The 57,671-nt window shown below is 46.9% G+C and carries 42 protein-coding genes (1 of these 42 running past the window's edge); 24 read left to right on the top strand and 18 right to left on the bottom strand.

Annotated features, from left to right (window positions below):
- Nucleotides 1-352, top strand: the 3' portion of a protein-coding gene (locus CWB99_RS21600; protein WP_138549933.1) for a hypothetical protein. 86 nt of this gene lie to the left of the window's left edge; only the last 352 of its 438 coding nucleotides appear in the window; its start codon lies off the left edge, out of view; the stop codon is at nt 350-352.
- Nucleotides 353-391: 39 nt separating this feature from the next.
- Here CWB99_RS21600 and CWB99_RS21595 read toward each other — a convergent pair whose 3' ends face one another.
- Entirely contained in the window at nt 392-2,455 is a 2,064-nt protein-coding gene (locus tag CWB99_RS21595; protein ID WP_138549934.1) for a S9 family peptidase, read from the bottom strand.
- Between the two features lie 431 nt (nt 2,456-2,886).
- Here CWB99_RS21595 and CWB99_RS21585 point away from each other — a divergent pair, with 431 nt between their 5' ends.
- From CWB99_RS21585 to CWB99_RS21575, 3 genes are all read left to right on the top strand, one after another.
- Nucleotides 2,887-3,765 (top strand): PhzF family phenazine biosynthesis protein, encoded by an 879-nt coding sequence (locus CWB99_RS21585; RefSeq protein ID WP_249332046.1) that lies wholly within the window; start codon nt 2,887-2,889, stop codon nt 3,763-3,765.
- Nucleotides 3,766-3,901: 136 nt separating this feature from the next.
- Entirely contained in the window at nt 3,902-4,483 is a 582-nt protein-coding gene (locus tag CWB99_RS21580; protein WP_138549936.1) for a hypothetical protein, read from the top strand.
- A 238-nt stretch (nt 4,484-4,721) separates the two neighbouring features.
- The gene (locus tag CWB99_RS21575; RefSeq protein WP_138549937.1) at nt 4,722-6,623 is read left to right on the top strand and encodes a S9 family peptidase; all 1,902 of its coding nucleotides are present in this window, start codon (nt 4,722-4,724) and stop codon (nt 6,621-6,623) included.
- 56 nt (nt 6,624-6,679) lie between these two features.
- On the opposite strand, the gene aroQ is transcribed toward CWB99_RS21575, so the two are convergent.
- Entirely contained in the window at nt 6,680-7,882 is a 1,203-nt protein-coding gene (aroQ, locus tag CWB99_RS21570) for a gamma subclass chorismate mutase AroQ (protein WP_249332043.1), read from the bottom strand.
- Between the two features lie 228 nt (nt 7,883-8,110).
- Here aroQ and CWB99_RS21565 point away from each other — a divergent pair, with 228 nt between their 5' ends.
- Nucleotides 8,111-10,615, top strand: coding sequence for a serine protease (locus CWB99_RS21565; protein ID WP_138549938.1), 2,505 nt, complete (start codon nt 8,111-8,113; stop codon nt 10,613-10,615).
- A gap of 213 nt (nt 10,616-10,828) precedes the next feature.
- Here the strand turns inward: CWB99_RS21565 and CWB99_RS21560 are convergent, their stop codons facing one another.
- The 3 genes from CWB99_RS21560 to CWB99_RS21550 form a co-directional block, all read right to left on the bottom strand.
- The gene (locus tag CWB99_RS21560) at nt 10,829-11,872 is read right to left on the bottom strand and encodes a DUF21 domain-containing protein (protein ID WP_138549939.1); all 1,044 of its coding nucleotides are present in this window, start codon (nt 11,870-11,872) and stop codon (nt 10,829-10,831) included.
- Nucleotides 11,873-11,924: 52 nt separating this feature from the next.
- On the bottom strand, nt 11,925-13,565 hold the full coding sequence (locus CWB99_RS21555; protein WP_138549971.1) for a Na/Pi cotransporter family protein: 1,641 nt from the start codon (nt 13,563-13,565) through the stop codon (nt 11,925-11,927).
- A 177-nt stretch (nt 13,566-13,742) separates the two neighbouring features.
- On the bottom strand, nt 13,743-14,588 hold the full coding sequence (locus tag CWB99_RS21550) for a DUF2306 domain-containing protein (protein WP_138549940.1): 846 nt from the start codon (nt 14,586-14,588) through the stop codon (nt 13,743-13,745).
- Between the two features lie 212 nt (nt 14,589-14,800).
- Between CWB99_RS21550 and CWB99_RS21545 the strand changes: the two genes are divergently transcribed.
- Nucleotides 14,801-15,895: a helix-turn-helix domain-containing protein gene (locus CWB99_RS21545; RefSeq protein WP_138549941.1), complete on the top strand. Its 1,095-nt coding sequence runs from the start codon at nt 14,801-14,803 to the stop codon at nt 15,893-15,895.
- Between the two features lie 322 nt (nt 15,896-16,217).
- Here the strand turns inward: CWB99_RS21545 and CWB99_RS21540 are convergent, their stop codons facing one another.
- On the bottom strand, nt 16,218-17,390 hold the full coding sequence (locus CWB99_RS21540; RefSeq protein ID WP_138549942.1) for a right-handed parallel beta-helix repeat-containing protein: 1,173 nt from the start codon (nt 17,388-17,390) through the stop codon (nt 16,218-16,220).
- Nucleotides 17,391-17,671: 281 nt separating this feature from the next.
- On the bottom strand, nt 17,672-18,634 hold the full coding sequence (locus tag CWB99_RS21535) for an endonuclease/exonuclease/phosphatase family protein (RefSeq protein WP_138549943.1): 963 nt from the start codon (nt 18,632-18,634) through the stop codon (nt 17,672-17,674).
- A gap of 147 nt (nt 18,635-18,781) precedes the next feature.
- Between CWB99_RS21535 and CWB99_RS21530 the strand changes: the two genes are divergently transcribed.
- Genes CWB99_RS21530 through CWB99_RS21515 form a run of 4 tightly spaced genes read left to right on the top strand, consistent with a single transcriptional unit; the run spans nt 18,782 to nt 22,986 of the window.
- Nucleotides 18,782-19,255 carry a CreA family protein gene (locus tag CWB99_RS21530; protein WP_138549944.1) on the top strand — a complete coding sequence of 158 codons (474 nt, stop codon included), beginning with the start codon at nt 18,782-18,784 and terminating at the stop codon, nt 19,253-19,255.
- Between the two features lie 24 nt (nt 19,256-19,279).
- Nucleotides 19,280-21,301, top strand: a complete 2,022-nt coding sequence (locus CWB99_RS21525) for a DUF3857 domain-containing protein (protein ID WP_138549945.1) — start codon at nt 19,280-19,282, stop codon at nt 21,299-21,301.
- Complete coding sequence (locus CWB99_RS21520) at nt 21,298-22,377, top strand: hypothetical protein (protein WP_138549946.1); 1,080 nt, start codon at nt 21,298-21,300, stop codon at nt 22,375-22,377. The genes CWB99_RS21525 and CWB99_RS21520 overlap by 4 nt, the downstream gene beginning before the upstream one ends.
- A gap of 24 nt (nt 22,378-22,401) precedes the next feature.
- On the top strand, nt 22,402-22,986 hold the full coding sequence (locus CWB99_RS21515; protein ID WP_138549947.1) for a GNAT family N-acetyltransferase: 585 nt from the start codon (nt 22,402-22,404) through the stop codon (nt 22,984-22,986).
- Here the strand turns inward: CWB99_RS21515 and CWB99_RS21510 are convergent.
- Entirely contained in the window at nt 22,983-24,686 is a 1,704-nt protein-coding gene (locus tag CWB99_RS21510) for a DUF4153 domain-containing protein (RefSeq protein WP_138549948.1), read from the bottom strand. The two genes, CWB99_RS21515 and CWB99_RS21510, sit on opposite strands and share 4 nt — an antisense overlap.
- A 423-nt stretch (nt 24,687-25,109) precedes the next feature.
- On the opposite strand from CWB99_RS21510, the gene CWB99_RS21505 reads away from it, so the two are divergent.
- The 3 genes from CWB99_RS21505 to CWB99_RS21495 all read left to right on the top strand — a co-directional run bounded on the left by CWB99_RS21505 (nt 25,110) and on the right by CWB99_RS21495 (nt 33,759).
- A complete protein-coding gene (locus CWB99_RS21505; RefSeq protein WP_138549949.1) occupies nt 25,110-25,724 on the top strand; it encodes an OB-fold-containig protein in 615 nt (204 codons plus the stop codon).
- A gap of 67 nt (nt 25,725-25,791) precedes the next feature.
- Nucleotides 25,792-27,885, top strand: a complete 2,094-nt coding sequence (locus CWB99_RS21500; RefSeq protein WP_138549950.1) for an SPFH domain-containing protein — start codon at nt 25,792-25,794, stop codon at nt 27,883-27,885.
- Nucleotides 27,886-27,975: 90 nt separating this feature from the next.
- Nucleotides 27,976-33,759 (top strand): DNA repair ATPase, encoded by a 5,784-nt coding sequence (locus CWB99_RS21495; RefSeq protein WP_138549951.1) that lies wholly within the window; start codon nt 27,976-27,978, stop codon nt 33,757-33,759.
- A 30-nt stretch (nt 33,760-33,789) separates the two neighbouring features.
- On the opposite strand, the gene yiaA is transcribed toward CWB99_RS21495, so the two are convergent.
- From yiaA to CWB99_RS21480, 3 genes are read right to left on the bottom strand one after another with little or no spacing between them, the layout of a single operon-like run.
- Nucleotides 33,790-34,236: an inner membrane protein YiaA gene (gene yiaA, locus CWB99_RS21490; RefSeq protein WP_138549952.1), complete on the bottom strand. Its 447-nt coding sequence runs from the start codon at nt 34,234-34,236 to the stop codon at nt 33,790-33,792.
- An 11-nt stretch (nt 34,237-34,247) separates the two neighbouring features.
- Entirely contained in the window at nt 34,248-35,060 is an 813-nt protein-coding gene (locus tag CWB99_RS21485; RefSeq protein ID WP_138549953.1) for a DUF2145 domain-containing protein, read from the bottom strand.
- Nucleotides 35,060-35,410 carry a hypothetical protein gene (locus tag CWB99_RS21480; RefSeq protein ID WP_138549954.1) on the bottom strand — a complete coding sequence of 117 codons (351 nt, stop codon included), beginning with the start codon at nt 35,408-35,410 and terminating at the stop codon, nt 35,060-35,062. Before CWB99_RS21480 ends, CWB99_RS21485 begins: the two co-directional genes overlap by 1 nt.
- A gap of 133 nt (nt 35,411-35,543) precedes the next feature.
- Between CWB99_RS21480 and CWB99_RS21475 the strand changes: the two genes are divergently transcribed.
- The 9 genes from CWB99_RS21475 to CWB99_RS21435 all read left to right on the top strand — a co-directional run bounded on the left by CWB99_RS21475 (nt 35,544) and on the right by CWB99_RS21435 (nt 45,468).
- On the top strand, nt 35,544-36,281 hold the full coding sequence (locus CWB99_RS21475) for a helix-turn-helix domain-containing protein (protein WP_138549955.1): 738 nt from the start codon (nt 35,544-35,546) through the stop codon (nt 36,279-36,281).
- 382 nt (nt 36,282-36,663) lie between these two features.
- Entirely contained in the window at nt 36,664-37,707 is a 1,044-nt protein-coding gene (locus tag CWB99_RS21470) for a GGDEF domain-containing protein (protein ID WP_138549956.1), read from the top strand.
- 309 nt (nt 37,708-38,016) lie between these two features.
- Nucleotides 38,017-39,078: a hypothetical protein gene (locus tag CWB99_RS21465; protein WP_138549957.1), complete on the top strand. Its 1,062-nt coding sequence runs from the start codon at nt 38,017-38,019 to the stop codon at nt 39,076-39,078.
- Between the two features lie 11 nt (nt 39,079-39,089).
- Nucleotides 39,090-40,145 (top strand): hypothetical protein, encoded by a 1,056-nt coding sequence (locus CWB99_RS21460; RefSeq protein ID WP_138549958.1) that lies wholly within the window; start codon nt 39,090-39,092, stop codon nt 40,143-40,145.
- A gap of 228 nt (nt 40,146-40,373) precedes the next feature.
- A complete protein-coding gene (locus CWB99_RS21455) occupies nt 40,374-40,850 on the top strand; it encodes a GNAT family N-acetyltransferase (protein ID WP_138549959.1) in 477 nt (158 codons plus the stop codon).
- Nucleotides 40,851-40,874: 24 nt separating this feature from the next.
- Nucleotides 40,875-41,300: a hypothetical protein gene (locus CWB99_RS21450; RefSeq protein WP_138549960.1), complete on the top strand. Its 426-nt coding sequence runs from the start codon at nt 40,875-40,877 to the stop codon at nt 41,298-41,300.
- A gap of 298 nt (nt 41,301-41,598) precedes the next feature.
- Nucleotides 41,599-42,627: a cytochrome-c peroxidase gene (locus CWB99_RS21445; RefSeq protein ID WP_138549961.1), complete on the top strand. Its 1,029-nt coding sequence runs from the start codon at nt 41,599-41,601 to the stop codon at nt 42,625-42,627.
- A complete protein-coding gene (locus tag CWB99_RS21440) occupies nt 42,624-44,957 on the top strand; it encodes a hybrid sensor histidine kinase/response regulator (RefSeq protein ID WP_138549962.1) in 2,334 nt (777 codons plus the stop codon). The genes CWB99_RS21445 and CWB99_RS21440 overlap by 4 nt, the downstream gene beginning before the upstream one ends.
- A gap of 193 nt (nt 44,958-45,150) precedes the next feature.
- Entirely contained in the window at nt 45,151-45,468 is a 318-nt protein-coding gene (locus CWB99_RS21435; protein WP_138549963.1) for a hypothetical protein, read from the top strand.
- 96 nt (nt 45,469-45,564) lie between these two features.
- On the opposite strand, the gene CWB99_RS21430 is transcribed toward CWB99_RS21435, so the two are convergent.
- The 5 genes from CWB99_RS21430 to CWB99_RS24665 form a co-directional block, all read right to left on the bottom strand.
- Nucleotides 45,565-48,495, bottom strand: coding sequence for a M14 family zinc carboxypeptidase (locus tag CWB99_RS21430; RefSeq protein WP_138549964.1), 2,931 nt, complete (start codon nt 48,493-48,495; stop codon nt 45,565-45,567).
- Between the two features lie 206 nt (nt 48,496-48,701).
- Nucleotides 48,702-49,058, bottom strand: coding sequence for a DUF2237 family protein (locus CWB99_RS21425; protein WP_138549965.1), 357 nt, complete (start codon nt 49,056-49,058; stop codon nt 48,702-48,704).
- Between the two features lie 166 nt (nt 49,059-49,224).
- Nucleotides 49,225-50,115 (bottom strand): DMT family transporter, encoded by an 891-nt coding sequence (locus CWB99_RS21420; RefSeq protein WP_138549966.1) that lies wholly within the window; start codon nt 50,113-50,115, stop codon nt 49,225-49,227.
- 538 nt (nt 50,116-50,653) lie between these two features.
- A complete protein-coding gene (locus CWB99_RS21415) occupies nt 50,654-51,493 on the bottom strand; it encodes a sulfotransferase domain-containing protein (RefSeq protein WP_138549967.1) in 840 nt (279 codons plus the stop codon).
- A 346-nt stretch (nt 51,494-51,839) separates the two neighbouring features.
- Nucleotides 51,840-52,133 (bottom strand): transposase, encoded by a 294-nt coding sequence (locus CWB99_RS24665; RefSeq protein WP_249332040.1) that lies wholly within the window; start codon nt 52,131-52,133, stop codon nt 51,840-51,842.
- Between the two features lie 554 nt (nt 52,134-52,687).
- Here CWB99_RS24665 and CWB99_RS21405 point away from each other — a divergent pair.
- A complete protein-coding gene (locus CWB99_RS21405) occupies nt 52,688-54,418 on the top strand; it encodes an NAD(P)-binding domain-containing protein (protein WP_138549968.1) in 1,731 nt (576 codons plus the stop codon).
- Nucleotides 54,419-54,776: 358 nt separating this feature from the next.
- On the opposite strand, the gene CWB99_RS21400 is transcribed toward CWB99_RS21405, so the two are convergent.
- Nucleotides 54,777-55,391 (bottom strand): flavin reductase family protein, encoded by a 615-nt coding sequence (locus tag CWB99_RS21400; protein ID WP_138549969.1) that lies wholly within the window; start codon nt 55,389-55,391, stop codon nt 54,777-54,779.
- 105 nt (nt 55,392-55,496) lie between these two features.
- Between CWB99_RS21400 and CWB99_RS21395 the strand changes: the two genes are divergently transcribed.
- On the top strand, nt 55,497-56,420 hold the full coding sequence (locus CWB99_RS21395; RefSeq protein ID WP_138549970.1) for a histone deacetylase family protein: 924 nt from the start codon (nt 55,497-55,499) through the stop codon (nt 56,418-56,420).
- A gap of 205 nt (nt 56,421-56,625) precedes the next feature.
- On the opposite strand, the gene CWB99_RS21390 is transcribed toward CWB99_RS21395, so the two are convergent.
- Nucleotides 56,626-57,057, bottom strand: a complete 432-nt coding sequence (locus CWB99_RS21390) for a hypothetical protein (protein WP_125557682.1) — start codon at nt 57,055-57,057, stop codon at nt 56,626-56,628.
- Nucleotides 57,058-57,671: the final 614 nt, after the last annotated feature.

Raw genomic sequence — 57,671 nt, 5'->3', positions numbered from 1 at the left:
TAACCAAAAGGTTATAGCTGAGGAAGTCAGCCAACTAACTAACGGGTTTCCAGAACAGGCTGAACTGGGCAGGATATTTGATGATCACTCCCGGTTCGTACTGAGTATCAGCTTTTCTAATATGCCCGTTGACAACGATGAATTCGAACAGAGGAAGGTGCTTTATAAAAACAAAGTGCGTAGCTATATATGTACGAATTCTGTGTTTTATAAAAAGCTGACACAAGAGCCCTCTGCAAAAAGGGTCAATTCCAAGCCTTTTCGGCTAGAAGTAGAGCTGTCGAGTGTGGAGCCTGAGCAAGCGATGGGGTTGTTGAGTTTAACTGGGAAAGAGTGTTCAGCCTATCGGTAAAAGGGAAACGCCACCCGCAATGCGGGTGGCTGCAAAGACTTAGTCTTCTTTGTTATCGGTTCGGTACTTCTCAAACCAGGCTAGGATATTGCCCACTTTACGTGCCAGATTGGAAGGCTTAGCGGCAATACCATGATAGGCGCCCTGAATACGCACAAAAGCGCTGTCTACGCCTTGCAGTCGCAGCGCCCCATAATACTGTTCACTTTCGCTCATCGGTGTGCGTACATCTAGCTCGCCAGTCAGTACCATAGTGGGCGTCTTGACATTGCCAACCAGAGAAAGTGGTGAACGGTTCCAGTATTGCTGGTAATCGTTCCAGGGCAGGTCGCTAAACCAGTATTTGGTCATAAAGGTGTAGATGTCGGACGCACCTATCATACTGGTCCAGTTGATCACGGGTTTTGCAACAACCGATGCCTTGAAGCGATCTGTTTTGCCTATGATCCAGGCTGTTAATGTGCCGCCGCCTGAGCCACCGGTGACAAATAAGTTCTCTTCGTCAACATACCCTTTTGCAATGACGCCATCGACCATATCCATCAGGTCATTGTAATCCTCTGACGGGTAGTTTTTATCAATCTCGTTAGCAAAGTCAGCGCCCATAGACGTTGAACCTCTTGGGTTACCATAAACCACGACGTAACCTGCGGCTGCGAATAACTGGACTTCGGTTGAAAATTCAGGGCCATATGCGGTGTGTGGTCCGCCGTGAATTTCCAGGATGAGTGGGTATTTCTTATTCGGGTCAAAATTAGGTGGAGTCACAGTCCAGGCTTGCAGGCGTCTGCCATCCACACTGCTGTTTACTTCCATCAGCTGGGGTTTATTCAGTGTTTTATGATCGAAAACGTCACTGTTCAGATCGGTCAGTTGTGTCACTTTACCGCGCTTATTGACGACTGCCAGATCGGCCGGGCGTACACCGGTTGACTGAGTATAAACAATCTGGCCATTGTCGGTCACATCGTAATGACCTGATGTGTAGGGGCGTCCCAGGCTCATGCCGCCCAATGCATCGGTTTTGGTTTTGATTTTGCCAGACAAAGACACATAAGCAACGTGTTTTTTGCCATCATTATCGTGGCTAAAATACAGCCCTTTGCTGTTGTCGGCCCATTTTACATTGCCAACACTGCGGTCCAGATTGGGAGTGAGTCGCTTGATGTCAGAACCATCCGGGTTCATTACGTACAATTCGACAATCTGATTAGATTTGCCGTTGTCCTCAAAGCCCGTGAAGGCCACTTTCTTGCCATTCGGGCTCATCTGAGGGCCACTTTCGGGGCCTGACATATCGGTCAGCTTAGTGACCTTTGAACTCAGGATATCAATGGCCATCAAATCGCTATTGAAAACATCAAACTCCGCGTTTTCGCGGGTATTGGCCGACACGATGAGCTGTTTACTGTCGTGTGTCCAGGCCAATGAACCAGCGTAATCATGGGCGCCTGAAGTAATTTGTCTGGGTGCACCACCAATTGCTGGCACCACATAAACCTGCATATTGCCCGGGCGTTTCATGCCCGCACCATCGCGCTGGAACAGAGTTTTGTCGATATACTGTGCATTATCAGCCCACTTGGCACCTTTTGGTTTAAAATCCAGGCTAAATAGTGGCGCAGACTTGCCCGGCGTAAACATGGAGAAAGCCAGCTGCTTACCATCAGGCGAGAAACTCATGTTACTTGGCGTCATGTTGACATCTGTGACTCGTGCTGTAAGGCCGGACTCCAGGTCGCGTAGATAGATCTGAACTTTCCCTTCTTTACTGGAAAGGTAGGCCATCTTGGTGCCATCGGGCGAAAATACCGGGTTGAAGTGGTTTTTGGTATCTGATAGCAAAGGTAAGTGCTTTTTACCGTCCAGAGACACAGTCCACAGGTTTCTTCTCAGGCTGTCAGTCATGATATCCATGCTGCGTCGCTCATAGACAACCTGTTTACCATCTGGCATGACCACGGGGTTGGCGGCATATTCAATGTTGAATACATCCTGGTAGGTGAGCGTGTTATGTATCTCTTGTTCTTTTGGTTCTGCAGCAAATGCCGAGCCAGTCAGGGCAAGTGCGATACAAGACGTCAAAATCGAAAGCTTAGTCATTGGCTTAGTACTCTACTCGTTATTGTTGTTGGCCGTTCATACACAGGTGAGCGAGTTAAACAGCCTCTCAGTACAAACCCTATTTATGATATGTTGTAACACCTTTTGGAATAGATACGCGGTCAATGGGCGAATTTATCCGATGTTTCACTTAAGTGCCGGGAAATAGGGCATTAAAAAGTTTGATATCTGCAAGTGTGGTAATATGGTTTTGCTGACGACCCTATCTTATTTCACCCCGGTACTTTCAACTGCTTTGTCTTCGCTGATCCTTGGGCTGGTACTGACGCAGAGTTTTATGCAGGGGGGTGTATGGTGACCGCAGGCTCTTTGCTTTGCTGGTGGGTGACCAGAGCGCAACTCAATGATTAAGTAACAAGGGCAGCAACATAATGTGGCAGTGCCCGCCCCATAAATTAGGGAGAAGTCGATTGCATCAACTCAACGTATATTTGGTTAATGCCTTTACAGAGCAAGGCGCAGGAGGAAACCCTGCTGGCGTGGTGTTGCAGGCCGATGGGCTGACAGACGAGCAAAAGTTGGCCATCGCACAGTCTGTGGGTTTTTCAGAAACCGCCTTTGTGTCTGCAGCCAGCGACGCTGATTTTACAGTGACTTTCTTTACACCCGCAGCTGAAGTCGATTTTTGCGGTCATGCTACCGTGGCCGCGTTTTCTGTGATGTTGGAGCAGGGCCTGATTACTCAGGGGCATTACGAGCAAAGCACCAAAGCGGGTCAACTTGGGGTAACGATAGAGCCAGATGGGCACATTGTGATGGCGCAAAATTTGCCGCAGAATCTTAAGCGCTTTGACTATACCGAAATATCAGCCTTAATTGGGCTTGATACGTCTGTATTAGCGTCGACTCAGTTACCCAATGAGGCTATTTCAACTGGCTTGGCGGATATTATTGTGCCTGTACCTAAAGGATATCTCGATCAGATCAAGGTCAATGATAAAGCCTTGAGCGATTTTTCTCGTCAGCATAACGTCATTGGCTTACATGCGTTTGAGTTGTGCTATGAAGGTGAGGCGTTCACGGCACGCTGTCGCAATTTTGCGCCTTTATTTGCGATACCCGAAGAATCTGCCACCGGAAGTGCCTGTGGCGCTCTGGCGTGCTATCTGACTCAATATGTTTACCCTGCTCAGTCCAATCACTTTACCTTTGAACAAGGCCGAGTGATGGGATGTCCCTCGCGCATTACGGCATCGGTTGAGTCAGACGAGCAGGGCATATCTAAAGTATTTGTTGGTGGCTATGCGAAGGTACTTGGCAGTCAATTTGTCACGCTAAAAAAGAAGTAACTATTCTGCAAATCAAGTATAATTGCGAGTCAGAATATGTTGCAGAGGTATGCTGACTTAGGTGCATTAGCAGCATGAGGGTAAAGTTTGAGTTTGCTCAGACTCAATAATGTTATTTTCACTTTGGAGTATAAACGTGAGAAAACTAATTCTATTGACTGGAGTTGTAGCTTTGTCAGGCTGTGCTGTGAACCCATACTTGCAACCTATGGTTGATGGTCCGAGCGCAAAGTTACGATTGGCATCTGTTCCTAGTAATAATAACTTTGTTACTGCGCCAGCACAGAGTAACTGTGTAGCGACTGGTGGTGCTTCTGGAGCCCACATTGCTACTTTGGGTGTTAAGGCTAACTTGGTTAGAAGTTTGAGCAGGCTGAATATGCCTGCGTATGACAACGAGTTGGGAGACTCACATCAAAACGAAGTGTATATTCCAGCCGGGAAACCATTTTCTTTCCAGTTCAACGGAGTGGGTATCTCTGGATTTAGCCCGGGTCAGACAGACTCCGGTGGTGCGCTATATTCCTGGTGCAGAAAACTGATCACGTTTGAAGCCAAAGAAAATGCCAATTATGAGGCACTATACGACTATGTAGAGTTAGAAAATGGTGCAGAAACATGCGGTGTGAAACTCTTTGAGATTGTTCAGACTGCAACCAATGAGTATAAAAAAGTCGAAGTTGACAATTACCAGGTGGTTGAGAACTACTGCGAATAAGACTCTGAAGGGAAAGCTGGTTATTACTATACGGGCCAGCTTTTACTTTATTCCTTAGCTCCTGTAACACCACACTTCTTAACTGAAGTTTCGGTAGTCCAGACTTTGAACAAAGTTTCACAAAACCCAATTTGGCGCTCTGATCCCCACCCAGAAAAAACCGCTTATCGCTATCCCTTTTAAGTTTCTGCTGATTTAGGTAGTCTACAGCGGATTTAATTTTGGGAGGTGTGTCGCGATGAAGCGAATTCTTGTATGTGCTGGCCTGGGGCTGGCAGTAACGACCGGTGTTGCCGCCAAAGAGGTGATGACGCCGGAAAAACTCTGGCAGGTAAAGCGTGTCAGTGCGTTGGGGCTCAACAAAGATAAAACGCATGTCATTTACAAAGTGACAATGCCTAGTGTTGAGCAGAATAATTTTGCCAGCAAAGTTTATCAGGTGCCGTTAAACGGGGGCGCCTCTCAGCTTTTAGATGCCTATCAGGGGCTATTGTCAGATGATAAGATCTCACCTGATGGCAGTAAAAAGTTGTTCCATGAAGTGGTTGAAGTGGAAGCCGTACTGGCAAGCGACAGGCACAAAGAGCTTACTCAGGCAAATGCTTACGTGTTTGACGATTTGAATTATCGTCACTGGGACACCTGGAAAGATGGTAGCTATAAGCATGTTTTCTATCAGGATTTAAAAACAGAACAGAAAGTCGACATCATGAAAGGAAAGCCCTTTGATAGTCCGACTTCACCATTTGGCGGTGCTAAGGACTACATCTGGGGTCCTAAAGGCGAAAATATCTATTATGTGAGCAAAAAGCTCACTGGCGCTGAGTATGTTTCCAGCACTAATACCGACATTTATCGTTATAACCTGGCAAGCCAACAGACCACAAACCTGACTAAAGATAACCCAGGCTATGACAAATATCCGGCTTTCTCGCCAAAAGGCCACCTCGCCTGGTTACAGATGACCACACCAGGGTACGAAGCTGATAAGAATGACATCATCGTCAGAGTTAAAAATAGAGATATTAACCTGACCAGACACTGGGATGGCACAGTAAACAGCTTTAAATGGAGTCACGACGGTAAGCACATCTACTTTGTGGCGCCAACCGATGGCACCATTCAGCTATTCCGGGTTTCCGTGACCACCAATCCTAAAGCCAAGCCAGCTATTAAACAGCTCACCAAAGGTCAGTTCGATGTTAACGGCATTGTAGCGGCACTGGATAAGCAGCTTGTGGTAACGCGCAACAGCATGAACAAAGCGAAAGAAATCTATCGTTTTGATCTGAAGAGCGAAAAGCTAACCGCATTGACCAAAGTGAATGATGCATTTTATGCGGGTCTGGATTTGCCAACGGTTAAAAAGCAGATGGTTAAGACAAAAGATGGCCAGGACATGCTGACCTGGGTTATCTATCCGCCAAACTTTGATGAATCCAAGAAATACCCGACTTTACTGTATCTGCAAGGTGGTCCGCAGTCTGCGCTGTCACAGTTTTACTCTTTCCGCTGGAATTTTCAGGTAATGGCGTCACAAGGTTATATTGTGGTTGCGCCAAATCGCCGTGGCATGCCGGGTCATGGTGTTAAATGGAATGAAGACATCACCCAGGACTGGGGTGGCAAAGTAATGCAGGATTATCTTGATGCCATTGATGACTTAGCAAAAGCGCCTTATGTAGATAAAAAGCGTATTGCTGCGGTGGGCGCCAGCTTTGGTGGCTACTCGGCTTTTTACTTAGCCGGTAATCACGATGGTCGCTTCAAGTCGTTTATTGCACATTGTGGTATTTTTGATTTGCGCAGCATGTACGGCAGTACAGAAGAAGTGTTTTTCGTTGATCACGAATTCGGCGGTGCATACTGGGATAAAAACGCCGCGACCGATTTAACTTACGGCGCATTTAACCCAATCAGCTATGTAGATAAGTGGGATGCCCCTATGTTTGTTATTCACGGCGGCAAAGACTACCGTGTACCACTGGAACAAGGGATCCAGGCATTCCAGGCTGCAAAATTGCGTGGTCTGAAAAGCCGTTTCCTCTACTTCCCGGAAGAAAACCACTGGGTCCTGTCACCACAAAATGGCATTGTCTGGCAGCGTGAATTCTTCAAATGGCTGGATGATACACTCTAACTAACCCTACTACAGGCCCGTTAATCGGGCCTGTAGAAGATAACATTGCTTTCAGGCTAGTTCACAGCCTGACAATTCTCAATTCTGCGCACGTTTTTCAGTGCATCGTAGAGCTTTCGTTTATCGTGTTTGGAGAGGTTGGCTGTAACCAGCTCTGCATTAAACATGGGCCCCAGTTCAGAGGTGAGGTTGCCGTGTTGAGCAATATGATGAGTTAGCACTTCAAGTATGGCTGCACCCAACTGATTGAGTGTTTTTCTTAGTTGGACCAGATCGGCGTCTTTAGCTGGCACGCCCTCGGCAAGCCATTGCGCTCGGTATCGGTATTGAATAGCCTTGGCAGCGTCCATTTGTGCCTGGAAAAATGCCTCCACGCTGGCCGTGTCCAGACATTGCTGGCGGGCTTGTTCCAGCGCTTTTGAAAGTACCACGGCTTCACGAGGTAAATCTTCAACAGGTCTGTGCTTATGTGCTTTAAACAGTGCCACACTCTGCATCTTAGCAAGACGCTGATTGATATGTGAGAACAGTACCTGGGCAGAGTCTGTCCGTGTTTTTACCAGTGCATTAGCCTGATTTACGACTTGCGCCAAAGCTATGCGCGCTTCGTCTGCGCTGATTTGCTCAGGTCTTTTTTCCATCTTCATCAGTCCAAACAATGTTTGGTTATCTGCGTTGTCCTGAACATTTACTTCGCGCAGTGTCAGCTCAGGGTAGACCGATTTGAGTGCGCAACTGCCCACAGCCACAGTACCTTGTTCAAACTGACCTTTTGCCAGCAGGCGGGCTGCTTCGTTGGTGCCTTTGGGTACGGAGATTGTTTGTAGTTGATGTGTGTTAAGCCATTGGCCAATTTGTTTCAGGGCGGCAGGGTGAGATGCCGCATGCGTGATTGTACTTGCCTGGTCTACGCCAAAGACACACATTTCAATGGGCATGCGCACCGCCGCGCCGAGCTCGGTCACCTTGTAGTTGCGCATCGCATTAACAATAGCCGGGACCAGCTGTTCATCGATGGTTGAATTGGCCAACGCACTGAAGGCCCAGGTCGCTTCCGTTACTGCTGTGGCATAGGTATTTTCTGGTGTACCGGAATACAGGCGATGGTAGGCATCATCATGGCGGCTTTCAAGCAAATCGAATGCAGCGTGATTAAAGCTACCAGGCCCGGCCTGAACATAGACAGGTGCGGCTTGACCAGCAAGCGTAAATAGCAACGCCGATAATGCTGTCAGGCGAGATACAGTTGGCAATTTCAAAGGCTTTTTCCAGTGGTTATACAGGCAAAAGCAACATCCTAGCAAAACCGTTACACTCTGTCTCGAAAAGGATATTTTGGTTAGTTTATTCCCCAATTAAGGTCGGATATGAATTTTGTGTCAGGATTAGGGATTTTTGTGTTAGATTTAGGAACTTCTTGTGATAGTTTGTGTAAGGCAGACTTTAAGTAACAAGAAGTTTCAAATCAGGAAAACAGGAAAAATTGCATGGAATCGACAATCAAAAAAGTACTACTGGTCACGTTAGCATCAGCAACATTTAGTGGGGTTGCTGCACATAAGGAAAAGCAGCCTCTTCAACTGCGTGGCGCAATGAATGATGTTAGGATCGTAGGTGGTGGAGAAACAACACCATTTGCTTACCCTTTTATGGGCAGTTTGCAGCTTTACGGCGGTCACCATTGTGGCTCATCTTTAATCGCACCGAATAAAGTGCTGACCGCGGCACATTGTGTTGAGTATTGGAATGCCAGTGACTTTTCGGTCAAATTTGGCGGTCATGATCTGACTGTTGAGAGCCAGTGGCAGGTCTATCAAGTGACCGACATAGTAATGCATGAACAGTATCACGATACCTATACATTCAACAATGACATTGCGATATTAACCCTTGATAATCCCGTTCAGGGGATCGAGCCAATCCAGCTGGCTGATGATGCGCTTAAAGGCAGTTATGTCGTGGGCGAGAACTTTAAAGTCATGGGGTGGGGAGCATTGCACTCAGGTGGTCCGTCTCCAGAGCAATTGCATGAAGTGGATGTACCTTATATCTCAAACGAGGTCTGTAATGATGCCCAGCACTACGATGGCGATATTTCTGAGAATATGATTTGTGCCGGTTTTGATGAAGGTGGCAAAGACTCTTGTCAGGGTGATAGTGGTGGCCCTCTCATCGTAAACCGTAATAATCAGTGGTTCCAGGTGGGAGTCGTTAGCTGGGGAGAAGGATGTGCTTCGCCAAATAAGCCTGGTGTATACGCCGATGTAGCCATGCTAAACACCTGGATAAATCTAAACCAGTATTACGTAGGGTTTGAATCTGCCGAGACAATGATTGCGGATAAACCGGGCGCCACAGTGTCAGTTAGCTTAATAAACCAGTCGCAAGACCCTGTGCAAATCACCGGTTTTCAGCTCACAGAACACGCTGCCGGCATGTTTGTTGGAACAGAAAATTGTACCGCAAAGCTGGTAGAGCCAGGTCAGCAATGTAGTGTGTCGATAATGGCTTCAGACAGTGACAAAGAAGGCCAATTCACCCTGGTCGCCGAGCTGGCCAGCCAGGACATTGCTTCGAGAAGCAGCACCTTTAATTATGTGAAAGTCCCTGCAAGCGATGCTGATATTAATGCACACATGTCTTCCGAGCCCACAATTCAGTGGTATACAGGCGGCGATGTACCTTGGTTGCTCGACGAGTATGTCGCTGAGGGTAACACCAAAACACCACTTTTGGTCAGTGGTGATATATCAGATAAAGAAGAAAACCCCAACCAGACTGAGCCGTCTCAAAAGTCAATCTTGATTGCCGAAATTGACCATGGTTTAGCATTGGGGATTGATTTCGAATACCTGCTGTCATCGGAGTTAGCTTTTGACTTTTTCAATGTCTATATTAATCGTGAGCGAGTCTTAACGAAATCTGGTGAATACTTTGCGTACGAGAAAGCGTCGTTTGATCTAAATCCAGGACTCAACACCGTGGTATTTGAGTACATAAAGGATGCTATAGTTACTGTTGGTACCGATAATGTTACGCTGAAAGCATTCAACGTCAAAATGCGTGAAAATCTGAGTCCGTCTATCAAGCTGGCACAAACCAGTTTCAGGGTAAGAAGTGGGATGAGCATGGACTTTAATGCAACTGGTACAATGGACCCCGAGGGGGACAGTTATACCCTGGCCTGGACTGATATGACCGCACCTGATGTGGTATTAAGCACAGACGAAGTGTTCAAGGCTATCGCGCCTGTTGTAAGCGAGACACAGACCCGCACTTATCAAGTAACAGCCACTGACGAATATGGTGCGACCTCTAAACAAAGTATTTCCGTCACCATAGACGAAAACAAGCTCCCAGTGCTCGAGGTAGCTCAAGCCAAGTTCGATGTAAGAGGCGGATCTGAATATACCTTAGATGCAAGTGGTACCACAGATCCTGAAGGCGATGCCTTATCCTATACCTGGTTGAGACGCACTGGGGGTGAGCCAATAAATATTGGCGAGACAGCCATTGTAAAACTCAAGGCTGATGAAGCGGATATTGGGAAAATTTTTATTTATGAACTCGCTGTACAAGATGAGCTGGGTGGAGAATCAAGGCGACGGGTTGTCGTTGCGATAGTTGAAAACCAGGCACCTCAGATTACATTAACAGCTGAGTCTACTTCGGTGACATCGGGCGAGAGTATTGAACTGAACGCGACTTCAGTCGATCCGGAAGGAGATACGCTAACGTTTAGCTGGGAGCAAGTGTCTGGCAAAAGTGTCAGTGTATCGAGTAGCGATGCGACCTTGAGCGTTGCGGCACCTTCTGTCAATCAGAACGAAGTACTTGAATTTGCGGTTACCGTCACGGATTCCTTGGGGGCATCATCAACGGAAAGCATCAAAGTGACAGTTAAGCAGCCAGAAAAAGACAGTGGTTCAGTCGGCTCATTCGCGCTGATGCTGATGTCTTTGGTGTTGTTCACCCGTCGCAGAAAGCACTAGCCTTTAAGGAAATTTAATTTCCCCTGTGAAAATCAAAACACCACCATCATGACAGTGATGGTGGTGTTTTTGGTTAAAAAGCACTCTGTAGATTGCAAGCAATGGCTGGACTGGGCATAAAGTTGCAAATTAACGTTTATAGTTGTCTTGGGTCGCATCAGCACTGACCAACGGAGGTCAAGACAGATAGCGACACCTTATAGCTGGCTCAATTTAAGTCTGTGTTGCCACATCTCCGGTGCCTTTTAACAGCCGGCCAAGAATATCAGCGCCGGTAATGATGCGGGGTTGGTCGGTCCAGACCAGCACCACGTCGACTTCAATGTCGCCGTCGTGGTCCGGGTCCAGAGATTCGGCAGATTTAAGATGTTTAAGCACATCGCCCAGGTTCATGTCGTTACTGTGGATGATCAGGGGTCTGAAGCAAAACTCGTAGGGCTCGAAGGGCTGCTCTGTTTTAAACAGCGCGGCGCGCAGCAGGCCATCGGCATCCATCACCAGCAAAGGCTGACGGGCTTCATTGGCCAGGATCACCCATTTGTGCCCGCTGGCATTGACCTGCTGTAAAAATGGGTCGTCGGCATTGCGTTGGACTTCGGGGAGGATAGGGAAATCGACTTTGCTGGGCAGCGTAATGACAGAGCGCGGGTCGATAAGCTCGCCCTCTTGCGACACCAGGGTATCGTCTATGGTCAGAAAATTGACCGCGCCTATGCCTTCGAGTCTGTCGACTTCGGCTTCTTCCGCTTCAATGTGCTTTTCAATCACGCTTTTCAGGTCGGTTTCACGAAAGTAGTTAATGCCCTCTTTGCCGAGCCAGTTGTCGAGTAACACAGCTGAAGGTTTGGCAACCGGATAGAGCAGCCATTGATAAAACTTGAGTACTGGCGCCAGCAACGCACCCATGCGCATGGCATTACGACTAAAATAAGCTTGCGGTACAATCTCGCCAAATAAAGTGATAAACACGGTTGAAAACACAAAGGCCACCATGCCCGCCATCACAGAGTCCGACAGTAAAGTGAGCAGCACATTAATACTGACATTGCCCCACAAAATTGTTGTCAGCAGAAAATTAGAATCCTCGCGCAGTGCTAAGATGGTTTTTGCCGCCGGGTTGCCCTGGGCAACTTCAACCTCAAGACGTAACCGGCTGAGGCTGAAAAATGCCAGGTTCAGCCCCGAAAACATCGCCGACTGAGACAGGCAAAAGACAATGCCTGCCCAAGCCGCATAATCTCCCCATACTGATGCCATGCCTTGCTCCTGTTACTAAGACGTTTGCCTGGCACATGCTCTGTTGGGGGGATTAAGCCCTTGTACTGTTGGTGCCTTGCTGCGGATTCAATTGCGCTTCTATCAAATATAACAATAACATGGCTTTTTGCCATTGCTGTGTCAGCTGCCACATATCGGACAGACCATTGATGTTGACCACCATATTGTCAATTGGCAGGGTCGCATTGGTACCGGCAAGGATCAGGTCGTCCTTAACGTCGTCATGTAGCTGCTGTAGTTGTTCAAGCGCGGTGTTTAAGGTGCTCTCGCTCATCGACTCGGCTGTCAGGCTGGTTTTCATAAAATGTCCCAGCTGAGACTGATATTCCTGAAGCTGGGCGTGTAATTCTGGGTGTTCGGATAGTTGTTTTTGTGGCTGTAAATGGGCCAGTTTTTCAACACAGTGGCTACAGGTAAACAGGTAGTGCTCAACGCGCATCAGCTTTGCCAGCAGGCCAGTGGTTTCTTCCGACAGGGCCGACTGTTCCACAGTGACAATAAAGTTGCCAATATGCTGACAGAGCTTCTGAATGGTCTGGATCGCTTGTTCAATGGCCAGGCTATCCAGAGGTTGGCGGGACTTTTCGTACTGCGCCAGTATTTTATCGGCCACTAATTTGGTTTCGAGCAGCAATGCGTTGGTTGCCAGGGCTGGTGTCTGGGCAATGGTTTTATCTAAAAATCGTGGCCGGGAGGCGGTTTCTTCGGCGCTGCAAAAGCGCTTCATTAAAAAGTTTGCCAGGCGGTTATTGAGCCCAAAGATCAACATCACGCCCAGTACGTTAAACAGAGTATGGAACAGCGCCAGTGACAACGCCGGATCGGCGGTCAGATTAAAAAAGCCGGTGATCTCGGTGATCAGATAAAACAGCACAGGTAAAATGGCAAAGGCCACCACAGCGGTGAGCGCGTTAAATATAACCTGTGCCGCGGCGACGCGCTTGGCGTTGGATGTGGCGCCAATGGCAGCGAGTATTGAGGTAGAGGTAGTGCCAATGTTTGCACCTATCACCATAGCGCCGGCTGCGTACAGGCCAATCATGCCACTGGCTGCTGCAGTAATGGTCAACGCGATGGACGCGCTGGATGACTGAGTCAGGGTGGTCATCACAATGCCAACCAATAAAAACGTTAGCATGCCGGTCAGTCCTTCGGCGGTGAACTGGCTCAGATCAAAAGTAGCAACCACATGTTCAAATGCGCCTTTAAGAATATCGATACCAATAAAAAACAAGCCAAAGCCAACCAGCGCCAGGCCGGCTGAGGCGAGCCTGGATTGCGGGCGCAATAGTTTCATCAGTGCGCCTATGCCAATCAACGGCAGGGCAATGGCTTGAATGTTAAATTTAAATCCGACAGCGGCAACCAGCCAGCCCGTGATGGTTGTGCCAACATTAGCGCCATAAACAATGCCCAGCGCCTGGTGCATTGTGATCAGGCCCGCATTAACAAAGCCGAGTGAGGCAACGGTAACCGCGCTGGACGATTGCACCAGTGCGGTCATGCAAAAGCCAGATGCAATACCGCGCTGTGGTGTTTTGGTCCAGGTGGCCAGTACTTTACGTAGCGATGATCCTGCGGCAAGTTTCAGGCCGTCAGTCATCATGCCTATGGCAACGAGGAAAATTCCCAGGCCACCAAGAAGGCTGCCTATCAGTTGCAGTGTATCCATCATACTCAATCCCATTGCGGTGGCACAGTACATTCTGGCCACCTTGTTTTACCGCCATAAAAAGTACCACGATTGCTAAAAGAGGCGTTGTCTGAGGTCAACTTTTTGAACAATCACATACATTTAGGGATATAAGCAGAACCGGGTAAAGTCAAGTTACCCGGTTTAAGCTGGTTGTCAGAACAGACTATTGAAAATCATCATGACTCGGGGGCTCCACATCATCATGGTCGCAGCGCCCACGCCAATCAGAGTAATAACCGCGGCGATGCTGATGGCCCCTGTGGCTAACCATTTGGCTGTATCAGTGCGGCGTTTTTTGGCCCAGAAATAGAGCTCCGCAATGCACATGGGCAACAGGTAACACAGAAACGACAAGGTGATATCCGCCGGGCCATCCAGGTTGCGGGTGTTGCCGTTGGGACCCTGGTTGATCACATACCATCCCATCAGAAACAGGCGAAATGCCCATACGCCGTTGACCAGAATAAAACTGTGAACGGCCCAGCGCTGGTGCGCCGCAAACTGCTTGTTTACTGCACTGCGCCAGGCGAGCAGGATAAATACAGGTATCAACAGGCCATTGAGTGTGACACCCAGTGCACCTATATCACTGAGGCGGATACCCACCCCCCAGGAAAGATACAAACCAGTTAGTGCGCCACATAAACCAAAAAACAAAAACATCCGGCCATTGTACCGGTGAAAACGAGGGTACCTTTTGCGCACGCCGGGAGACAGCTGAAAAATACCACTGATAGCCATAAACGCAGCTGGAATGATATGGCCGAAAAACATAAATGAGTTAAAACTGCCTGTGCTGTCAAATCCCTGGGTCGGGGAAACTTTGTCGGCTTGTTCTGCTGCCCCAATGAGCAAAGGAAGTGCATAAAGACTGAGAATATAGATGGCAAAGGCCCACTGGCCGAGAAGCGCGATCACAATCCAGGTTTTGAGGGACCCCTGAAGGGCATTGTCTGCCGAAAGTGACGGCACGATCTGTTCTTTTAATAAGGTTAGCATTGTAGTCACCAAAATTTAACTGTTTGATTTAAATGCTAATGTGGCATGTTATTCGTAAACCGTCGCACCGTATTTGAAAGTCGGCACAGGGTTTTGACTTTTTTGCCGAAGTTTAAATGTGCGCTTTGTAATGTTTTCTTACAACCGCACGTTGAAGCAACTGAGTGAAGTAATTATGATCACCATAGCGCACTACATTGAGTACTTCATTTATGACCCTGGTATCTCTTCATTATCTGGCACTGGCAACCAGCCTGACTTGCTTGCTGATGCAACTCAGTGTTAAACACAAACAAACGGCGCATATATTATTCGCTGTATTTTGTGGTTCGCTGGCCATGATTGCCGCCAAAAAAATTACCGGCCACTCGGTCGGTGCTTACCAATACTTAATCGGTATGGGAGCGTGTGCAACGTGCAACTGCTATTGGTTACTGGCTCGAAGCATGTTTCGTAAACACCAGCCGATTAGGCTGGTGCACATCGCTTTGGCTGTTGTAATCGCGTTGCTGGTGGTGATACAGCAGGGCTATTTGTTCGCCAATGCACAATGGTTGTTTGTGGATAGTCGTTTCGCCGTATTGACCGGCGTATTGTCTGAGCTCACAACGTTACTCTCATCTTGCGTACTGGTGCTGACTTTCTGGGAGGGATGCCGGGGCTTTAATGACAGTACCAAAACGGAAAAAGCACAACGTATGTTATTTTTAGCCACTTTTGGCCTGGCTGTGGGGATCAGTAAATCGATGCAGCCCTACATTATTCAATCGCCGGAGTTAAAAGACTGGACTGTTTCAATTATTACCCTGTTTGTTCTGGTGAGTACGCAAGTTCAGCTATTGTGGCACTTTAGTTTATCCGGAAAACACGGTAGATCTGGTTCAGTGCCAGAATCTCGCGCCGTATCTAATACGGAGTCGGTAAATTGTAGCAACGACGGTGGCCCGCTACTTGATACACTCAACAGGCTGATCCATGAGGAGCAGGTCTATCTTCAACCTAACCTGAAAGTTGCTGATTTGGCCAGGGCGCTTGATGTGCCTGAGTACAGGGTGAGCCGCGCACTTAAACCGCAACTAAAAGAAGCCAACTTTAATCAGTTTATCAATCGGCTGCGTATAGAGCATGCGCAAAAACTGTTGCGGGACCCCGAAAATCAGCATTGGCCGGTACTGGTGATCGGATTGGAAAGTGGGTTTGCTTCAGTTGGGCCCTTTACCAGGGCCTTTAAATCCGTGACTGGGATGACTCCAAATCAATATCGCAAGCAGGTACAGAAAAATGAACACGCCGCGACTTTTCAGTAAATAGAAGCTTTTTTAAGGTGTAATTAACAGGCTCGTCAATTTACACGCTTTAGTGGCCAGTGCTGAGCCTCTGCAGACAAGCCTTTGTGAATCGCTTGCGCCTTTATCATGTTTATCTCTTATCAGGTTAAGCCTTTGCTTTGCCCTCAGGCACTGAGCTGGCAGTGACCAATGGATGAGTATCGCATTAGTTCACTCTTTGGTGATGTATCGACATTTCGCAACCACAAGCTTCATAGTGGAGTAGATCTGGTTGCTGAAAAAGCACTCCACTTTTAAAAAGTAGAGCATAGGAGATGCTCTACTCAGAGGAACAGATAGATTATTGCTCCACCACGTAATGGCGATTGTTCAGCTCTTGTCTGAGCACGCTATTGTTTAGATAAGAGAATGTCATCGGGCGGTTGGCTGCATCAACCTGACCGTGGTTCTCGATGGTGTTTTCTTTGATCAGGTTCGGGGTTTGCGTGTTCGTTGCATACAATTTGATACCATAACTGCCAGGATGGACTATCAGGTTCTCACTATATACGTGTGCATCACCACCGGTTACAGTGCTGTCTTGCTGAGCAGGGTTACGAGCAAAAATACCATTTTCTCCGGCATACAGAATGCGGTTATCATGGATTGTCAGACCATCACCATCTAGCATCATACCGTTACCACCGCTGCGATAGATCAGGTTACCCGTCACTACGACATGGTCACCGCCAACCTGAATGCCGGTATTTTGATATTTAGGATCGAACGGGCTGACGCCTGTGCGGTAGATCTTGTTATTGCGGATTGTTGCATCACTTGCCACCGAGTTGAGCTGAATGCCATCGGCACCAATGTTTTCCAGAGTATTGTTGTAAATATCTACATCGGTCAACTTATGTGGATAGACTGTGGTTGCAACACCATCACATTCCAGCTTGCGGCTCTTCCCTGTATAGCCGATGTACATGCCTTCGCCTGTTTCAGTGTTATGGATATAGTTGAGGTGAACGCGCAGTCCACGCATGGTGAAATTTTCCTGCCAGGTAGCCGGGTCACAGGTTGGATCGGTTTTAATCAACAATCCGGCAAACCGTGCGCGATAAATTTCAAGGTTATCTATCTCAATATACTCGCTCAGTCCACCAATCCCGACCGTACCGCCAAGGCGCATACCGTAGCCTGCTTCACCGCGGCTACCAGTAATGCGCAACTGAGATGATTTCTCAACGGCAATACTATACTCGTATGGACGGGTTGTGACGGTACCATCTTCATTACGGATAACCACAGGTTTGCCAGCTTCGCCATGCACATTTCGAATGCGCAGTGGGCCGCGCTCACCGGCAGCTAAACAGATAGTATCTCCTGCAACAATACCGAGTGTGTCACCGTCCACTAAGTGGTGGCTTGAAGGAATGACAACATCACATTGTGCAGCAAGTACCTGAGGGATGTTACATAGCGCCAGCGCGCCCGAGATCAGAGTTAACGTGAAGGTTTTCGTGTTATTCATTGCTTCTTCCTTATTGAAGTCATGGGTACACTTATAATTGGTTAACGAAAATACCACAACATAGTGCGTTAATATCCTGCCTGTCTGGGGAGGATCTGCCAAAAGCACTCAATACAGCGTTCGGCACTGTATTCGTAAACAGGTACTGGCACAATTTACTGCGCCATCGACAGTATTCCACTCCTCAATACTGACAACGCGATTAAGCAGACGGGTATCATTCGTCAAAATGCATTGTGCTATTAAATGAAATGCTTGTCTATTATTCAGGTAATGTATTGTTACTCGCTTTGAATAATACTGTTCAGTATGGCCAGCTCATTATTGGTATTGATCTGTACCCAAAGCGGAAAGTGATCGCTCAGTTCATAGGTCCATTTGCTCTTTGGAATACCACTATCGTCAAATAACGCGGCCATCAGGCCGTCGGCGGCAAAGTCAATCACACCGCCTTTGTCGGCATAACTAAACGCTTGCCTGGCGCGGTGTAAAATCTGATCATAGCGCTTATTTCCGGCACTTGCGGCGGTGTCATGGATATCGGCCAGAGCCAGCGGCATCTGTAATCCACTTGAGTGGGTAAGTGCCTGATAAAAACGGTCACCGATTCGGGGTATGTTAAAGTCGCCGACCACAATGAGATCTTCATCAAATACAGTATCTGCGTTATCGACCCAGCGACTTTTGATCCACTCAGCAAAGCTTGCCAGCTCTTGCTCCCGGCCGGGGCGTGTACCCCAGCGTGCATGCATAGCCAGCATCATAAAATCAAAATTGCCCGCTTTGAAGGAGGCCATATAAGGCGCACGCCACCAGGATTGCTCGCTGATATATTGGCCTGAGACTTTCTGCCTGTCGGGCTGTGCCTCGGCTGCCAGGCCGGTAAACTGCACCATGCGTTTGTCAAAGACAAAGGCGGTGCGCTCCCAGTTGCCACCAAAGTCACTTTGCCAGTCACTGATCACAAATTGCCAGTCGGGTCCTAGCAGGCGCATTACTCGCTTAAAATCCGTTAGGTCGTCTCTGAGTTCTGTGATCGCAATTAAATCAAATTGATACAATATGCGCGCTATGAGTGAAATAGCCAGGTCACTACGTGGTCGCTTTCCAAAATCACGAATATTCCAGGTAGCGATGTTAAGGGTTTCGTCCAGCATTGATGGCGGAATATCACTTTGCTCAATACGTTCTACGAGCAGTTTGAGCTTCTTTGCGATACCTTTTGAGAGGGTTGTTAGTTCCATGGTCTACCTTGAGCTATGATGAATAGATTCATAAAGTTAGACCAGTATTGGGTAAATACCAGTACATTTAAATCCCAGTGATATTTTTGATAGCAGGTTTGTGCGACAATGGTAGACTTTAGAAACACACACGTCTCAGGAAAGATGATGAAAAAAAGACTACTGTTGCTTCCTCTAATTACCTTGCTAGGCGCCTGCTCAGACAGTGAAGTCGGCGATGTATCCCTTGGTTTATTTACACTCAAAGACATCAAGTTGCACTCCATGACAGACCCGCTTGTTACAGGGGTTACTTGCCACGTCGCCAGTATTGAAGCCGACCTTAGTCTGTCGGACCCAAGCGACAGTTCCATCGCTTGTCGTCAGACTGGGGAGATTACACCGCAAATGATAGCGCAAATAGACAAGAGCAAATCTGGTGAAGTGGTGTTCAAACAGTCTAAAAGCGTGTTTTTCAAATCCATGAAGGTCAGACGGATTTATGATGCTGAGCATCAAACTCTGATGTACCTGTCATATACAACCAAAGAGACCTCAGGGAGCTTTAAGCACAGCTTATCGACCGTGCCACTGTGGGGGACTCAGGCCTATTCAGAAAACCGTGTTGGTCAGAGTAATTAATTAAAATACAATAAGTTGAGTATTATGAAGCAGCTATTTACCACTCTGGCTATCGTTTTGATGGTTTGGATTAGCCCTGCCCGGGCATTGGGTGAGCGTCCGGATGTGACTATCATGCCTGCACCTGACTGGGCCGATAAGCAAGCTCTGGCAAAATTACCAGATACCCTGCACAAACCACTTCATTATCGGCTGGTTGACAAGCAGGTGAACGATGTGACAAAGCAGACGTCTTTTTCTCATAATCGCTATGTATTTACTGATGCAGCAGGGGTGCAGGAGGGGAGCACAGTACGTGTGCGGTTTAACCCTGCGTTTCAGGAGCTGGTATTTCACAACGTCACGATACTGCGAGAGGGTGAGGCAGTTTATCAGCTAAACCAGCAAGATATTAAAGTGATCAATGCAGAAGATGATCAGCAAAACAACATGTACTCAGGCTTGTTTGATGCACTGATTTTGCTTCAGGATGTGCGGGTTGGAGATGAACTGGATGTGAGTTATAGCTTGTCTGGTACAAACCCGGTCCTGGGAGAGCGTTTCAGTTACTTCGATAATCTGGGGTGGGGCGTCGCGGTGGATTTACTGACCTTTAAACTGACACTGCCCGGCGATAAAAAAGTAGCGTATAAAGTGTTCGGCGACGCAAATGCTCAGGTGCAACACCAACAAACCGATACCATGCAAACCTATATGGTACGCGTGGAGAACAGCATAGCGCACACCGTCGAAAATGAACTACCTGGCTGGTTTAGCCCTTTCCCCTATATTCAGTTTACTGAGTTCAACTCCTGGCTTGAAGTACAATCCTGGGCAGCTGAACTGTTCAAAGTAAATACAGAGCTGAGTCCGGCGTTACAGGCTTATATCAATGAACTAAAAACACTGCCTCAAGATCAGGCTATTGAGCAGGCGATTACGTTTGTTCAGGATGAAATCCGATATCTTGGCTTAGAGCTTGGCGTGAACTCGCATCAGCCTAATATGCCACATCAGGTTTATGAAAAGCGTTTTGGCGACTGTAAAGACAAAACCCTGTTGCTGAATACCCTGCTTCAGGCACTCGAAATCGATGCGCAACCTGCGTTGGTATCTACTGAAAAGCGAAGCCATATTAATGAGTTTTTGCCGACGCATAGCGCGTTTAACCATGTCATTACTCACTTTACCCTAGACGGACAGGAATTTTGGGTAGACCCGACAATTAGTTATCAGGGAAACAGTCTGAACGCATTATATCAGCCTGATTACGGCAGTGCCTTGTTAGTCGATGCACAATCAGGCGTTTTGAAAGAAATCGATGTCAAAGCGGCACGCCATGGTATCGACATCAATGAAATGATCGTTGCTCCCGATTATGTTTCGCCCGTGCAATGGCGCATTGAATCACACTATTATGGTTGGCAGGCAGAGAGATTGCGTTATCAGCTGGCCTCTTCGCAAAAGAAGCAACTTCAGGAACACTCACTGAATTACTACGCGCAGTTTTATCCCGGGGTTCAGGTTAAAACCCCCATTTCTTTTTCGGATAATCGCCGCGACAATGTGATCACGGTTGTTGAGTCCTACTGGGTGCCCGATTTTTGGCAATCAGGAGACTCCGGCTCAGTTGAATTTTATCTAGGTGCAGGCAATGTCGGCCAGTATGTCAAATTACCTCAGACGGTGCGTCGCAAGCAACCGCTGGCAAAAGTATACCCAATGACAACATCTCAACGGGTTACTTTGCTGATGCCTATGGACGTTGATTTTAGTGCCCTGGCTTATCAAAAATCTTTCGAAGACCCGTATGTGCGCATTCACAGCGCAATGGAATATGACCGCCGTCGCGTGACTTTTCACAGCCAGTACGAGGCACTCGCAGAATATGTACCGGTTGAAGCGGTGCCCGCTCATCTGAGCAAGTTAAAGCAGGCCAGCAAGTTCACTGGATTTGGTGGTTCAGTGTCTGAGGTTACGACTAACCCCAATCACACCATATTCAGAGATTTCGTGGAACAGATGGAACGTACGACTAAGATGAAGTTTGTTGGAGAGTCATTATGATGCGTTTAATTGGAACATTGCTGCTGATCCTGATTACGTCCGGATGTGCGTCAACCAAAAAAACAGTGCTACTTAACGACACCCAGTCTATTTATGATGCAAATAAAATACTGGAATACGTGCTTAAGGATCCCGACGACAGCATGCTGTTCGACTTGATAGACAAAGAAGCCAGTGAAACCTATGCCAAAAATGAGATAGGCATCGACAATCCTGAGTTTGCACTGAACAGCGCCATCGTCACGGTTGCCGCGCTGAAGGGCTTGAGTCGTTTCGACCATGTTGCCTACTCACACAGTCAGGCAAAGGGGAACTACTGGTACAGTCATTATATCTTTTCCAATAACAACGGCAGTTATGCTCTGGTAGATCTGATACTGGCCAAACAGGACAAAAAACTGGTTGATGTCCACAATCATGTGTTTCGTTCCAGTGTCGTCAATTATCTGGGCGAATATGAAACACATATTGAACAAAAAGGATATGATGACGCACTTTCTAAAATAGAAGAGCTGATTAAGAATAATGATCCACGGTCAGCACTGGAACATTATCTGGCCTTGCCCGAAGAGATACGTACGCTTGGGATCGTACATGAATCATTGTTTCGATTTATTAAGCGTTGCAACGCAGAGGCGCATCAAGCACTTTGCAATCGTCTCTTATCGGATAGCCAGCATGAGTATCAGGGCCTGCTAAGAGCAAACTTGTACAGCAACCTCAACGAATACGCAAAGGCATTGTCTGAGTATGAGCAAGTGCCTGAAGCGATACGTAGCAGCGCGCCAATTTTAATGGAAGAGGCCGTTTTACAGGCGCGTCAGGGTAACAAACAGGAGGGCTTTGCCCTGGCGATTGATGCTTTGTATCGTGCGTCGGCCAACTCCTATGGATACTTGATGTTACTACAGGTTTCTCTGTTCTCAGGCGAGCATGAATTTTCGACAGAGCTACTTTCTTTTATTAAAAAGACTTTTGAAATTCAATTTACCGAACAGGAACTGGCGGATTTCAGTGGTGACAGTGGGTTTATTCAGTCTGAGCAATACGCTCAGTTTAAGTTGGGCTACTTTTAACCCAAATTGAAAAGGAGTCTAAAAATGTGGATTAAGAATACGCCGCTGGAAGGTCAGTACATCAGGCTTGAGCCCCTGGCTCTTGAGCATGTTGATGACCTTAAAGAAGCCGTTGAGGATGGCCAAAGCTGGAAGCTCTGGTATGCAAACGTGCCTTCACCTCAACAGATGCAAGGGTATGTCGAAAAAGCGCTGAGTAAAGGTTCAGATGATCAGGTGACCTTCGTTGTAAGATCGATAGCGAGCGGGCACATTGTTGGTACTACCCGCTATTACGATATTAAGCCTGAGCATAAACGCGCTTCGATTGGTTATACCTGGTATAGCGCAGCGGTTCGGCGGACACCGGTCAACACGGAAGCAAAACTCTTGTTGATGGCAAACTTATTCGAAACGTGTGGTGCGCTATCGCTGGAATTTAAAACGCACTTTTTTAATCACGCATCACGACAAGCGATTGAGCGTTTAGGGGCCAAATTGGATGGTGTGCTCAGAAGCCACCAGATTCTGGCGGATGGCTCTGTTCGTGATACCGCCGTTTATTCCATTTTGGCCTCTGAGTGGCCCGCGGTGCGTAATCACCTTAAAGCGAAACTCACAGCCCGTTAAAACGGGCTGTGAAGCTCATAGCGATGCTCACCAATCTGAATGTCCTTAAATCTGGGCTCTACAATATCAAAGTTACCTGACTTGATGGCATCCAGCAGGTCGTCCGACTGCTCACCATAGACTTTCTGATCCAGATAGCCCGTTTGCCAGCCTTGCACACCATTTACAGTGCCCAGGTAGAACACCCTGAGCTCAACTCTGCGCTGGGTCCTGGCAATAAACAGGTATTCTGGCTCAGGTGTATTATCCAGCGCAATGGCGCGCAGCATTAGCGCTGAGGCGTGGTCAAACAAATGCGTATTGTGTCTGGCAAAAGTCTCCAGTGCGGTCACTAAGTCCTGGGGCAGAGACTGTTTATCTTGCTCTGGCATGTCAATCAGATCCAGCAAGGTTTGCGTTGTCAGTGGTTGTGTTTCCAGGGCTAGTGCAGTTTGGATCCGCCGTTTTAGCTGTTCGTCGGTGACTTTATATTGTAGCGACTCGAGTGCTGTCAGTCCTTTTCGTCCCAGCTCATTCAACAGATAGCGAGGGTCGAAGTCCGCAGGCTGGGTAATCCCTGCATTGAGGCGGTTTATCTGAGAGTTAACACTCAGACCTCGAAAATCCAGCAACGGCGTCTGGGTTGCTATCAGCAGTCCAAGCAGGCACAAAGTCACCGGTCGATTAACTGTGCTCAATCGCCTGTACCAGCAGGCTTTATGAACGAATAGCTGCCATACATAACCCATGCACACAATCATGCTAACGCCTGCAATCAGTATTGCCCAAAGTCGTGCCAGGCTCAGACCGTATTGATCAATTCTGAGATATAACCCCCAGCCGCTGAGCGCCAGATAGCAGGGTAACAGGAGCAGACCTGTTGCGATGAAGTGGCGATACCACAGGCGCTGAGTTAAAGCGTCTCCAGACAGGTTTAAGCACAATACGATGGCCCCAACCAGCACAAAGATCAGGCTACTTCCGCCATTACGCCAGAGTGTGTCTAACTCACTGAAAAACACAGCCACGAAAAACAGCATGGCCACAGTGACAAGCACTGGTAACAGCAAGATGGCAAAGTTTCGGCAAATGGCGAACAGCTGATTGGCGAAATTGCTGCGACTGCGCGCCTGGATAACCCCAATGGCCTGGCTTAGCGTGATGGCTGGGTAGAAAAACCAGGGCTCAGAAAACAAGTCGGTGAAAAACCCGATTTCAATGACTTCAAATAAACTGGCCCACAACATCAACAACATCAGTACAGACAGCGTAAATAATTGTGCCGCAGCGAAAACCAATAAAAAGCGGCCCAGCGAGGCGCTTAGCATATCGTAGCCGGGCAACCAGTTTGCACGACTGTTTTGGGTTATCCATGGCACCAATAATACTGAGGCCAAAAATACGATCAGTGGGTAAGGCCAGGCCTGAGAAGGCAAAGGCGCGCGTTCAGGAAGCAGCTGGCTGCCCAGATAAAAGCCACATAGTGTGAATATCAGTGCATAGACCCCCAGCTGGATATAAAACGATCCTTTAAGTTGAGTAAAGCTTGAGAAAATCAGAGTTGAGGGCAGAAATATAACCAACGAATAGGCGGCAAACAGCCAGTGCGGTGATTGTCCAGGCCAAAATTCGAAGTCGACAGATTGATGCAGGATGATCAGAAAAAAGCTTTGCAGCAATGCGACCAATAGCAATTTACGGTTAGCCGGCAATGGTTCCATACGTGTCTCTTAATATCAGTTCCTTGTTCCTGTCATTTAAACTTAACAGGGCTGAAATGCAAGTAAAAGAAGAATAGGAGCGAGTCAAATCTCTGAATTATGCAATAAAGAGTTTGACATATTATGTCTTGCTGTGGCAGATTGACTGTGTGGTAAACAGACATCATTGATGTTTGAACCTGTCAAATAAGTGCCTGAAGACTCTAACTTAAATGGTGCGAAAGAATCTTCCCATGGTTAGGTATACTGTTTGTATTTGGGCATATGCTACCCCAGTCTCACATGTGGTTATTTGGCTACTCGAAACCGTTCATTTTACGTTTGTTTACCAAGCTGGCGCTGAGCTTATGTCATGTTGGTCATTACCGCGCTATGCTTCTTTCGTTTTTATAAACGCAATAATTGCCCGTGTAAGGAGGAAATATGGACTTTTTAAACACGGCCTTCACTTTTCCCACAGTGGTCTACTCTACATTACTGCTGATAGTACTGCTTTTTTGGCTGATTTCTTTGGCAGGCTTTGCCGACCCCGATATGCTCGACGGCGATGCCGATATCGAAGTTGAGGGCGGTGCTGACGGCGGCTCGTTGTGGCAAATGGGCTTTGGCGGTGTCCCTTTAACCGTGTCAATCAGTTTAATCGTTGCACTGAGCTGGGTGGTTAGCTTTTACGCTCAAAAGCTATTTGCGTACCTGCTTGGCGATGGTGTGATGTTTTACCTGACAGGCGGCGCATTTATGCTGGGTAGCCTGTTCGTGGCATTGCCGTTGGCTGCAGCTGCAGTGCGACCTCTGCGTGGCTTGTTTGAAAGTCAGCAAACAAGCAGTAAAGACGCGTTAGTCGGACTGGAATGTGTGATTGCCACCGGAAAAGTCACCGCGACATTTGGCCAGGCGCGCGTGTCCCATGAGGGCAGCGAGCAGTTAGTCGAAGTCAGATGTGATGAAGAAAATACGTTTACTCAGGGTGATAAAGCACTGCTGATTGAACACAACACAACAACCCATAGCTATACAGTCGTCACCAACCCCTGGTGATGGCTCAACTTTAAACGGCGCCGGATAAGCGCCCGGGAATAACTTATAAAATTAATCAGGAAGAGATATGGAATTTTTAAATAACCTTGGACCTGTTTTGACTATCGTTGGTACAGCGATAGTCGTCATTTTTGCTGTCATTTTATTGATTGGTAAATTCTATCGTAAGGTGGAACAAGGCCATGCCCTGATCATCAATAAAATGAAGAATGAGCCAGATGTTACCACTACAGGCGGCATTGTTTATCCGGTGATCCACAAGATGGAAGTGATGGACATTTCGACCAAGCGCATGGTGCTGGAGCGCCGCGACAGCAGTGGTTTGATCTGTAAAGACAACATTCGTGCCGACATTGCCATTACCTTTTATATCCGTGTGAACGAAAATAAAGAAGACATACTGCGGGTTGCAAAACAGGTGGGGTGTGCTCGCGCGTCTGAGCCGGAAACACTGCAAGAACTGTTTGAAGCCAAGTTCTCTGAAGCACTGAAAACTGTGGGTAAGCAGATGAACTTTGAAGAGTTGTTCACGCACCGCAATGAGTTCCGCGACAGCATCAAAGAAGTGATTGGTCAGGACCTGTCGGGCTATACATTAGAAGATGTGGCCATCGATTATCTGGAACAAACCTCAATCCATAAACTGGATGCGAGCAATATTCTCGATGCGGAAGGTATTCGTCGTATCACTGAAAAAACCGCAGCGCAAAACGTTGAAACCAACCAGTTAAAGTGTGACGAGCAGGCGCAAATAGAGATCCAGAATCAGGCGGCACTGGAAAAAACGCTGGAAATTGAGCGTCAGAAAGAAGATGCCAAAGCGAAGCAAAAGCGTGAGATTGAAACCGTTCAGGCACGCGAAGAAGCAGAAGCTGAGCGCGTCAAGCAAGAAGAGCGCCTGAAGTCTGAAGAAGCGCGCCTTAAAGCCGATGAAGCAATCCAGATTGCAGAGCAGAACAGGCAGCGTGAAGTCGATATTGCTGAGCAAAATCGTCTGCGTGTGCTGGCCATTGAAGAAGAAAAAGTCGCCCGTTCGCGTGAAATTGAAGTCATTGAGCGTGAAAAAGAAACCGAGATCCTGCGCATTAACAAAGAAAAAGCGCTGGAAGTGGAGCGTAAAGAAATTGCAGATGTGCAACGTGACCGTGTTGCGGTTGAGAAAACCGTAGCCCAAGAGCAAGAGCGTATTAAAGACGTGCAGACACTGGCGGCTGCCGAGCGTGACAAGCAAGCCATTGTGATCCGTGCCCAGGCTGAAGCAGAGGAAGCTTTGGTGAAAGACATTGAAGCGGCAAAAGCACAAGAGCAGGCTGCTGATTTTAAAGCCCGTGAAATGGAAAAAATGGCTGAAGCTGAGCTGCGTATTGCAAACCAGCAGGCTGAGTCGAAGAAAATTCTGGCAGAGGCAATGCAGGTTGAAGCGGCTGCTTCAGGTCTGGCGGAAGCTGACGTGATCAAGGCAAAAGCACAAGCAAATGCATTGCAGGGTGAAACAGACGCCAAAGTACTACAGCAGAAGATGGAAGCAGAAGCGCACGGTAAGCGCGATATTGGCCTGGCAGATGCCGAAGTACAAACTGCCATGGCAGATGCGATGGAGAAACAGGGTGAAGCGGAAGCGATTAACCTTGAGCGCAGAATGTCAGCCGAAGCCAAAGGTCTGGAAGAGAAACTACAGGCTCTGAACGCCATGGATAAAGATGCCCGTGACTACGAAGGCTTTACGCTGCAACTGAACCAGCAAAAAGAGTTGACGCTGGCACAGCTGGAAGCGAACAAAGAAATTGCAGCTCACCAGGCACAAGTGCTGGCTAAGGCATTGAGCGATGCAGACATCAACTTTATGGGGGGTGACGGTCAGTTCTTCAATCAGTTTATGAACGCCATCACACTGGGTAAATCCATCGATGGTTTGGTTAACGAAAGCCAGACAATGCAGACCGTGTTTAAAGACCACCTTAACGGTGAGCGGAATCTGATGGATGACCTCAAAGGCGTGCTGGCAGGTGCCAATGCTTCGTCTGAGACCCTGAAGAACATCAATATGAGTAAGTTTTTCCAGCAGTTAAGCAACACCTCAGATGCCGAAAAACAGCAATTGCTTAGCCTGCTTGGCAATTCACTGAACGGTAATTCAGCTAAAAACACAACACAGGAATAACCGCCTGCGCTGGGGCGCTGCCCCAATGTTTTTTAAGGTGCGTGATAGCTAACCGGTATTGCGCACCGGATATGATTACAGGAAAGTGATATGACGGAACCAACAAGCCAGGACACTGCATCACACAGCGCGCTGGAGCAGGGCTCCTATCAATTGATAAAGCGCCGTCTGAGCAACTTTGGTAGTGAGCTACGCACTCAGGTGGATGACCTCAATAGCCAACGTATTGATGCGTTTGGCAGCACTGAGCTGAAAGTACAGGGCCGTGCCCGGGTTCGCACTGAGCACAATTGTATTCCCAGAGACATAGTACTGATTGGCGACAAACTGATCTTTGCATACAACGTCTTTATGGGCCTGAAGCAAAGCACCCACGTCAGTGATGTATTCAGTGTGCAAAAGCTGGTGCAGCAGGATGACCACTATGAGGTTGAGCCTTACCCTTCAGAGACCAAGTTTCTGACCGACGCCCGCTTTTTGCGTGACTTTGAAGAGCTTTATACCTATTACAAAGAAACCTGTTTGCAGCACCTGTTTGTACAGGGCGGCAAGCTGTTTGCGCTGTTCCAGATTGGCGACAGGCTGAGTGATGTCAGGGTATTCCGCTGGCAAATTGCCACGGACAATACGCTCGACTATATCGACAACCGTGGTGAACGAGACATCTCAGCGCACAGCGGTTTTGATTTTGAATGGATTAAGACCGACCGTGCCCAGCATGAGGAAGGCCGACACCCGCACATTAATGTGCTCGACAAAGTGTTTGTCGAAACCGTTGGTGGCGACCTGACTATCAAAATAGAGAACAATACGGAAACTGGCGAAGGCATCTACAGCGAGCCGGTGGAAGACAGCAATCAGTCATTGGCAGACTGTGAGTTGTATTATGCTCAGGTGGGGGAACTGATCCTGCTCAGGGTATTACCCTATCGCGAAAAGCAGTGGCGTTACTTTATCTATAATTGCCGCAGTCAACAGGTAGTGAGACAGGATGCCATCGGTCAGGCGTGTGTTCAGTTACCTGAAGACCACGGTATTATTTTCCCGGGTGGATACTATTTGCAATCCGGACAGACGCGCTATTTTGAAGAAAAAATAGAGGATTTGGAGTTTCATCGTCAGCTGAAATCGCCTAATGGTGAAGACGTACTGTACGTGTTCTATGAGCCTACCGAAGGTCGTTATGCGCTGTTTGCTTACAACATCATCGAAAAGAACCTGCAAAACCCCATTTATTGTCATGGCTATGGCATTTATGAAGACGGCTTAACGCTGACTTTTAAAGCAGAGCAGGAAGAAGCCGAGCGGGTTCACCCCATCCAGATCTGGCAAAGTCCCTTTTGTTCGGCAGAGTTTGCCGCCAATGCGCCGGCACCCACAAGCGGTCTTGGCCGTATAGGTAATCCGGATCTGGTCAGGGCCATCTCTGATTTATACAGTGTCTGTAAGGCCATTAGTGAACAAAACCCCAGTGTCTTTCATTACGAAGATCTGATCTCTCATACCCGTGGCATACTTGACCGTTACCACTGGCTGGCAGAAGCGGATTTCAGCACCATTAATTCGCAGCTGCATGACATCTTTGAAACCTCAGAGCAGGTGCTGGACGAGTTTGAAAAAGTCAGTCAGATCCAGCAAAGTGCCCGAGAGGCCGAAGCGGATATTGAACAGGAAAGCCATCAGGTACTGCGTGAGGTACGCCCCGACAGCTTTAAATTGGCCAGTGAGTTTGTGGCCAGTCTGGATGCGCTGAAACTGCTCAAAGGGAAAGTGATCAGTCTGGAGGAAGTGAAATTCATCAATCTGGATGTACTCAACACCATTCAAAGCAGTATTGATGAGCAGACTCGCATACTCAGCCATGCCACGGCGACTTTCCTGCAGCAGGATAAAGCACTGGCGCCGTATCATGAGCAGTTGCAGGAGATTAATGAGAAAAGTGAGCAAAGCGACAGTGTCACTGAGCTCAAAGGGTATCTCGGCTCTCTGGAAACGCTGGGCGGCGAGCTGGATCTGCTCAACCACACTATGCTGGATCTGGAGATTGAAGACAGCCGGGTAAGAACCCAAATTCTTGAAGATGTGAGTGGCGTCTATGCGCTGGTTAACCGTGCTAAAGCGGCCGTCGAGATCCGCCGTAAAAGCCTCGGGAGTGTTGAGGCCAAGGCCGAGTTTGCCGCGCGCTTTAAGCTGTTCAGTCAGAGCATCACCAGCGCCCTGAGCGCCGCTAAAACGCCTGAACAATGTGACGAGCAGCTATCTCGATTGCTAATACAACTTGAGGAGCTGGAGTCTCAGTTCAGTGAGTACGATGAGTTTCTGGGTGAGATCCTGGCAAAGCGGGATGATGTTTACGAAAGCTTTGAAGCGCATAAACAGCAGTTGATTGACGAACGCCAACGTCGGGCACTGAATCTGGCAACCGCAGCCGAGCGGATTTTACAGGGGGTAAGCCGGCGCACCCAAAGCTTTACCGAGCTGGACCAGATAAACAGTTATTTTGCCTCTGATCCTATGATCAGTAAGCTGCGCAGTCTGACTCAGGAGCTAAAAGAGCTTGGCGACGAGGTTAAAGCTGATGACATTGCTGCTAAACTCAAAGCCAGTAAAGATCAGGGGATCCGCTCGCTCAGAGATAAACAGGATATCTATAGCGATGGCGGCAAAACCGTCAAAATCGGCAAGCATGGCTTTAGTGTTAATAAACAGGTGCTGGACCTGACGTTGTTGCCTCGTGATGACGAGTTAATGCTGCACCTGACCGGGACCGAGTACTTCGATGTTATTCCCGATCAGCAAGCCCGTTCACAGTTGGCAGAGGCTGCGGATTACTGGGCGCAAACCTTGCCTTCCGAAAGTGCAGAGATTTATCGCGGTGAGTTTTTGGCAGCGCAGATCCTGCGTGCGGCGCAACGAGGTGAGTCTGACTTGTCGATGGAACAGCTGCAGCGTGCACTGCAAGATGACTCGTTACTAACCTTAGTGCAAGCGTTTGCTGAGCCAAGATATCAGGAAGGCTATGAAAAAGGCATTCATGACTTTGATGCGACCCAGATCCTGAGTGTGTTACTGAAACAGCAAAGCGAGCTGGGGTTGCTGATCTATCCGGCCAGCTGCCGGGTGATGGCGCAGCTGTTTGTCTCTGCGTTAGAGCGTGAGAAATTACAGCCGCTGCAGCAGCAAGCGACTCAGGCGCAACTGATGGCCACGACGCTGAACGATCCACGCTTTAACCAGTTACTGATTGGTGAGCTAAGTGAGCAGATGAGTGATTTTGCAGCGCAGCTGGGTGATTACACTACGAGTCTGGCACAGTATTCTGCGCAGCTGAGCGCTGAATATCTCATTCAAGTGTTGGCAAGCAGTAACAGCCTGCCACAGTTTGAAGTGCAGGCAGAGGCACGTAAACTGGCGGAGCAGTTCCAGAGTATGGCGAAAGCCAAAGGCTTCTGGCAGACGCTGCAAGAGACCTTTGCTGAGTTAACCAGCTTGTCAGAAAAATGCCGTCTGGCTTCCGGCTGGCTGAGCGCTTATGGCGAGCAACACAATGCGAGCCTAAATTGTCAGATTGAAGCGGCGAGTTACCTGTTGCTGGTGGAACACCAGGCACTCAGTTATCAGGTGCAGGATGTTCAGACGCAGACGCACGTATCCGGTTTAATGGGGCAACACCTGCATATTGAAGAGCAGACTCTGGCGCTTGATTATGCTGAGTTTTTGGCCCGTACCAGTGCTTACATTGAGCAGGCTTTACCTGCATATCAGCGCTATCAGCAGTTAAAAGCGGACGTGCTGCAGGCGCAAAAATCGCGCCTGCAACTGGAAGAGTTTAAGCCCAGACCGCTGAGCTCATTTGTGCGTAACCAGCTCATTGATAAGGTCTATTTTCCGATCATTGGCGATAACCTGGCCAAGCAAATCGGTGCCTCAGGCAGTGCTAAGCGTACCGACTTAATGGGCATGTTGTTGCTGATCTCGCCGCCGGGATACGGTAAAACCACTTTGATTGAATATGTGGCAAACCGTCTGGGGCTGACCTTTGTTAAGGTGAACTGCCCGTCTATTGGCCATGATCAGGTCTCTTTAGATCCGTCACAGGCGATCAATGCGACAGCCGCCAAAGAGATAGATAAGATCAACCAGAGCTTCGAAATGGGCAACAACGTAATGCTCTATCTGGATGACATTCAGCATACCAACCCGGAGTTTTTACAGAAGTTTATTTCGCTGTGTGATGGCTCAAGGCGCATTGACGGGGTATGGAATGGAAAGAGTAAAACCTACGATCTGCGTGGTAAAAAGTTTGCGGTGGTGATGGCGGGTAACCCGTATACCGAATCGGGTGAAAGCTTTAAGATCCCCGACATGCTGGCGAACCGGGCTGACATTTACAACCTGGGCGATACACTGGCCGGGTGCGAGCAAGAGTTTGCCATGAGCTTTGTGGAGAACGCACTCACTTCCAATGCCGTGCTGGCGCCACTGGCAAACCGCAATATGGCTGATTTGTACAAGCTGGTGCGCATTGCGCAAGGGGAAGACATTTCTCTGAACGAGCTGGAATATGGTTACTCTCAGGCCCAGGCGAATGAAATTACAGCGGTACTTCAGAAGCTGCTGGTCATTCGCGAAACCGTGCTTAAAGTAAACGCCCAATATATTGCCTCGGCTGCGCAGGACGATAATTATCGTACTGAGCCACCATTTAAGTTGCAGGGCAGTTACCGCAACATGAACAAAATGGCCGAAAAGGTAGTCGCCGCCATGAATCAGGACGAACTGGAAAACCTGATCCAGGATCACTATCGGGGAGAAGCACAAACACTCAGTAAGGGCAGTGAAGAAAACCTGCTTAAACTGGGAGAATTGCGCAATACCCTGACAGCACAGGAAAATGAGCGCTGGGCTCAGATCAAGGCGGACTATGCGCGCCTTAATCGGGCTAATGACGCGGGAAGTCCGGCATTGCTGGCGGTTGAGCAGTTAGCTGAAGTGAGCGGTGCGTTGTCACAGATAGCCTCTCGTCTGGATAAATCACAGTTAAGTCACAATTACAGTGAGCAGTTTGAAGGATTGCGAGCCATTCTTGGTGAACAGGGCGTGACCGCACAGCTGCAACAACTGTCCCGACAGGCTGAGCAGCCAGCCATCCTGACGGCGTTGGAGCAACTTACTGAACAGCACAAGGCGCAAAACCAGCACTTACCGCACTGGCTGGAGACCATCACTGAGACAATAAACTCGGCGGTGCAGAACAGTGACAGTGCCACTCGTCAGGGGCAGGCTGAGCTCAAAGAAGTGCTCGAAGTGCTGGTGGCTTATCAACAGTCAGGGCAAAGTGAGCTGGTGCAGACACTGAGCGAGACGATCGGTCAGGCAATGGCTCAAAGCGATAAGCTTGCTGCCAGCAATCAGGCTACGCTGCTCTCAGCGCTGGACTCAGTGCTCAGGCAGCAGCAAACCAACATGTCGGCTCAGGCTCAGGATATATCGAATGCACTGGCGCAGTCCGTTGCAGGGTTAGCACATTATCAAAGCGCGCTGGATAACGTGTTGGCGTCACTGAGCAATCAGCAACAGTCTGAACAGATGAAACAAAGTGATGCCCAGCAGGTACTTATCGCCGAATTAACGGCGCAGCTGGCACGTATTCAGTCGGCTAATGTACAGGTAGATAACTACAGTGATGATGCCAGCGCTCAGGCGTTAGCAGCGGTCACTGAGCTGCTGAGCCAAATGCATCAGGCGTCACAGCAGGGTAATGATACGGAGTTGCGGGCGCAACTCTCTGAGGTCCTGGATAAGCTTGAGAATTTGCAGCTGGCGCCTGCTGACGGTAATGAATCAAGAGGAGAAAATCCTTATATGTTATAAGGCCGCACTGTGCGGCCTTATAATCTCTGCTTACTCCTCGCCTTCCGTGCTATTCGCGGTTGGTGCAGGAGTATCTGACACTAAGCCTTGACTATCTCTGACGTTCTTTTGAACGGCAATTGCGGCATACAGGCTCATCAAATACGCGATACCATAAAAGCCCTTTTCACTTAGCAGCAGTTCGGCGCGCCACAGGGCAAATACCAGTAGTGCTATGGCCAGAAGGGTGGAAGCCAGGCTCAAGACATAATACATGTTTGAGGTTGGGATTTGCTCCTGCCGGTCACGAATACACTTTTGCAGTGATACCGCAGAAAACAGGCCATACAGCAGGGCAATCAGGTAATAGCCTTTTTCATTTAAGGCCATTTGTGCGTTGAACAGGCCAATCAGGTAACAGGCAATACCAATCAACAGGGCTGCTACAGAGGCCAGTTTAAAAGCTTTACTTGGTGCATATGGGATTGAATGCGTCATAATCTTTTCTCCTAAAGCGGGTATTTCAATTCAACCGGGCCATCCGGCGTCAGCACGGTACTGTGGGCCAGCAACTGATTGTTCTTGAGATATCGGGCAATAGAGGTAAAAGTGGTGGTTTTCACCTTACCCTGGTGATCACTACTGTCGATCCCATCGTTAAAGAATGAGCCCAGCGCCAGTTTAAAGCGGCTGACATTGAGTGTTTGCGGCTCAAAATAGGCCCGCGTATTCACTTTAAGCTGTGCCATGTCCGTGGTGTTATATAAAGCCGCGTTGATCACATTCAGTGTATGCTCGGTGCAATTTTGCTTCTGGTTATTAAATGGGTTGGCTACCACTGAGTAGCGCGGGTTATGGACCTTGGCTGGTACTCCCTGCGCAAATGCATCCAGCAACTTTTGTTGCAATGCCCGCGTGGGTATTGCAATGGCCGCTTTGAGATCATGCACTGACCAGAAAAAGTCTGTCGGGTAATCTACTATCAGCTGGCTAGTGCCGGGGTCGTCGCTTAGCTGATATAAATTATGAATGGCATAACCCTGCTTTTTCTCACCCTCTGTGGTCGTTAGTTCGGAGTAGACCGCCAGTGCAACATGAGTAAATTCAATGCCCTCAGGTAAGTCGCCCTCGGGACGACCGACCCGGCCGATAACAAATACGTGCGCGCCTTGTTGTGCGCTGTAGCGCTCAACCTGTTTGGCAAACTGAGCAATCTGGTTAGCTTCAAAGCGGGCTTCGCCACTGTTTTGGCTGCCTGCAATCGTATGTGTGCTGGCACATATTGCTGCGGCCACGCACAATCCTTGTATCCAGTTCATCATTACAGCTCCTCGTTAAGGGCTTGTGCCGGTGCAGGTCCTGCAATTAATACATCGTCACAAATAGGCAAAGGTTTTGGGCTGGCGGCGTCAGATAAGTCTGCCGCGGCCCGGGTACTGGCCATACCAACTGAGATTGCACTGAACCCGATTATTGCAACGGGGATGGCAACTGCAACCATAGACACCGTTGCGCCTTCAACTGCGCTTTCACCTACGCTAAGTGCACTGTACTTACTGGCCTGACTGCCATGATAGCTGGCCTGTGATGCATGGCTGTCATTGGCCACTGCCTGCGTACAAACCATACTTAATAGTGCTGTGCATAAAACTGAACGAAGTAAGTGAGTCATATCTTTCCCTCCTGGTAAGCAAACCGTGTGGTTTGCGTTGACTTGCTTTCCAATTTACCGGAGGGATTAAATTTGTATACTCAAATTTAATATGTATAGTAATTAGAGACTTTAGGTATAGGAATTTAATACTTTGAGCCAGATCCCATTAATTACTTCAACACTTAAACAGCTATTGAAGCAGCACAAACTGACCTATAAAGAGGTTGCCAATGCACTGGATATGAGCGAGGCCAATGTAAAGCGGGTTTTTGCCAGCGAGCAGTTCAGCCTGCAACGACTTGAACAGATCTGTGAGCTGATGCAATTGTCTTTGGCGGACTTGTTTGCACTTGGAGAGCAAAAGCAGTCACTGGTCAGCCAGCTCACGCAGGCACAGGAGCAGGAGTTGATGGAGAATCCGAAACTGTTTTTGGTGGCTGTGTGCGTTCGTGATGGCTGGCAGTTTGAAGACATCATTGCTCAGTATCAGATAGATGAACTGGAGTGCATTCGCTTGCTGGCGCGATTAGATAATCTGAATATGATCCAGCTGTTGCCTAACAATCGCTATAAATCTTTAGTAGCCCAGGATTTTCGCTGGATCCCCGGCGGCCCGCTTGAGCGGTTTATCGAACAACAGGTGTTGACCAAGTTCTTACAGGGAGATTTTAACCGTGAGGATAGTTTTCGGTTTTATTTACGCGGAAGCTACAGTGATGCCACCATCAGTGTGGTACGGCGTCGTCTTGAGCAGCTCACCAAAGAAGTTGCTCAGCTTAACCAACAGGATGCACGGTTACCTCTGAACAAGCGTCAGAGTGTGGGGTTATTCATGGCGATGCGCCCCTGGCAACTGGGGTTATTTAATGATCTCAGGCGGGATGATTAACAACATATCTCAATAAGCTATGTCGACGAAAGGTTTCTTTGTTGTATTTAAATAGGTACTTTGTTTATTGTGTTATCAGCACGGCTAGTGTTGAGTAAATGAGAATTCATTATATGGTAATAAGCAACAATTAAGGTTGGGGTGTTCCTTAATTAAATACATTTTATCTACTTTGTATGGGGCGGTGAATAATATATTTCCTGAACCTAATCGCGAGAATACTTTATGTTTTAGCAAAGGTAACATGAATTTAATTGTAAATGACACGATATCATTGATTAATTTTTTCTAATTATTTAGTATTGCATTCGCTTGGCTCCAAAAGTAGAACAATAATTAAACAATAAAACATTGCCCCGACAATGTGGCTTGACGGACCTATATGGAATTTGACACAACACTGACGCGCTCTGCGCACTACCTGAAACAGGCTTTGCCGATCATGATCCGTTATCGGATCCCGCTGACTCCGTTAAATTATTCGATTTGCTACTGCTACGTCGTGGGCTCACAACCTGAATTGAATGTAGAGTTAGATCAGATTTTGGCGCGCTATCAGAGTTGCCCCCCTCATTTAGCCAGAGAGTTGTTTGATAAATATCTTTCACAACAAGACTTGGCATTGTTTCATGAAATATCTCATTCATTTCAGGGCACCATAGACCAAGTTCAGAGTGAAATTTCGCAAACACTGGAGACGTCACAGGATTTTTCCGCGTTTTTATCTGAATGCCACTATGGATTGCACAATTTGAAAAGGCAGGGCTCTGAGCAGGATCCTCGTGCTTACGACGAAGTACTGGAGTATGTATCCAGATTGACTCGAGAAGCGGTCATGATGCAGCAAAATGCACTGGGTTTTCAGAATAAGCTGGAGGTGGCCTATGACGAAATCAAATTACTAAAAGAAGCACTGTTTGCGTCGCAACGAGAGGCCAACACAGATAAGCTCACCGGCCTGCTGAATCGTGGTAAATTTGACGAAGATATTGTCAATTTCTGCACTCATCCGATGAGTAAGCAAAAGGTCTTGGTGTTTGTAGATATTGATCACTTCAAGCAATTCAATGACGACTTTGGTCATCAAAAAGGTGACGATATTCTTCGTAAAGTGGCTGAAAAGTTGGCGCACCACGCGCAAGGTCGTGGTGATGCTTATCGCTACGGTGGTGAAGAGTTTTGTCTGACATTGTCACTCAGCAGTGTCAGTGAAGCGGTCAGCTTTGCTAATATGATCCGCCAGGATATTCGAAAACTCTCGGTAAAGGATAAGAAAACAGGTAACCCCATCAGACAAATCACTGCCAGTTTTGGTATTGCACTACATAAAGAAGGCGCACCCTGGCAAACGCTTATTGAGCTGGCTGACAGGGCCCTGTATCTGGCCAAATCTCATGGCCGTGACAGAGTCGAGGTAGCCGGTTAGCCGGCTCAGCATAGTGTGCTTGTGTAACGATTTCTGCCAATAAAAAGTACATCAACTTTCCTCATATATATTATTCCCCAAATTACATACGTTAACAAAAGTTTAATTTTCATTCATTTTATGGTTGATTTTTGATCATATACTCATTAGCTTATTATTCGCTTTACCAAAAGGTCAGACGTCAGATGAGTGTCATATTTGTGCAATTACGCCAGTAGGTAGTGTCGTGGTATGGCAGATTGCCAGCGGATAGAAATCTGAAGGCTGGTCACAGAACACAATGATTTTAATAGGATTAAAGAGGAAATTATGCAGCACAAAATCAAATACTACCTGCGCCTGTCTTGGCTTTTCCTGCTGAGTTCGGTGGCATTTAATACGTTTGCAAGTGGTTACAAAGTTGTTCTTATTCATGGTCTTCAGACCAGTCAAGTAACCTCTGGTTACCCAATTGATGTAACGGGCGATGGTGAGTCATACTGGTCAGAATTCTGGGGCCAACATGCTGATGTTCGCATTGACTGGCCTGCATTAGAGCGCATTGAAGGCAAGATAGCCAGTGACTATGTCTGGCCAAAACTAAAACAAATGTCACAACAGGGAACCTGTCAGCCTGGTTGTATTCTTGTTACGCATTCTACGGGCGATTTGGTTGCGCGTTACTTATTGGACAATCAGGCGAATTGGCTGGAAAATGCTGGTCTTACGCCGCTGAGTATTGTTGCCACCTTTGACATTGCCGGAGCCGGTGGTGGTAGTGAGCTGGCCGACCTGGCTGTCAGTGTCGCACAGGGAACTGCTGGTCTGAACCCACTTCTTGAAGCGGCGATCAGAGCCTGGCTGGGTGGCTCTGTAGAAGGCCGGTTAGGTGTACTGAATGACCTGAAAGTGAACAATGCCAGACAAATAGCTGCGCTACCTGAAGCAAGAACACCAAGACTGCGTTTTGTTGCGGATGGCACACTGTTTCTGGGTGCAACCAAGCTTTTCCTGAAAGGTACAGACGATAGTGTTGTTGCAACACACTCAGCGTGTGGCGCAAGCCGTGCTGACGATTTTGGCAGCTGTAGCACAAGTATCGCTACCAGCGGAAAAATCGCGTCTCAAAGTGATGCTGTTAGTGGGTTCATGCCATATCACTACCCAATGTTGATGAGCGATAACTACGACCATTTCTCTGTGATCAATGACCGTGCAGAAGGCAAAGTGACCGCCGCTCAGACTAGCAGACAGCTGCTTGATGGTAACACTGTAAGCTTCAATACATACACCGAAGAAACGGGTGCCTGGTTCTGGAAGAGTACCTATCGTTACGTTGAAAACTCAGGGAATAACAGCCTGTCTCGTCTAATGCTTAATGCGATGCAATAGGAGAGAAAGGTATGAAGCCCCGGATGTTCATTATTCTGATGTTTGTGGCAATCGGGCTTGGTTACTGGTGGCTCAGCGGTGACGCTGAGCCTGCTCAGGTTCAAACCGACACTAACAAAAACACGCCAGCGAAAGCGCCACTTGTTAAAAAAGCGAAAGCAGCTGCTGAGGTGGCGCCACAAACAACACCCGAGCAAAAACGAGACAGACATATTCCCGTGCAAATGACGGAAGCCGCAGAACACATTGCTCAGCATTATGAACAGCAATTGCAGTTTGCGCCCTATTCGCAGCCATTAACAGCGGCAGATGCTGACAGACTCTCGCCTAATCATTTTTATCCTGTCACTATCCCGACGCAGAATATAGACGAGGTATTGACACTCAAACTCAGTCAGTATCGTTTCGTATACCCAGAGCCGATAGAGTTAGTGCTAACGGGCAGCGATATATACAGCGCCACAGTAACGGTCAGCGAAGTCGACAGCAATAAAGTGCTGACTACTCAAAGTCTGATAGAGCAAGAAGGCAGCTACACATCGCGTATTAAGGGAAAGAAAACGTTTCCCCGGGAACTGCAACTGACTGTTCGTGCTCACGTCAGAGGAGACGAAATTCCACTGGTGGCGCAGATCCACTATATGAAACCCAGTGCCGAATTACTTAACCTGGAACAGCCGCAGGTACAGGGGAGTGATCTGCTTGTATATGCCAGGCTTAAAGTCCAGGAGGCCGGGATCTATCGGATCAGGGCCAACCTGTTTTCGGGTGATCAGCCACTGTCTCATGTTGTGGCGAGAAAACGCCTGAGTGAAGGAACGCAATTATTGCCACTTAAGATCCACCAAAGCGTCCTGCCGCAACAGGCTTCAGCACTTAAGCTGACAACCTTTGTGGTAGAGCGTATGTCTGGTTCGCCACAGGAGAAAGCCCGCTATGGCCGCAGCAACGTGGATACCTATATGCTTGATGGCGTGGATCTATCTGAATTGAGCAGAGTGCCCTATACACCCACTGAACAGGAACGACAAAAACTGGCATTTCTGAAGCAGCTGGGGAACCAATAAGTGCAGATATAAGTACTCTATTCTTTTGCATGCCCGGTGCATGCAATAAAGGCAGATCTGCCATTTCAGCCCAATTAAACCCATCATATGATTCAGCGCTGTGTAAGTGTGTGATACTCAATCGTCCGGTTTGCTTGATCTCTGAGCAATTGTTAGATACTGTTTTTGTTCCCAAATTGGTGTTAAATACACTCGAGACTGATAGGTCATAACGATAAAAGGATAGGTATGGTTGTCATTGAAAAATTGTCTCCATCACATATAGCTGCTGTTAAAAGGATACAACTGGCACCAGAACAGATCCGTTTTGCAGGCACTTCAGATGAGTTTTTAGAAGACGAATGTGACACCACACACAGACATGTGATCAGGCGTGATGATACCCTGATTGGTTACTTTAAGCTCGATTTGGCTTATGACAAAAAATATGAGTATTGCCCGGCTGGCGCTTTGGGGTTACGTGCATTTGTAATTGATAAACAGTACCAGGGCAAAGGGCTGGGGACTGCAGCAGTAAAAGCGCTGCTTGCTTATTTGTCTGTCCATTATGCGTCTTACCCATGGTTGTATTTGGGGGTTAATTGTCAAAACCCGGGGGCTTACGCTTGTTATTTAAAAGCCGGGCTGGCAGTTTGTGATGATAAGTACTTGGGTGGACCTGCAGGACCGCAGTACATTATGTATGGAAAAATTCCGTCCAGTTAATTGTGATATATGAAAGGAACTCAGATGTCTGACAAACCCGTTGCCAAAAAGCTCTGTAACTTTTTGATTGAAAATGCTGCTGCAGATTTCAAGCTGGCAGATGGCCTGACTTATCTTGAGGATATACACTTTCATGACTGGGCAGCAGAAACGGCGCTTAATAAGTATCGTAAAGCTCATCACGGGCTTTGGGTAGGAGGCGTTGTTCTACTGACCCGACACCACATCAAGTTCTCTCCCAACCTGATAAACATACTTTTTCATAAAGGGGATTACTCATTGTCCATACCATTATCACATATTATGGACATGAGCCTTGAGCCAGGCTTTTTGACCGATATTATTGTACTGACAACACCTTATGGCTTTTACCGTTTCCGCTGTTTTGGCGCGCGCGACTTTATGGCGGTCATACACGCTCAACGACAGGGCGAACACCTTACCAGATAACCGGGGCTTTACCCCGGTGTAGCCATAACAGCGGGTGTTTATTTCACATAGTAGAGCAGGGTATTTTGCTCCGCACCATTTAAATTCATTTGTTTACGAGTTTTCTTGATAAGTTCGGCCATTTGTCGCGTAATATTTATTTCCCGAAAACACGGGCGATTGAGGTCATTTATCTTGCTTAACCTCATAGCAGAGTCTTGCTGGTTATATCTCAGTCGCTTGGAAAGTTTTTTGTTTGAGTGGTCTATACTTACTTTCATTGTCGGGGCCTGAGAAACGCTTCAGGGATATGAACTGTATGAGTACCAACTATGTGGTGATTGTATTCGGTGGTCTGGCGGCTGTGTTTTTCAGCCTTGCAATACAATTTCATTTATTCGATGGCAGTCGCGGGCGTGACACCGCGGTGAACAAAAGCATGGAGTTGGTCACCTATTCTACGCAATGGGTCGATGCCGCGATTCAGCCTCTGCCACGCATTGAACAGTATGATGTTGGCTGGGTCCAGCTTGGTAAAGCACTGTTTAAAAGCCCATTGCTTTCAGCGGACAACACAACCTCATGCGCATCTTGTCATGATTTGTACAACGGAGGAGACGATGGGTTTCCGGTATCCGTTGGGATAAATCAGCAACTGGGCAGCCGTAATGCCCCGAGCGTGATCAACGCAGTGTTTAATTTCAGGCAGTTTTGGGATGGGCGAAGTGTCGACCTGACCAGTCAGTTGCCTTTACCTATTCATAACCCATTGGAGATGGCCAGTAACTGGTCTCAGGTCATTGCAAAACTTCAACAGCAGCCGCACTTTGTCAGCAGTTTCAGTGCGGTGTCAGATGAAGGGATCACACCCGAAAATATCACTAAAGCCATTGTTGCATTCCAAATGTCACTGGTATCTGAAAATACCCCCATTGATGCCTACTTGCTTGGAGACAAGAGCGCCTTAACGGCACAACAACAGCGCGGCTATCGTAAATTTGTTGAACTGGGGTGTGTGACCTGCCATCAGGGTCGCAATATTGGCGGTAATATCTATCAAAAAATGGGTCGTCTGGAGCGTATGCCCAATGAATTGCTAAATGACTTTGGTCGTTATCAGTTAACCCGTAACGAGCAGGACAGGTTTGTATTTAAAGTCCCAAGTCTACGCAACGTCGCCAATACCGAGCCTTATTTTCACAATGGTTCAGTGGCTAATTTGTCTGATGCAATAAGGCTGATGGCACGAGGGCAGTTGGGTTTAGAACTCAGCGAGGAGGATACCGCTGATCTGGAAGCCTTGCTGCATGCCTTTTCAGGGGAACTACCGAGGTCATTGAAAGAGTGAAATACATACTTGAAGGGATTACCCTATTGCTGATTTGGTGGCTCGGCTCAAACGCAATTGACCAATACCATCAACTACGGGACGTACAGGCTACACTGGCATTGAAAGAGCGGCTCAACAGAGCCACAACCGAGTTGTCGCTTGAGACCCTGTCAGCCATGGACAGCAATATTTATCACTTTGACAAGCATGCACAGAAGCAGCTTGAGTTTGAAAGTGTTTATAATGAGTTAGTATCACGGCAGCTGCTCAGTGATGAGATGAACAAAGCGATATCGCACTTTCATGATGCCATTGACACATACATGCAGCTCGCCTCTATGCTCAAAACATCTTACCGCTACATTGCAAAACAAGAATTGGAAAGTGACGCGTTTTCACCACAGGCACAGCTCATTGTTAGTAAAAGTGCGGCACTGGTGTCTAATCTTCAGGTGACAAACTCGCACAGGGTCATTGAGCAGGTTCGTCAGCAACTTGCGCAGTCTATGGTTACACTCACCCAGCTTGAGCAGGAAGGACGTACCTTCAGGGTAATGCGTTTGCATATAGAGTTTATATTGGAAAATGCGCTGATGGCCTCAAATTTATTGGTGCCAATTCAAAACAGCAGTTTATCTACCGCTATTTTGCGGGAAACACAGCAACTCAACAACCAGGTCGATAGGGTTTACTGGCAGATGATACAGTCCGTATTTTGGTTTCTGCTGCTGGTATTTACGCTGATTTTAATCGTCTTATTTCGACTTATGAGTGGCCTGAAGAAAGCCAATGAACAGGCTAATCAGGCTGCCCAAACCAAGTCTTTATTTCTCTCAAATATGTCTCATGAGATTAGAACTCCGATGAATGGCATTATGGGGCTGACGGATATTCTTTTGTCCACTGAATTGACCAGCGTACAAAGGAATTACCTGGAGAAAGTGAGGTTTTCAGCAAATGCACTAACCACCATCATCAATGATATTCTGGATTTTTCGAAAATTGAGTCCAAAAAACTCAATATTGAACAAATTCCCTTCCAGTTTGAGGAGCTGCTGGATAATTTGCGGTCGCTGATCACGCCCATCGCCAATACTAAGGGGGTGAAGTTAATTTTCGATATCGACCCAAACCTCAATGAATGGTATGTCGGCGATCCGGTTAGAATTAATCAGATAATGCTTAACTTTGCTTCTAACGCCGCAAAGTTCACTGAAGAGGGCACCATCACTTTAGCGGTACACAGGCACCCCAAAGATGCAGCCAGTGATTGGCTTGAAATTGCGGTGAGCGACACGGGCATTGGCATAGAGCAGGACAAAGTCGCGCTATTGTTTGAACGTTTCGCACAGGCCGAATCCTCGACCACGCGGCGCTATGGAGGAACCGGACTGGGGTTGACGATATGTAAATTACTTGCTGAGCTGATGCAAGGTGAGATACGCGTTACCAGCGAAGTAGGTGTTGGCTCAACGTTTATGGTCCGCTTGCCGATGGCAACACTGGAGCACGCCCCTCAGGCGACTGAAACAAATGAAAAAATTATGCTGGACGGCTCAATACTCATCGTGGAAGACGATCCAATATACATGGAAGTCAGTGTTAATATTGCCACTTCAGTTGGCCTGACGGTTGCGCGTGCCCACACTGGGATGGAAGCCGAAGCGCGGTTGTCGACCGAAACATTTGATATGTTACTGCTGGACTGGGTGCTACCCGACTGTGAAGCGAATGAATTATTGGAACGACTTGAGGCCCTTGCAATACTACCAGCCAAAGTGGTGATTTACACGGCACACACAGAGCAAAGTATAACGCCTAAAGTTGATTATCCTATACTGTATAAACCTCTGTTAAAAAGAGATTTGATCAGCCTGTTTATTACAGATAGCCCTAACGAGGACGTGGCAACGGATGATCAGCTGACATCCAGGCTATCAGGCGAAACCGCAGGTACTGCACAGACCCAAACATTCCGTGTGTTGCTGGTAGAGGATAATGATATCAACCGCATTGTGGCTACTAAACTGCTTGATCGGTTCAATATAGAGATTGTGATTGCACAAAATGGACAGCAAGCCGTTGATGAAATCAAGGCATGTGATGGGGCGTTCGACCTGGTCTTTATGGACATTCAGATGCCGGTAATGGATGGTATGGAAGCTACACGCATTGTGCGAGAAACTTACAGTGAGGAAGCGCTTAAGATCATTGCGTTAACTGCCAATGTCATGCAAAGCGAGGTGGATAGATATTTGAGTATTGGTATGAATGATCACCTAGGAAAGCCGTTTAAGACCGACGAGCTTGATAAAATATTGAACAAATATTTGTTCAATATACAATAGTGCAGCGTTTAGTCATGTGAGTGTGCGGAGAATACCTAAGCGGTATGAACAACCGCAAGGCCAGTAACTTGGCTCAAAAGAGGCCAGAATGCATAGTTTGAAACTGAAAGTCAGTTTTAGGGTTTTGGACACTGATAGTGTTCTATTTGAGAGGCTAATAAAAGAGATAGATACGATGAAGAATGTGTTTTTTATGTTGTTTTTACTGATTTCCTGCGATGTACTGTCGGCAGAGCGACTTGTGTCAAATGCCTCGGTGACGTCATTGAAAGTATATGAAACAAACGATGACTCTGTGAGTGTGTGGATGCACATTAATGGCAGTGGCAGGATCGGGCCCAACCCCGAAAACCCGGAAGTGACCTGTGAGTTATGGACCAACAGTTCATTAGTACATGGGTCGGCATTGGCTGCATTAATGGGCAAAAAAAAGGTCAATATTTGGTATGCAGACAGAGGTGATAAATCACACTGGTGCAAAGTGAAGGTCATAGAAGTCATTGATAGTTAATTTAGACCCACCCTTGGCCGAGTAGCCGTTTTTTAGAAAACCCTGCAAGTACAATCTTGCAGGGTTTTTGCCTTTAATATGCGTCAAGTATGGGTATTAAAGACGTTTGATTGGCTGGTGCGTACCCAAGCCTGAACCGTATACGATTGCATTCAGTAATAAACGGTTGGTTGCGAGGGTTGAGCCTCTAAATGCAGGTTGACCGGAAAACAAGATTATTTGTCCTTTACCCAGGCGCTCTCGTGTTAAGTAAGCTGAGTTGGCGATTCGTTTGCTTGCCTCTGGCCACAACAGGCCACTCATGCGCAGCGTCAGAGTTTGTTTGTCTGGTAACGTTGCCCAGTTTATTGTGCGGTTAAGCGGTTTATCTGCTTTACTGTCCACTCGTTTTTTCCATTCTTTATCTTCCATTTCTTGATATGCACCGAATCTCACTGGCGCTTGCACGCCTTCTTTGGCCATCAAAACCGGGTTTTGGGCAGTCAGAACCGGAATCACTTTTGGGGCACCAAAAGTTAACCAATGTTTTTGGTCGGTACGAGCGGCAACCAGAGCGCCTGCTGGCCTAAATTGCGCAAGCCAGTCATCTTGTTTTTTCAGTTGCTTTTCATTTGGTGTTTTTGTTTCGTTGCTCCAGGGGTAGTTGATCGACTCTGCTACATTGTGCTGCCAGGCCAGACTCACCTCAGGGTAACCGTCTTTTTGCGCCAACCACTCTTTTTGTAAAGCAACATCATATTCGGCTATGTCTTCGAAGGTATCCTGAATTTGCCTCACCCGACTGAATTGAGCATCTTTATTTACAAACGGGACTACTGAGCCATCTATGGCAATGAGTGTGCCACCGTTTTGTGTCCATGACTTTATTGCCGAAAGCTCACTTTGGCCCAGCCGGTTGTACCAGGTTGTTGGCACTATGAAAGTGTTGTAGCGTCTCAGGTCTGTGATATTAAAGCGATTTGAGTCGATATGAGAATGGCGGATCCCCAGATTGCTGTCTATGCTATGCCAAATTGCACCAAAATCTAATGAGCTGATGCCATGGCCGCCAAGAATGGCGATTTTTGGTTGATTCAGTACTTTAAAGTGCTCGCCCCCAAAATCTGGCAAGTCACCTTTACCCATACCGCCTGTTACCGCATGAGCAGTGACAGCCATTTCCTGTGCTGTTTTCTCGATTACCGCATCTAAATCACCGGCAAAGAACGCATTGTCGTAATGTGAGACAACAATGGTGCCCCGGCTCATATTTACCCCATCCAGGACCGTTGCTTTGTCAAGGATACGTGTTGTAACCCCTCGTTCCATTAAGCGAGCGGCAAACCCGACCGAGGCATCATCAGCACCATTGACCACATAGCCAATGGCATTCGCTTTTTTAATCATTGCCGGACGTTTTTTCGGTGCAGAATAAGGGCGGATATTTTCATTGATATCTTTTGGAATAGTCAGGGCTTCAACACCATGCATCATGGTGATGTTCCAGGCGGTGGCATCGTACATTAAACTTGAGCCATCACGTAGCACGCGCTGACGTTCTTCAACTAATACACTGTCTTCTATCTTTGTATCAAACTCCAGCATAGTGGAGACAAGGCGGCCCTGAGCCTGGCGATTGCGAATGATCAAAGTGCCAGTGGGGAGTATGTGTGAGGCGGAGTTGCCAAGTTGATCAGTGGCATTATTGACTTCTATAGGCTGCGTGGTTTGGTGCATTTCAAAACCTTGCAACTGCATTAAATCAACAAACTTGGCCATACGCTGGTGGTTTTCAGACGGTAATATGGCAAAAGTTCTGTCAGCATATGGACTGTTTTTTGAGATGAGCTTACGTTTGTCGCTGACAAAGTCGCGATAGATGTCTTTTGAGTGTTTAATGAGTGTTTTCACATTAACCAGACTACTGACAAGTTGTTTATCAACCCCTTCTGCATAGCTCACAATACGGCCATTCGGTTGCATGACACCATCTTCTTTGATGCGCGCTTGTTCGTACAGAATATGAATAGTGCCTCTGAACGCGGCATAACTTGAATAACCCGGATAGAGGTTTTCTAACCATTCACCTGTGTAGTATGGCCAGTTTTGATCATCAAAAGCTTGGGCCTGATCTTGTGCGAAAATTCCTCCCCATTTCCTGCCTGTTGCAGACAAGTTTTTGTTTACAGGCTCTCGTGCCAAGCCAAATAGATAAGAGTCCATTGGACCCATTTCGTGTGCATCAATCATTAACTGTGGATTCCACTCATTGATTGATTTAACAATGCCGCGTGTTTCTGGGTGAACGCCCAAGATAAAGTCACGATTTAAGTCAAACAGGTAGTGGTTACTGCGGCCAGCTCTCCATGCGTCGGTGTGTAACGTCGATTGGGTGTCCACATTGGGGGCCGCGCCCCGGCGTTGCTGAAGCTCCTGAGTAAAGCGCGCACGACCGTCAGGGTTCATAAGCGGGTCGACAATGATGACGCTTTTTTCAAGCATATCTTGAATGTCTTTTTCTTGTGAGGCTATTAACTGGTAGATTGCTGCAAGTCCTGCATCACTGCCTGACCCTTCATTGCCATGGATGGTATAGGCAAGCCAGGCGACCGCAGGTAGTCTGTTTATAATGCGTTTTTCTTCGGTTGTTGATAGGTTTTTGGGGTTTGCTAATTTGCCGATATCAGACTTGATCCGATCGATGTTTGTTAGGTTTTCAGGCGATGAAATAACCACATAGTGTAAGGGTCTGCCTGCGTGAGAGCGCGCATATTCTACAATTTGCATTTTATCACTAACTTGTTGCCACTGTTTTAGTGCATCCGTGATTTGTGCTGGCGTTGCCGCTTTTTGACCTACAGGAAAGCCCAGAATGCTGTCTGGGGTGGGAATACTCGCGTCTAGTTTGCCATTAATGAGCGCTTTTTGGTAATCAAGGCCCTGTAGCTCAGTTGGTGTCAGTGTTATTTGTGCGGTTGCCTGACTACTGATGGTCAAGGTGCCAGCAAGTGCAATGGACAATACTTGAGAGTGAAATCGCATTGGCATAGGAGTTCCTTATTGTTTTTGTTGATATGTTATATTGTATCGTTTTCTGGTTGGGAATCATTGTTTAGTGAACTTGGTTTTATTGCGTATTAACGCTTTTTCCAAGTTAAAAATAGAGGAATCATGAAGTCGGGGGCCAAAAGCTGTAACCTTCTAGCGCAGAGCTTTAATACTCTGGCTAGAAAGTGTTTTTAAACCCAGTTGTATTATTGTTGATGCGCTTTCAGTACCTCAAGCGGAATAAGCTCCAAGGCATTTTCGTGTGTTGCTTCTAGATTGACAGGTGGTGCCACCCCGGCTTCACAGGCTTCTTTCCATCTCAGCGCACATAAACACCAACCATCGCCCGGTTTTAAGCCTGGAAAATTATAGGCTGGGTAGGGCGTGCTTAAGTCGTTGCCTCTGGATTTAGTAAAGGTTAAAAAGTCCTCTGTGACCGTCGCACAAATTACATGAGTGCCAACATCCATATGGTTAGTGTTACAAAAGCCATCTCTTAAAAAGCCAGTCAACGGATCGGTGCAGCAAGACTTTAGTTCACCACCCAGTACATTCTTAGCCATGTCTCATTTCCATTAATTATATAACTGGAGCACTATACGTATGCGACTGCTATGAGGTTTACTCTGAGTGGGTTGTGAAGGGCGCTCGATTTAGAGTCTAATCCAAGTACTTTGTCCCAGCTTCTCCGTTAACCCGACAGAGGAGATCTGTAAGTGTTACGCAGTCTCACCCTTGCAACAGCAAAAACACGCCAAGTAATGCAATTGCACCGCCGCACAACATGGCTTTGGTAATGGCTTCTTTTCTGATCAAACTAAGGGTCATCACCATGAGTGGGGCAGTCGCAAAAATGGTTTGTGCGATTGCCGGATCCGTATTGTTCACGGAGATAAGCTGTAACCAGAGCCCGATAAAGGTGCCGAAAAATACCGCGATAAACAACCAGCGTTTACCTGATATTTGCTTTAATGTCAGTGCTTTATCTAGGCTATGAGATTTCAGACAGGCAACCACGCAAGCAACAAATAAAGTGCCAGATGCCAGACGGATCAATGCGGCCCACAAGCTACTGATCTCCTCGTTGTTTAATGCTCCTTTTGAGAGCACCATACCGGCGGCCTGACATGTTGCCGCCGTCAGCGCAAAAGTTACGCCCAGCAGATAATGGGTTTTGTCGGGGAGCGGTTGGGCTTTATTGGGTTTTATAGCCAGAATAACACCAAAGGTGGTCACAGCGATGCCAAGCCAGGCGACAGGTCCAAGGTAAACGCCCAGAACCAGGATATTCAGAATACCGGCAATAGCGGGGGCCAGGCTTTCAATCACCAAGGTACGTGCCGGGCCTATATTTCTGAGCGCTGCAAAGTAGGCACTGTCACCGATGGCGATACCCAATACGCCACTGGCTATCAGCCAGGCCCAGCTTGATGATTGCTCTGGGTACAGAGTGTCTTGTGCAATGAACAGGCATAGTGTCATCAGTGCAGATGCAATGACCCCTTTGCTGACATTTAACTCGAATGGGCTCAGATGGTGGCTAAACCGCTTGTACAAAAGGGTTGAAAACGCCCAAACAAACGCAGCACTGATGGCTGCGCCTTCGCCTAGTCCAATCATCTTATTATTCTTCTGCTGAGTTAAAAGCGGCTAGTATACATAAACCAAACGAAAGAGACATGCTCACAGCCTCCGTTAAATAAAAATCGATGAACGTGTCTTCAGAGCACCTGGCGTCGCGCTGAAATGTGGTTGTTTATGTTGCGATGTTTCATTAAGGGAAAGTCAATAGCCGCAGTGTTATACCCTCACCAAACAGGGGTGAATAGGGCAGGCCACTAAATGCCAGGCTGAGTGCACCAATAGTTACTAAATTACACTTATGATGGGCGCTGCGCACATTATTAGTGCCAACGAAAAGCTCTTCTCAGGCGCTTGTTTACTGAGAAGAGCGTTGTGTACTTTGAGTGGTTACTTAATGTAATACCATAAAGGGTTTTGTTCCTGAGCACTGCAGCGCTTATCCGTACAGGGCCACACGTCGAACTGGAACAAAGATGCGCCAGAGATCAAATAGCTCTCACCACGCGCACGGTATTTGGTACCTAAAGCAATATAAGTACGCGTTGATAAAAACATCTAACTGGCAGGGTTTAACTCAACTTAAGTTTAGTTTCTTCGCTTCTTTTAAAAATTGCTCTTTTTGTTTATCAGAAATTAATTTGCCTCTACCTACGACGCCTTTATTAATAAAGCTTCCTGTGCCAAAACGTTGACTTACAAAGTATTTTACTGCACAAAACTTATCCTCATGGCGTTTCATATATTCAAAGCTCGATCTTTCCAGAACTCTTGCAAGTTCATTCTCGCTTAGGCTTAGACCCAAGAAATTTGCAATTTTTTCAATTTCCTGACGAGGGTTTTTTTTCAAGTCTTCGAAGTCGATAAATAAGCAATTATCATGATCTTTCAGCTCAGACCATTTAAGGACATGTTCAAACCAGGAACCATAAGGTACGTCACCGTTTATATACTTTTTGAAAAAATCATCAAAGCTTCCCTGGTATTTCGATACTAGTTTGTGGTGTTCAAAATAAGCTATTGCCGAGTCCAGCCCATCTCTTTGTACATAAATATATTTAGTGTTGGGCATAATCGTCATTTTTTCGGGAGTTAAATGGGTTTTAATAATTCTGCCTGGGCCCATTTTCTCCACTCTATCAAGTTCCTCTTCAAGATAAGGAGAAAATCGCATTATGTGTTCGATATTGTCCAGGTTTCCATCCGTTGTAAGCTGATGCAAAATTGCTTGCATCCAAGTTGTTCCAGATTTCGGATAGGTCGCAATAATGATATCTGATGGATCAGGCTCGAACTTTTTGACCTTGATATTGGTGATAGTAGAGCGAACATAAAAGCTTACATTTCGAGTCCAACCAAATAAAAAAACTAACGAGTAGTTCAGTGCTTGTAATAACCAATATTTAACTGTTAACAATTTAAATTACCTCATCTTCTTATTATGAACATGTCCTTTGCCTTATTTATGGCATCAATCCAAACTTTTTTAAACAGGTGATAGCTCCTTATGTTAACAACTTAGTTTTACGTGAACATTAAAAAGCGACCAACTTTGCTTAAAAAGCGTGCTTGCGAACGTATGCCGTTTCTTTAATCAAGCTCTCGAATTGAAAAAGGTAGATTATGTTAACAATGTGAAATAAGCAAGTAAGTTAGGATAGAGTGACTTTAAACTATGGCTTTTTTAGTATTATGGAGGTAAAGCTAAGAATAGAGGCTCCGTGATTTGAGCAATTAAATTAGATGATACTGTTCGTAATTATCTAATAATCAAAGTATGCGTAAAAATAATGTGTACTCATGAATATGGCCAGGTTGTTAGTCAATTTTTTAGTGCTCATCAGCCTTTTTGGCTGTGACTTCTGCACAGCAGCTCTCACATCATAAGCGCCATCCGCTCTTACCGAGCTGATCTTCCTACGTAATTGCCTGAGCAAGTCGCTCAGACCTTCTGAATCAGCTATAGAGATTGCAGATAACTCAGTTCCGACGATTTGATGCGTATTTGCATCAATGGCCAGATGTAACTTCGGCGATAAGGGCTTTGTTGTAGTCACGCCAGTGCGTGATACGCTTTTCTTTCAAAGTTCAGCCTCGGTGTCTGTTTTTGAGGCCTGATCACACAAGGCTAGGTTAGTTCAATGGTTTAGGAAACAAAGCCGTGATCGTCTTACATAGGACCAGCGTTGATTATATGACTCAGAATAGCGCTCATGCTCAACGTATGGACCTTGTTAGAAAAGTAGGTTAGTTGCTGATAGAGCCTTTGCATTCATTGTTTTTGGCGACTTGCAGGGTCTACATACTAGATTGAATTCAGTCAATAGCTCGGTTTTTATCATACCTCTTTGATATAAACAGTATCTCTTATTGGTAATTACGTAAATGCCTGTATCATTGTGGTTAAATTAACGTGACCGATATTTTTGTTTATGTTATCTTTTTTCACTCGAGCGTTTAAAAATAAGCATGTTATTTAAAGTGGTGGAATTAGAGTAAAAATTCAACCTCTGATGGAGATAACCCTCTACAAGGGGGAACCGCATAGATAACTGGCTCGAAGCTTAGTATTTTGTATTCCTAAAAAAAATAAGAGAAAAAGGAAGTATTTATGAAGAGAAGCCTAAATGTCGCTGTAATTGGAGCAGGTCCGTCGGGGATCGTCGCTACAAAGGAGCTTATTGCAGCGGCTCATCAGGTTACATGCTTCGAAATGGCCGACAACATCGGCGGGGTGTTTAATTTTAGAGAAGAAGAGGGGGGAGTATACGAATCATGTATGCTGACCTCTTCAATTACTGCTACAACCTACTCAGATTTTAATTCTAAGAAAGGTGCACCTTATTACTTTACCCATCAAGAGTACCATCAGTACTTGTCAGACTATTGTGACAATTTTGCTTTGCGTGAGTCCATAAAACTCAGTACAAAAGTTGAGCATATCGTTCAGCTTGAAGATGGTAAGTGGCAAGTCACGACGAAGCTCTTGCCGGAAGGTGATTCAAAGACACAGATATTTGACGCCGTTGCTATTTGTACAGGTGTGCATAAGAAAGCAATGATCCCTGAATTTAAAGGAAAAGAGCAATTTAAAGGGCAAATAGTTCATTCCAGCAGCTATAAAAATGCACAACCATACAAAGACAAAAAAGTTGTTGTTATTGGAGTGGGAGAAAGTGGCGCAGACGTCGTAAAAGAAATCTCTGACGTTGCTCAAAGTTGCCAACTCAGCCTGCGAAGAGGCGCTTATGTATTTCCGCGTCTCGTTGATGGCTATCCAAATGACTATTTAACTTCAAGGCTCTACTACAGCATGCCAAGCTGGATAGATCGTGTTGTTAATCCCAGGGAGTATGTTAAAAAGCAAAGAAAGCTGGGTGATAAGTTGTTCTTTCCCGTGAGAATCTTAATGCTACCATTGGCTGTTGTTAATACGCTATACAGCGAATTAACGACCGGCTTTAAAGGACTGAGATCTTTATTCGCCAAAAAAGAAAAAACAGCAGAAGAAATTAAGCAAGAAAAAATTCAAGACGTGATTAATGAACTAAGTATCAAGTCTGGTGGAGGCGTTGCCGAGCAATTTTCAACCAAATCTGATCGCTTTATACACTCCATTGTTGATGGTGACTGTGAGTTGAAGCCCGGCATTGAGTCACTTTATGAAAACGGAGTGGTTTATAAAGACGGTACTCAGTTTGAAGCTGACACGATTATGTGTTGCACTGGCTATCAAAATGATTTCAGTTTTCTCGATATGGATATTGGTGAATCGAAAGATTTGTATATGAATTGCTTTCATCCAAAGGTAGGGCAAAGCCTGTGCTTTATTGGCGCGGTACGTCCAGGCGCAGGGAGTATCCCCCCTATTGCTGAAATGCAATCCAGATGGTTTGCAAAGATCTGTACTGGCGAACTCTCACTCCCGAGCAATGATGAGATTGCTAGGCAAATTGAAATGGACGCGCAATCTCATGAAAAAGTGTTCAGCAATGTGACTGTAAGACTGCCTTATTTGGTAGATTATACCTCTTATATGGACAAACTTTCAGAGAAAGTCGGGTGTAAGCCAAAGTTAAGGGATCTTATTGGCAACCCTGTCGCGCTATATAAGTTTTACTGTGGTAACTTTTCAAGCTCACAATATCGTTTGAGCGGAACCGATAGTAAAAAAGACATCGCATTAAAGGAAATCAGAGAGATTGAAGTGTCCAGAACTTTTTATACTAATGCTGTCATGTTTAGCTATTATTGGTTTTGTAAGTTCTATAGCTTCATTGGCATTAAGTCATTCAAACCACACTTAAGCTTGAGTATTAGAGATAATAGTGATCGAAAGTAGTTCATTTGCTCAAGGCCACTGGTATAAACTCTCGCGATTAGCGTGAAAACAGTGAAGCCCGATATCAAAATAAAATATCGGGTTTTAAGGCTCAATAATGACTGGCTTGATTAAAATGCTCAGTTTTCGGTGAGATGCCTCTGTACAAGACTCCCAAAAAAGCTATGCCACTACCAAGCTGCCTTATGCACTGCTGGCTGCTTGCATCGCGTATATTGGCTTTCTGATGATTGCCTAAACATGCGGGTCTGTTGAGCTTATATTTGGCAAGCGCTGTGAGGGATCTCACTGTACTTGCAGATGATAAAGCCCTACCAGTAGCCTTAAAAAGTAGGCTGCTCAGACGCGGCGCTGCCGATTAATCTGGCCTTGCCTTAGCAAACGGGGCAGTGATACCGCTATACTCTGCACTGCCAAGGCGCGCCAGAGGGGCGGCTTTGTCTGCCAAAATCTTAAGGCGTTGTTTGTGATCCAGCTCGGTGACTTTATCGCTCAGGTACAAGCTGACTATCTTCACAAACACCAGATTTTGCGGTGTATCGCCGATCTCCTGTACTTCATACAGTTCACAACCGTAGGCAATATCGCAGTGGGCGATCCGTGGCATTGAAAAACCGTTAAATTCAGCAAGCGCTATGTTGTTTGCAGTGACTTCTGATTCGCCATGGGGCAAGGTTGCGGCAGTCTGAGTCACTAACTCAGCGTCATGCTCTGACGCAATGTGGATTACACAACGGCGTGTTGCTTTGATGTTTTTGACTGTATCTTTAATTTCACCAGTGGGCTTTTTTCCGGCCGAAAACATCAACAAAGGCGGCGCACTGGACACTGCCGTAAAATAAGAAAAGGGCGCCAGGTTATAGTTTTGAGTACCGGACTCGGTTAGCACCCAGGCTATCGGCCTTGGGATCACTGTTTGAGTCATCAGGTGGTAGATCTGGGTGGGCGAAAAGTCAGCAAAGTTCAGTTCCATAAAACACAAGTACACAAAGTTAAGGGACAACCATGGTGCCACACTAACCATCGGGTGGAAAGATGCGATACACTCTCTCTATCCCTGTTCTGTATTGTTCCGGATATGTATATAAACCGTCAGTCACTCAATACTCGCTTACCTTTGGTTTACCATCCCAATTACTCGTTTAGTTTTGATCCAAACCACCGCTTTGTGATGAGCAAGTTTGCAAACTTGTATCAGCAGGTCAGGGCCATGGGTCTGATTGGCGACAACCTGCACCAGCCTCAACTGGGCTCGCCAGAGCCGCTGGAAGCGGTACACTGTGACACCTACCTGTGGGACCTTTGGCGTAATCAACTCTGTGGAAAGGCCATGCGGCGTATTGGCCTGCCCTGGTCTGAGCAGCTGATGGCAAGGACGTTTACTGCACCGCTGGGCACACTCAAAACGGCTGAACTGGCTTTACAACATGGTGTGGCCTGTCACCTTGCTGGTGGTACTCACCATGCACACTATGATTTTGGCTCCGGTTACTGCATGGTGAACGACCTGGCATTTACTTCTACAACTCTGATTGAGCAGGGCAAGGTCGATAATGTACTGATCTTTGATCTTGACGTTCATCAGGGTGATGGTACAGCAGCTATGTTAAAGCATAATCCTTATGTGTTTACCTGCTCTATCCATTGTGAAAAAAATTTCCCGTTTCGAAAGCACAGCAGTGATCTGGATATTGGTCTTGCGAACAACCTGAAAGATGCAGAATACCTGCATATTGTAGAAGACACTTTGAAAGGCCTGCTCGAAGACGTAAATCCGGACCTGGTATTGTACGACGCCGGTGTGGATATCTGGGAGCACGATGGTCTGGGCAAGCTGGATATCAGCTGGCGCGGTTTGGAACAGCGCGATGCCCTGGTGCTTAAAACCTGCCAGCAAGCTGGCGTACCGGTTGCAACCGTGATCGGCGGCGGCTACGACAAAGACCATTTACGCCTGGCTCAGCGCCACGCCATCGTGGTTGAACAGGCGGCATTGCTCTAGGTAAAAACAATGTAATTACCACTACTGGCTTTGATGTGTTGACGTTAGGGAGGGGCAGTAAGGCAGGCTGTTCGGCAGGTTTTATTTTGCTCACCGAGTGCTTTGAGAGGCGGCTAAGATGGGAAGAAGAGCGTCAAAAGTCGCTTCTAGCTTCCCCGAAAAATCCGACTCGAACAGAAGAGTCAGCTGTGATAATTCTGCTATGTTAGAACGGACTTTGTTGGTTAATTAGTATCGATCTTTGTCCGATACTTGTCGCATCACAGTGAAAGTTAGCTACCAGAGCGTCATTCTGGTTGTGTTCGTTGCTCCAGCGGATATAACCATACCCTACATAACCTGACCCCATTTTGTTCATTGAGATAGCACCGGTTTTATTGGCAGGCAACGCAACAGTACCTGTAACTGGGTTAGAGCCTGAAAAAGCATACCAGGAGGTAATGTTTGATGAATATGTATTACCATTTTGGTCGAATAGGTCTATCTTCACCTGGACATCATTATCAGAAATATTGGTAATATGGAGGTGGCATGAAGAGTTGGTGCCAACATAATAGTGTGGAATTAGCGCCTGTCCTGTTCCTGAAAGTGCTGCGGATGAATAAATAAGAGAAGCTAAGATTAAAGATTTCTTCATGAAGAAACTTCCTTTTTGAGTAGAGTTTATAATTCGAGCAATCGGTGTTTATTCAATTCGAAAAAGTAGCTATTGCTGCTAATTACTGCGGCAAATAAAAGCCATCAGCCTTGGAATCGTCAGTTTGGCCACGGTGTCGATCTTCACCTTTTGCCTGCACAGTATTTCACTATGATGATATTGTATCAAGTTGTTTTTATTGTTTAATTATGATGCCGCACTTCATTGGACCTGATGTGCAGAGTGCCCGTGGTGAGTTCAATACTAATACGTGTGTGAATAAGTATATTGCAGGTGTCGTTTTATCTATGATTGGATTTTGGTAAGTGAAGTTTGGATTGAAAATATTTTTTAATTATTTTTTTGTTACACTTTGTTTACTTTTTAATTCGGTTTTGTGTGGATTAAAGGTTTACTCAGTTACTAGGTATAATGGGGAATATTTTTCTTTTATTTGTCGTTTATGGGTACGCGAGTTCCGCTGTTAAATTAGTTCAATATTGCAGTGCGGCAGGCAAAAAAGAGCTGCATTGTGAAAACATTAAGCCGCCAGTCACAGTTCATCGTTTGGATAATATTTTTCTAAGCTCTAATTAGTCGATTCTGAATAACCC

The sequence above is a fragment of the Pseudoalteromonas rubra genome (genome assembly GCF_005887095.1).
Classification (GTDB): Bacteria; Pseudomonadota; Gammaproteobacteria; order Enterobacterales; family Alteromonadaceae; genus Pseudoalteromonas; species Pseudoalteromonas rubra_E.
This window is presented reverse-complemented; position numbering and strand designations above follow the sequence as displayed.

What these genes read in the sequence shown, in the direction of transcription:
- CWB99_RS21595 (WP_138549934.1), bottom strand. Translation starts at nt 2,455, where the DNA reads ATGACTAAGCTTTCGATTTTGACGTCTTGTATCGCACTTGCCCTGACT.
- CWB99_RS21575 (WP_138549937.1), top strand. Translation starts at nt 4,722, where the DNA reads ATGAAGCGAATTCTTGTATGTGCTGGCCTGGGGCTGGCAGTAACGACC.
- CWB99_RS21565 (WP_138549938.1), top strand. Translation starts at nt 8,111, where the DNA reads ATGGAATCGACAATCAAAAAAGTACTACTGGTCACGTTAGCATCAGCA.
- CWB99_RS21560 (WP_138549939.1), bottom strand. Translation starts at nt 11,872, where the DNA reads ATGGCATCAGTATGGGGAGATTATGCGGCTTGGGCAGGCATTGTCTTT.
- CWB99_RS21555 (WP_138549971.1), bottom strand. Translation starts at nt 13,565, where the DNA reads ATGGATACACTGCAACTGATAGGCAGCCTTCTTGGTGGCCTGGGAATT.
- CWB99_RS21550 (WP_138549940.1), bottom strand. Translation starts at nt 14,588, where the DNA reads ATGCTAACCTTATTAAAAGAACAGATCGTGCCGTCACTTTCGGCAGAC.
- CWB99_RS21545 (WP_138549941.1), top strand. Translation starts at nt 14,801, where the DNA reads ATGACCCTGGTATCTCTTCATTATCTGGCACTGGCAACCAGCCTGACT.
- CWB99_RS21540 (WP_138549942.1), bottom strand. Translation starts at nt 17,390, where the DNA reads ATGAATAACACGAAAACCTTCACGTTAACTCTGATCTCGGGCGCGCTG.
- CWB99_RS21535 (WP_138549943.1), bottom strand. Translation starts at nt 18,634, where the DNA reads ATGGAACTAACAACCCTCTCAAAAGGTATCGCAAAGAAGCTCAAACTG.
- CWB99_RS21530 (WP_138549944.1), top strand. Translation starts at nt 18,782, where the DNA reads ATGAAAAAAAGACTACTGTTGCTTCCTCTAATTACCTTGCTAGGCGCC.
- CWB99_RS21525 (WP_138549945.1), top strand. Translation starts at nt 19,280, where the DNA reads ATGAAGCAGCTATTTACCACTCTGGCTATCGTTTTGATGGTTTGGATT.
- CWB99_RS21520 (WP_138549946.1), top strand. Translation starts at nt 21,298, where the DNA reads ATGATGCGTTTAATTGGAACATTGCTGCTGATCCTGATTACGTCCGGA.
- CWB99_RS21515 (WP_138549947.1), top strand. Translation starts at nt 22,402, where the DNA reads ATGTGGATTAAGAATACGCCGCTGGAAGGTCAGTACATCAGGCTTGAG.
- CWB99_RS21510 (WP_138549948.1), bottom strand. Translation starts at nt 24,686, where the DNA reads ATGGAACCATTGCCGGCTAACCGTAAATTGCTATTGGTCGCATTGCTG.
- CWB99_RS21505 (WP_138549949.1), top strand. Translation starts at nt 25,110, where the DNA reads ATGGACTTTTTAAACACGGCCTTCACTTTTCCCACAGTGGTCTACTCT.
- CWB99_RS21500 (WP_138549950.1), top strand. Translation starts at nt 25,792, where the DNA reads ATGGAATTTTTAAATAACCTTGGACCTGTTTTGACTATCGTTGGTACA.
- CWB99_RS21495 (WP_138549951.1), top strand. Translation starts at nt 27,976, where the DNA reads ATGACGGAACCAACAAGCCAGGACACTGCATCACACAGCGCGCTGGAG.
- yiaA (WP_138549952.1), bottom strand. Translation starts at nt 34,236, where the DNA reads ATGACGCATTCAATCCCATATGCACCAAGTAAAGCTTTTAAACTGGCC.
- CWB99_RS21485 (WP_138549953.1), bottom strand. Translation starts at nt 35,060, where the DNA reads ATGATGAACTGGATACAAGGATTGTGCGTGGCCGCAGCAATATGTGCC.
- CWB99_RS21480 (WP_138549954.1), bottom strand. Translation starts at nt 35,410, where the DNA reads ATGACTCACTTACTTCGTTCAGTTTTATGCACAGCACTATTAAGTATG.
- CWB99_RS21470 (WP_138549956.1), top strand. Translation starts at nt 36,664, where the DNA reads ATGGAATTTGACACAACACTGACGCGCTCTGCGCACTACCTGAAACAG.
- CWB99_RS21465 (WP_138549957.1), top strand. Translation starts at nt 38,017, where the DNA reads ATGCAGCACAAAATCAAATACTACCTGCGCCTGTCTTGGCTTTTCCTG.
- CWB99_RS21460 (WP_138549958.1), top strand. Translation starts at nt 39,090, where the DNA reads ATGAAGCCCCGGATGTTCATTATTCTGATGTTTGTGGCAATCGGGCTT.
- CWB99_RS21455 (WP_138549959.1), top strand. Translation starts at nt 40,374, where the DNA reads ATGGTTGTCATTGAAAAATTGTCTCCATCACATATAGCTGCTGTTAAA.
- CWB99_RS21450 (WP_138549960.1), top strand. Translation starts at nt 40,875, where the DNA reads ATGTCTGACAAACCCGTTGCCAAAAAGCTCTGTAACTTTTTGATTGAA.
- CWB99_RS21445 (WP_138549961.1), top strand. Translation starts at nt 41,599, where the DNA reads ATGAGTACCAACTATGTGGTGATTGTATTCGGTGGTCTGGCGGCTGTG.
- CWB99_RS21435 (WP_138549963.1), top strand. Translation starts at nt 45,151, where the DNA reads ATGTTGTTTTTACTGATTTCCTGCGATGTACTGTCGGCAGAGCGACTT.
- CWB99_RS21430 (WP_138549964.1), bottom strand. Translation starts at nt 48,495, where the DNA reads ATGCCAATGCGATTTCACTCTCAAGTATTGTCCATTGCACTTGCTGGC.
- CWB99_RS21425 (WP_138549965.1), bottom strand. Translation starts at nt 49,058, where the DNA reads ATGGCTAAGAATGTACTGGGTGGTGAACTAAAGTCTTGCTGCACCGAT.
- CWB99_RS21420 (WP_138549966.1), bottom strand. Translation starts at nt 50,115, where the DNA reads ATGATTGGACTAGGCGAAGGCGCAGCCATCAGTGCTGCGTTTGTTTGG.
- CWB99_RS21405 (WP_138549968.1), top strand. Translation starts at nt 52,688, where the DNA reads ATGAAGAGAAGCCTAAATGTCGCTGTAATTGGAGCAGGTCCGTCGGGG.
- CWB99_RS21400 (WP_138549969.1), bottom strand. Translation starts at nt 55,391, where the DNA reads ATGGAACTGAACTTTGCTGACTTTTCGCCCACCCAGATCTACCACCTG.
- CWB99_RS21395 (WP_138549970.1), top strand. Translation starts at nt 55,497, where the DNA reads ATGTATATAAACCGTCAGTCACTCAATACTCGCTTACCTTTGGTTTAC.
- CWB99_RS21390 (WP_125557682.1), bottom strand. Translation starts at nt 57,057, where the DNA reads ATGAAGAAATCTTTAATCTTAGCTTCTCTTATTTATTCATCCGCAGCA.